Source organism: Haloarcula sediminis (assembly GCF_035656455.1).
Classification (GTDB): domain Archaea; phylum Halobacteriota; class Halobacteria; order Halobacteriales; family Haloarculaceae; genus Haloarcula; species Haloarcula sediminis.
Window position 1 is genome coordinate 1 of the sequence record NZ_JAYMGA010000014.1, and the last position, 44,190, is coordinate 44,190.

At 53.6% G+C, this 44,190-nt stretch carries 36 protein-coding genes and 4 pseudogenes; 22 read left to right on the forward strand and 18 right to left on the reverse strand.

Annotation, left to right across the window (positions count from 1 at the left end; translation table 11 throughout):
* Positions 1-243: 243 nt before the first annotated feature.
* The 7 genes and pseudogenes from VJ162_RS17615 to VJ162_RS17645 all read right to left on the reverse strand — a co-directional run bounded on the left by VJ162_RS17615 (position 244) and on the right by VJ162_RS17645 (position 6,710).
* Positions 244-1,296, reverse strand: a pseudogene (locus VJ162_RS17615) (phage integrase SAM-like domain-containing protein).
* 26 nt (positions 1,297-1,322) lie between these two features.
* Positions 1,323-1,832 carry a DNA-binding protein gene (locus VJ162_RS17620; protein WP_324666094.1) on the reverse strand — a complete coding sequence of 170 codons (510 nt, stop codon included), beginning with the start codon at positions 1,830-1,832 and terminating at the stop codon, positions 1,323-1,325.
* Positions 1,825-2,520, reverse strand: a complete 696-nt coding sequence (locus VJ162_RS17625; protein WP_324666095.1) for a nucleotidyltransferase domain-containing protein — start codon at positions 2,518-2,520, stop codon at positions 1,825-1,827. The genes VJ162_RS17620 and VJ162_RS17625 overlap by 8 nt, the downstream gene beginning before the upstream one ends.
* Positions 2,521-2,983: 463 nt before the next feature.
* Positions 2,984-3,811, reverse strand: coding sequence for an ABC transporter permease (locus VJ162_RS17630; protein WP_324666096.1), 828 nt, complete (start codon positions 3,809-3,811; stop codon positions 2,984-2,986).
* 150 nt (positions 3,812-3,961) lie between these two features.
* On the reverse strand, positions 3,962-4,525 hold the full coding sequence (locus tag VJ162_RS17635; protein ID WP_324666097.1) for an ABC transporter permease: 564 nt from the start codon (positions 4,523-4,525) through the stop codon (positions 3,962-3,964).
* 251 nt (positions 4,526-4,776) lie between these two features.
* Entirely contained in the window at positions 4,777-5,535 is a 759-nt protein-coding gene (locus tag VJ162_RS17640) for an ABC transporter ATP-binding protein (RefSeq protein WP_324666098.1), read from the reverse strand.
* 77 nt (positions 5,536-5,612) lie between these two features.
* A complete protein-coding gene (locus VJ162_RS17645) occupies positions 5,613-6,710 on the reverse strand; it encodes a hypothetical protein (RefSeq protein WP_324666099.1) in 1,098 nt (365 codons plus the stop codon).
* 336 nt (positions 6,711-7,046) lie between these two features.
* Between VJ162_RS17645 and VJ162_RS17650 the strand changes: the two genes are divergently transcribed.
* Positions 7,047-7,814 carry an IclR family transcriptional regulator gene (locus VJ162_RS17650; protein WP_324666100.1) on the forward strand — a complete coding sequence of 256 codons (768 nt, stop codon included), beginning with the start codon at positions 7,047-7,049 and terminating at the stop codon, positions 7,812-7,814.
* A 512-nt stretch (positions 7,815-8,326) separates the two neighbouring features.
* Here the strand turns inward: VJ162_RS17650 and VJ162_RS17655 are convergent.
* Positions 8,327-9,298 (reverse strand): asparaginase, encoded by a 972-nt coding sequence (locus VJ162_RS17655; RefSeq protein WP_324666102.1) that lies wholly within the window; start codon positions 9,296-9,298, stop codon positions 8,327-8,329.
* Positions 9,299-9,463: 165 nt separating this feature from the next.
* On the opposite strand from VJ162_RS17655, the gene VJ162_RS17660 reads away from it, so the two are divergent.
* Complete coding sequence (locus VJ162_RS17660) at positions 9,464-10,813, forward strand: dihydroorotase (RefSeq protein WP_324666103.1); 1,350 nt, start codon at positions 9,464-9,466, stop codon at positions 10,811-10,813.
* A gap of 94 nt (positions 10,814-10,907) precedes the next feature.
* Complete coding sequence (locus VJ162_RS17665; protein ID WP_324666104.1) at positions 10,908-11,849, forward strand: amidohydrolase family protein; 942 nt, start codon at positions 10,908-10,910, stop codon at positions 11,847-11,849.
* 586 nt (positions 11,850-12,435) lie between these two features.
* Here the strand turns inward: VJ162_RS17665 and VJ162_RS17675 are convergent.
* Positions 12,436-12,957: a DUF7342 family protein gene (locus VJ162_RS17675; RefSeq protein WP_324666106.1), complete on the reverse strand. Its 522-nt coding sequence runs from the start codon at positions 12,955-12,957 to the stop codon at positions 12,436-12,438.
* 634 nt (positions 12,958-13,591) lie between these two features.
* Between VJ162_RS17675 and VJ162_RS17680 the strand changes: the two genes are divergently transcribed.
* The 3 genes from VJ162_RS17680 to VJ162_RS17690 all read left to right on the forward strand — a co-directional run bounded on the left by VJ162_RS17680 (position 13,592) and on the right by VJ162_RS17690 (position 15,346).
* Positions 13,592-14,230, forward strand: a complete 639-nt coding sequence (locus VJ162_RS17680; RefSeq protein ID WP_324666107.1) for an IS6 family transposase — start codon at positions 13,592-13,594, stop codon at positions 14,228-14,230.
* Between the two features lie 163 nt (positions 14,231-14,393).
* Complete coding sequence (locus tag VJ162_RS17685; RefSeq protein WP_324666108.1) at positions 14,394-14,912, forward strand: DUF7342 family protein; 519 nt, start codon at positions 14,394-14,396, stop codon at positions 14,910-14,912.
* Between the two features lie 89 nt (positions 14,913-15,001).
* A complete protein-coding gene (locus VJ162_RS17690) occupies positions 15,002-15,346 on the forward strand; it encodes a hypothetical protein (protein ID WP_324666110.1) in 345 nt (114 codons plus the stop codon).
* Positions 15,347-15,765: 419 nt separating this feature from the next.
* Here the strand turns inward: VJ162_RS17690 and VJ162_RS17695 are convergent, their stop codons facing one another.
* Positions 15,766-16,644, reverse strand: coding sequence for a hypothetical protein (locus VJ162_RS17695; RefSeq protein WP_324666112.1), 879 nt, complete (start codon positions 16,642-16,644; stop codon positions 15,766-15,768).
* A gap of 505 nt (positions 16,645-17,149) precedes the next feature.
* Between VJ162_RS17695 and VJ162_RS17700 the strand changes: the two genes are divergently transcribed.
* The 6 genes from VJ162_RS17700 (at position 17,150) to VJ162_RS17725 (ending at position 21,206) form a co-directional block, all read left to right on the forward strand.
* Positions 17,150-17,389, forward strand: a complete 240-nt coding sequence (locus VJ162_RS17700) for a hypothetical protein (RefSeq protein WP_324666114.1) — start codon at positions 17,150-17,152, stop codon at positions 17,387-17,389.
* Positions 17,390-17,534: 145 nt separating this feature from the next.
* Positions 17,535-17,831 (forward strand): hypothetical protein, encoded by a 297-nt coding sequence (locus tag VJ162_RS17705; RefSeq protein WP_324666116.1) that lies wholly within the window; start codon positions 17,535-17,537, stop codon positions 17,829-17,831.
* On the forward strand, positions 17,828-18,010 hold the full coding sequence (locus tag VJ162_RS17710) for a hypothetical protein (RefSeq protein WP_324666118.1): 183 nt from the start codon (positions 17,828-17,830) through the stop codon (positions 18,008-18,010). The genes VJ162_RS17705 and VJ162_RS17710 overlap by 4 nt, the downstream gene beginning before the upstream one ends.
* 805 nt (positions 18,011-18,815) lie before the next feature.
* Complete coding sequence (locus VJ162_RS17715) at positions 18,816-19,091, forward strand: hypothetical protein (RefSeq protein ID WP_324666119.1); 276 nt, start codon at positions 18,816-18,818, stop codon at positions 19,089-19,091.
* Positions 19,092-20,174, forward strand: a complete 1,083-nt coding sequence (locus VJ162_RS17720) for a DUF4350 domain-containing protein (RefSeq protein ID WP_324666120.1) — start codon at positions 19,092-19,094, stop codon at positions 20,172-20,174.
* 6 nt (positions 20,175-20,180) lie between these two features.
* The gene (locus VJ162_RS17725) at positions 20,181-21,206 is read left to right on the forward strand and encodes an AAA family ATPase (RefSeq protein WP_324666122.1); all 1,026 of its coding nucleotides are present in this window, start codon (positions 20,181-20,183) and stop codon (positions 21,204-21,206) included.
* A 340-nt stretch (positions 21,207-21,546) separates the two neighbouring features.
* On the opposite strand, the gene VJ162_RS17730 is transcribed toward VJ162_RS17725, so the two are convergent.
* Genes VJ162_RS17730 through VJ162_RS17740 form a run of 3 tightly spaced genes read right to left on the reverse strand, consistent with a single transcriptional unit; the run spans position 21,547 to position 24,298 of the window.
* Positions 21,547-22,464 carry an MFS transporter gene (locus VJ162_RS17730; RefSeq protein ID WP_324666123.1) on the reverse strand — a complete coding sequence of 306 codons (918 nt, stop codon included), beginning with the start codon at positions 22,462-22,464 and terminating at the stop codon, positions 21,547-21,549.
* Positions 22,457-22,834, reverse strand: coding sequence for a hypothetical protein (locus tag VJ162_RS17735; protein WP_324666124.1), 378 nt, complete (start codon positions 22,832-22,834; stop codon positions 22,457-22,459). The genes VJ162_RS17730 and VJ162_RS17735 overlap by 8 nt, the downstream gene beginning before the upstream one ends.
* 54 nt (positions 22,835-22,888) lie before the next feature.
* The gene (locus VJ162_RS17740; RefSeq protein WP_324666126.1) at positions 22,889-24,298 is read right to left on the reverse strand and encodes a DUF58 domain-containing protein; all 1,410 of its coding nucleotides are present in this window, start codon (positions 24,296-24,298) and stop codon (positions 22,889-22,891) included.
* Positions 24,299-24,392: 94 nt separating this feature from the next.
* Here VJ162_RS17740 and VJ162_RS17745 point away from each other — a divergent pair, with 94 nt between their 5' ends.
* The 3 genes from VJ162_RS17745 (at position 24,393) to VJ162_RS17755 (ending at position 29,066) form a co-directional block, all read left to right on the forward strand.
* Positions 24,393-26,534 carry a hypothetical protein gene (locus tag VJ162_RS17745; protein WP_324666128.1) on the forward strand — a complete coding sequence of 714 codons (2,142 nt, stop codon included), beginning with the start codon at positions 24,393-24,395 and terminating at the stop codon, positions 26,532-26,534.
* A 67-nt stretch (positions 26,535-26,601) separates the two neighbouring features.
* Positions 26,602-27,624 (forward strand): DUF1616 domain-containing protein, encoded by a 1,023-nt coding sequence (locus VJ162_RS17750; RefSeq protein WP_324666130.1) that lies wholly within the window; start codon positions 26,602-26,604, stop codon positions 27,622-27,624.
* A gap of 200 nt (positions 27,625-27,824) precedes the next feature.
* Positions 27,825-29,066 (forward strand): glycosyltransferase family 2 protein, encoded by a 1,242-nt coding sequence (locus tag VJ162_RS17755; RefSeq protein WP_324666131.1) that lies wholly within the window; start codon positions 27,825-27,827, stop codon positions 29,064-29,066.
* A 667-nt stretch (positions 29,067-29,733) separates the two neighbouring features.
* On the opposite strand, the gene VJ162_RS17760 is transcribed toward VJ162_RS17755, so the two are convergent.
* On the reverse strand, positions 29,734-30,873 hold the full coding sequence (locus VJ162_RS17760) for a glycosyltransferase family 4 protein (protein WP_324666132.1): 1,140 nt from the start codon (positions 30,871-30,873) through the stop codon (positions 29,734-29,736).
* A gap of 120 nt (positions 30,874-30,993) precedes the next feature.
* Here VJ162_RS17760 and VJ162_RS17765 point away from each other — a divergent pair, with 120 nt between their 5' ends.
* The 4 genes and pseudogenes from VJ162_RS17765 (at position 30,994) to VJ162_RS17780 (ending at position 35,891) form a co-directional block, all read left to right on the forward strand.
* Positions 30,994-32,238, forward strand: coding sequence for a sulfatase (locus VJ162_RS17765; protein ID WP_324666133.1), 1,245 nt, complete (start codon positions 30,994-30,996; stop codon positions 32,236-32,238).
* Positions 32,239-32,303: 65 nt separating this feature from the next.
* Positions 32,304-33,419 carry a glycosyltransferase gene (locus VJ162_RS17770; protein ID WP_324666135.1) on the forward strand — a complete coding sequence of 372 codons (1,116 nt, stop codon included), beginning with the start codon at positions 32,304-32,306 and terminating at the stop codon, positions 33,417-33,419.
* A gap of 194 nt (positions 33,420-33,613) precedes the next feature.
* Complete coding sequence (locus tag VJ162_RS17775; RefSeq protein ID WP_324666137.1) at positions 33,614-34,702, forward strand: glycosyltransferase family 4 protein; 1,089 nt, start codon at positions 33,614-33,616, stop codon at positions 34,700-34,702.
* A gap of 394 nt (positions 34,703-35,096) precedes the next feature.
* Positions 35,097-35,891: pseudogene (locus VJ162_RS17780) on the forward strand (IS1595 family transposase).
* A gap of 45 nt (positions 35,892-35,936) precedes the next feature.
* Here VJ162_RS17780 and VJ162_RS17785 read toward each other — a convergent pair.
* A complete protein-coding gene (locus VJ162_RS17785; RefSeq protein WP_324666139.1) occupies positions 35,937-36,989 on the reverse strand; it encodes a glycosyltransferase family 4 protein in 1,053 nt (350 codons plus the stop codon).
* 145 nt (positions 36,990-37,134) lie between these two features.
* A complete protein-coding gene (locus tag VJ162_RS17790; RefSeq protein WP_324666140.1) occupies positions 37,135-38,535 on the reverse strand; it encodes a sulfatase in 1,401 nt (466 codons plus the stop codon).
* 122 nt (positions 38,536-38,657) lie between these two features.
* Here VJ162_RS17790 and VJ162_RS17795 point away from each other — a divergent pair.
* The 3 genes and pseudogenes from VJ162_RS17795 to VJ162_RS17805 all read left to right on the forward strand — a co-directional run.
* Positions 38,658-38,972, forward strand: a pseudogene (locus VJ162_RS17795) (IS5/IS1182 family transposase); the annotation flags it as partial.
* Positions 38,973-39,194: 222 nt separating this feature from the next.
* Positions 39,195-40,193 carry an IS110 family RNA-guided transposase gene (locus tag VJ162_RS17800; RefSeq protein WP_324666142.1) on the forward strand — a complete coding sequence of 333 codons (999 nt, stop codon included), beginning with the start codon at positions 39,195-39,197 and terminating at the stop codon, positions 40,191-40,193.
* A gap of 284 nt (positions 40,194-40,477) precedes the next feature.
* Positions 40,478-40,880 (forward strand): annotated as a pseudogene (locus VJ162_RS17805) (transposase).
* Here VJ162_RS17805 and VJ162_RS17810 read toward each other — a convergent pair.
* Both VJ162_RS17810 and VJ162_RS17815 read right to left on the reverse strand, forming a co-directional pair.
* A protein-coding gene (locus VJ162_RS17810; protein WP_324666144.1) for an IS630 family transposase occupies positions 40,877-41,877 on the reverse strand; the annotation gives its coding sequence in 2 pieces (ribosomal slippage) (positions 40,877-41,385 and positions 41,385-41,877; 1,002 coding nt in all). The pseudogene VJ162_RS17805 and the gene VJ162_RS17810 overlap by 4 nt on opposite strands.
* A 124-nt stretch (positions 41,878-42,001) precedes the next feature.
* Complete coding sequence (locus tag VJ162_RS17815) at positions 42,002-43,441, reverse strand: oligosaccharide flippase family protein (RefSeq protein ID WP_324666145.1); 1,440 nt, start codon at positions 43,439-43,441, stop codon at positions 42,002-42,004.
* Between the last annotated feature and the right edge of the window lie 749 nt (positions 43,442-44,190).

Sequence of the window (44,190 nt, forward strand, 5' to 3'; positions counted from 1 at the left end):
TTTAGCGACCGTAACACGAGTGAAGAGACGGATTTCGGATGTCAAACCAATCTGTCTCTTCGCTTTCTACCGAGATAACGCAGTCGTAGCTGTTGCGTCTAGCGAAACTACAGTGCCAAATTCTTGCATCACCCTGCGCCCGTACCACACTGATGGGAGACATGCTCCTGATTATCCCCGTATGCAGGTAGATTCAAGCGTCTCACCATCGTTGGCAAGCAATCAGTTGCGGTCTCGGCCTCTTCAGATGCAATCTATCTCGTTGATTGCTTCGGTCGCGAGCTCACCTAATTCGTCGGCTTCGATGTGCGAGTAGCGCTTACGAATCCTCTTCTCCAAGTTATCGAGATATCAAGCAGCAACCGTGTATCCGAACCCGCGGACAAGGATTTCTCCCATTCCCCGTCGGCCACCGTGGGGAGCAAGATAACGTGTTTCGGATGCTCAATGTCGATGTCTGCTGCATCTGAGTGCCGCTGGAGAATCGACCGTACTCCATCCGTCGTAATGGATGGTGGGTGGATATCCTCGTCAAGAGCCAGCAAGAAGTCTCGAGCGTACTCGCCACAGTGCCCCTCGATTGCATTTGTCCCGCCCAGTTCGTCCTCTACGAGCGTTGCGAGCGTCCGCTGGTCAAACGTTGGGAATACTGGCCATTGTACTGTCGGTGGATCCATCAGCATTCTATAGCTCTGGAGTGGCGCGATCACGAGCCGCCTTCAGAATCGTGTATCGCGCTCGCTGCCTGTCGAGGGGATTGACATCATCCGAGAGGGCACTATACGTCTCGATTGTATCGCGGACTTGGTCGTCAACGTATCGGGTAAGTTTGTGGCGCTGCTCGGAGGTCCATATCTGCTGGTCGCCAGGTTTGCGGCCGTCATCCTCTGGGAGTGGTGCCATCGCGCTTGCCCGCCGAGCGTAATGCTCCCTGAGATACCCCTCGTTCGCACACCAACCACACCACGCAGAGATGTAGTGGTAATACGTGTGTATAGTGTTTTGCTTGAGCGCGCAGTCACCGCCAAGGTATCGGGCATATGCCCGGAATACTCGTTCATCGAGATCTTCGAAGGTCGGATCCCGGTCAATATCATCTGGTACGATACCCGTCTACTCGCTCCGATCACGGTCATCGGCAGTCCACTGAGCGAACCGTTCGAGTTCCCGGGCTGCATTTCGTCGGTAGTTCCCGCTATCGCCACCACGCCCTTTCCCGTTGTCTTGGAGGTAGCGTTCAGTGGACTCGTTGATGGACATTCCTCTTGTTCGGTCTGATAGTGTATTCGGGCACATAGCACTCTCTTAGAAGACAAATAGAATCAGGCACAGAGACAGACACCACCTTCTCGCATCTGGCTCACCACAAACTGGTGAACAGCAGTTGCGAGTTCAGTCATTGCTTCGGCTTGTTCTTCGGTTGGACGACCACCACCGTAATAACTCTCAGTTCGGTTCTCGCTGTAGAGTTCCTTCATTTCCACAGCCGTATCTCTCTCGAATAGTCCGATCTGGTGTGCCCGGTCGTAGCTGAACTGGTGGTCTTGGAAATCCTGGAGCGTATCGTTGGTCATCGAGAGTGCATACGCCTCTATTGACCGTTCTATCGCCCCGAAGCAGACCTCTATGACGGCTGTGTAGTACCCGTCCTGTGCTTGGAGTGTGTCGACGACTTCGAGGAGTCGACAGGCTTTGGTCAGCTGCGTCTCCCAGTCTGCGTCGGCGCTGATTCCCTCTTCGAATACCGTCCTCCCTCTACCGACCATCTCGAAGGCGTCCTGCGCCCGTTCAATGGCGTCGAGCACGGCAGCAGGGTCCGAACCGTTACTCATCGTCGGCGCCCTCCTCTAGAAGGAGGTTTTCGACGGTTTCGAAGTCGCTCGTCTTGTAGACCGGAATGCCTGAGACGATAATTTCTCGAATATCATCCGTGTAGGCTGGAATCGCCTGAACAGCCTCAACGTCGATATCGTAGGCGTACCGGTCCCCATTGAAGACCATGTCTTCGAGGTCCCGGGCGACAGCGTTCGCTTCCCGCTGGCTTTCTGCCCGCCCGGAACGAGTGAGGACCCAGATATCGATATCGCTCCGTCGGTCAGCATCGCCCCGAGCGACGCTGCCGTACAGGATGATTCCGACAACGTTGGTGATATTGTCACGGAGCTTCGTTACCGCATTTTTGACCGGCTTGTGATACTCCGGTTGGGGAATCCGAAGAATAGGATCGTCCGGGATAGACAATCGGTTCCTGTTGATCTGTACGAGTCGCTGGTTGCTTTCGGGAGATTCAATGACCAAGTCACTCGAACTGAGAACATCTACTGCTCGTCGCACAGACTGGTGTGAATGGCCGATCTGGGTCGCGAGTTCTCTCAGCGAAAAGTCGCTAAATCGGTGGTTAGTTAAAAATAGAAGAATATCGCTCGTTGCTTTGTGTTTGAATAAATCTGGATTTGACGTGGGTATCGGGAGCGAAACAGAGGCACCGATTAAATCAGTGTCTTCCGTCTGACGGTTCATATGCCGTAACACGGACCACTAGTATAAAAATATTATATATGAACCAGGGTTTGCATAAGTCTCTACTTCAGTATCACCACCAGCATGCATGGGGAGACTGTAATCAGTGAGCGGACCTCAGCACATTCAGTTGATGGGATAAGCCGACACCACGATTCGTGATCCACCGACAGTGGCGAGGTGATTCGTACTGATCATGATTATCGCAGCATTCGCGACCAAGCTATCTAACAACCACACTGCTAACCGAGCGCTTAGAGCTCACCGGTATCTCGAAGTAGTCGAAGTAGCAGACCGAGCGTCACTGTTACCGCAACAACGACGGTGATTGCAATAATGAGCGTCCCCTTTCCAACCATATGTGGTGTCGGAGAATCATTTACAAGAAATTCCCGGTGTGAAACCATCCTTCTCGGGCCGATCCATTAGAGCAAGACATCACCCGTCAGTACGTTAGTGCCGGTCACGGTCCGAAGCCCATTGAGGTGTCCTCTCGCCACGAGAAGACTCTCTTTTCAATCTGCTGGAAGATTCCGTATTCGACAAATACGATGACAGCGGTGAATAAGATCGTCCACGTTAGCACGCCGGTCAAGGAGAGTCGTTCCATCTGGTACTCGATCATGAACCCAATACCGTTACTGGCTGCAATGAGTTCTGCGAGGGTCGTAATCTTCCAACAGAGCGCGAAGGCGTACCGCGTCCCTGCGAACCACTCAGGAAGGACCGACTGAAGGACGACTCGACGGATCATACGGGACTGTGAAACGCCGAAAGCCTCGGACATCTCCTGTTGCCGGTAATCGACATTCTTGACGCCCTCGTACACGTTCTGGGTCAGGAAAGGGAATGAGATCAAAGCGCCTGCGACCATCGGTGTGACATCGCTCTGACCGAACCACATCGCTGCGAATATCGCAGCGAATAGAGACGGCAATGCAACACCTACTGTAATATAGTCTTGAAGTGCCTTCGTCCAGAAATCGGACATCCCCATCAAAATACCTAACGAGGTCCCCAAGATGAGCGTGAGCACGAACGCGTACAGTATCCGGCGCATCGTCGCGACAAAGTGTTCGATCCACGTTCCGCTCTGGAGGAGGTCAAGCAACTCGGTAGCAACGAGCAACGGTGTAGAGATAGTATCCGCGAGGTCAAACCCGTAGGATACTATCGTCCAAACTATTAGTAACGCGACGATCGATTCGATGAAGACGACCGTCTTGTTCATCAGTAGCATCTCCGGGGCCAAACTGTAGCTCTTGAACCCCGTGGAGCGTTCGTTACTCATCAGTATCAGTGCTCGCGTCGGTTCGGATTATACGGTTCGTGGTGTATACGTTGCTGCGGATGTCCATAGTGTCGATTGTCCGGGTGATTTTGGGTGCTGCTGTCGAGTGTACTGGTCGTCTGTTCGTCGGTGGCTGTGCTCGAATAACGATCATCCTAGGAGGTTGAACTCCGCGTCTTGACGATACTCGAATACCCGCCGTTCGATGGGTTTTACCAGTCCGTATTCCACGCCTAGGATGACAACGATGAACACTGTTGCCCATGCCCAGGACTGTTCAAACTGGTAGAGTTGGTATGTCTGCATCAACTTGAACCCGATACCGCTGGACGCGGCGAATAGTTCGGTGATCGTGACTATCTTCCAAGACATGGCGAGCCCGAGCCTGAACGCCGAGAATAGCATCGGCGCCGCATTCGGGATAATGAGCCGCCCTAGCATGCGGGGACGTGAGACGTTGAACGATCTCGACATCGTAACAAGGTCTGACTCAATACTGTCAGTGCCTTTCCAGATATTCACCGCGATGAACGGCGCAGTCGTCAGCGCTGTCGCGACGACAGGTGCCCAGATCGTGAACCCAAACACGAGCGTCCCGACAGCCGCCCACGCAATAGCCGGAATCGAGAGGCCAATCACAGTGTACGGGGTGAGGAACTTCTGTCCATAATCATTGATACCCATTAAGATGCCGCCCCCGACGCCAAGAGCCATTGCTCCTGCGAATCCAAGCACAGTCCGCCACAGAGTCGCGCTTAAATGTACCCACACCACGCCGCGTTCAACGAGACCCCAAGCGAGGAGGACAGTTTCCTGCGGATACGGCATCAATTGGTTAGGGAACACAGTGGCAAGGGCAGTCCAGCCGACTAACCCTAAGAGGAGCCCGAAGGCCCGTGCGCCGAACCGATCCCAAATCCAATCGCGGCTTGGGAAGGGACGAGTAGTTGACGTAGCCATAATAATTATTCGATGCTGTGGAAGGTCTCTATCGCTTGCTGGCGAAACTTCAGGAATTCATCGGAATCCAACTCCCGAGGACGGTCCAGTGGGTTCTCAAGGTCAGCGTAGATTTCTCCTTGACCGAGCATCAGGATTCGGTCAGAGAGTTGAATTGCTTCTGTCATATCGTGAGTGACAAAGAACACCGTTTTACCGAGGCGCGACCAGAGGTCAAGCAGTTCCTCCCGGAGATCGTCCGCGGTTATTTCGTCGAGGTTGCTAAACGGTTCGTCCATTAGTAGCACTCCTGGATCAGTGCTGAGCGCGCGAGCGATCCCGACCCGTTGTTGTTGCCCACCAGAGAGCTGTGTCGGGAACTTGTTGTAGTGTTCTGAGAGTCCGACGAGATCAAGATACCGTTTCGCGAGGTCGTCAGTGTAGTCTGGGTTGTTCTCGTGGACGTATTCGATATTCTGTAGGCACGTGTTCCATGGCAGCAAGCGCGGTGACTGGAAGACGTGTCCCAACGTCTCTTCGCTACCGTCAGTGGAATCAAAACGGACTTGGCCCGCCGTTGGGTCAAGAATACCGCTGACGATGTCCATCATGGTAGACTTGCCACTTCCCGATTTCCCGAGGAGGCAAACAAACGTTCCAGGTTCAATCTCAATGTTTAGGTCGCTGAATACCTGTTCAGTTCCTTCTGCCGTCTCGAACTCTTTGCTTAGCCCCTCGATGTGTATCGAGGATGCACCACTATGTTGAATTTGTTCGCTGCTCATGGGAGGTCTAAATATTTTGGTTGGGTGTCCGACATGGTAATCATGATTCTATTATTTTGGACTAGCTCTGGGAGATCTTAGCATAATTGACGTTTTCTTCCCAGTTTTCGGGGGGCGACACCGAGTTCCGCGACGCGGTTGATGAAGCCCCGGTCCTCTTCGATGAATGAGTCGGTCAGTTCTTGATCCTCGTAGACTATCGGATATTCATTGTCCAGGGACATGTTGATACCCCAATCAGCGATGTACTGCGCTTGGGCTTCGGTCGTGACTGCGAGTTGCTCGAAGTGACCTTCTTCATCGGACATAATTCGCCCCATCGGATCCTCAAACAGCCACGCCATCCCTTCGTGCCACGCGCGCAAGAACGCCGCAGCGGCCTCCTCGTTCTCTTCTAAGAAGGATTGATTCGTGGTTAGACTGTTTAGAAGTGGAATCCCTATATCGTTGGCCTCAAGCGTTGCTGCACAATTGAACACCTCGCGGTGCTGCGGCGTTCCCGACTCGTCCAAGTGGCGTGCGATCCCGTGAACCGGTGACGCGTCACCGATTGCAAGGTCGCCATCAAGCATGAGCTGTGGAATCGCCGAATAGTCTGCCGTGATCGCGTTAAAATCACTTTGCTCTTGGGAGAACGTATACCCGAATTCAGTGTTAAACGCGGCCATGTATCCAGGGATTTCGCCGCCAGCCCACGAACCGATACCAACTGTCGCGCTGTCTTCGGCTATCGCGTCGATCGTTGCTTGCGCGCCACCGGTTGATTCGGGGTCGTACTGGCCACCACGGGGAACCCACATGCCTTTGAACAGTGGCGCGACCCGTCCGAAGACTGCGAGATCCAAGTCACGCTCAGCGCCAATCCGAGCCGCTTCTAAGGAACTCATCGTCGAAATGTCGGGCCCGCCAGCAGCGAACAGGGGCGCCCCTTCCCACGACCGTTGGACATTTGCTTGATAGCCCGCAGCTTCCATCTCGTCGGCCAAGATGTTGGTGTCGTTCGCGATATGGTCCATCATGATTCCTTGGAACCCAGACGGAGCCAGAGTGATATTCACTTCGTTGCTCGTGCTTCCGCCCCCCGAAGAACAACCTGCAAGGGCGGCTAGTCCGCTGGCTCCGGCTGCTTGTAACCAACTTCTACGCGACATACGTCTTTTTTCCTTCTTTGGCATACAATATCTCCGAATAGGTGTATATACATAAATCTACTGGGGAAATATGAACATATATGAGCGGATATACCAAGAAAAACAATAAAATTCACATATGCTGGGCCAATCATCAAGGAACGTGTCTAATTCGCCCTCACAGAGGGGTGAATCCGATAAAACGAGATAGAATTCTCTTTTGAGCGGATTCGGCTCGATAGCTGAGAAGGCGTGACTGGATAATCTCGCTCTCAGCGTTCTGATTTTGAGGAAAGCCGTGTCTATCTCTCCTACAGTGTGCTGGCTATCGATATCTAACATAATGAAACTTTAAGTCTAAACCAGTATTTGAATGTCTACATGAACGGGAATTCAGATGAACGTATACTCACTACTACTCAGCGTTCACTAGAAATAATTGATTTGATCCGCGAGAAGGAGGGCGCAACGCTTGCAGAACTAAACGAGCAATTAGACCTCGCCCGAAGCACGATCCATAACCACCTCATGACATTGGAAAAGATGGATTATATACACCGAAATGGGACTGTGTACCATCTTACGTTGCGATTCGTTAACTTTGGTGAGTACCTGAAAGCAAACCGGAGGAGCTACAACATAATCACAGAGGTCGTCGACGAGCTTGCTGAAGAAACTGAGGAAGATGTCTCCTTCGAAATCAAAGATCGGAGCAAACTGATGGTCATCTATGGCACGTATAATTCCCCGACTGAAACACGTCGACTCGGCGGGTATCACTATCTCCACAATACCGCATGTGGGAAAGCCATTCTTGCAGAGATGCCCCAGTCTGAAGTCGAACGAGTGATCGCGGAGGCAGGATTGCCGAAAGCAACGGACCACACGATTGTCTCCGAACCTGAGTTCTTCACGGAGTTAGAAACGGTTCGAGCGCAAGGCTATGCGGTAAACGATGAGGAATTTGTCGAAGGATTACGCGCGGTTGGAGCAGTCGTGAAGAATATCGACGGGAGTATCCTAGGTGCGATAGCAATTTCTGGGCCGACTTATCGACTTGACGCAACCCGGTTGAACAACGAACTTCCGGACCTTCTCTTAGAGGCATGTGATAACATAGAATCGGCAATTAACCCCTCCAATGACTGACTATTCCGCGCCATCGCTGAGCCCCCATCTTGGGCGACGATCTATATAATATCCAGCAAATCTAACCCCAACACAAATCTCGCGTTATTTCCTCCAAGAACCAACAATGACAAAACACCGGGGTTATGGACTCTGGTCGTCGAAATCGGTCTCAGACGCCTAGTTCAGTATGCAAAGTGAAAGTAAGTATAGACACACCTCCTACCAGGCTTCGTAGACATAATCCTGATGTTGTCCTACAGAACTGGATAACTTTGTCATAGGCGATGTGGCCTTTCCGGAACGTGATTTTTAGTTAGCTTATTTAGTTTCCGCGTGTACGTACGCGATGTTAGAACTGATGTATTGTTGTCCAGTAAAGCTGGACAACAGACGCAACATCAAGATTGAGATATGTATGAGCCGTTCCAATCAAGTGATGTACGGCGAAGTGAGTGTGAGATACAAATCCAAAATCAGATCCCTCCGCGTAAACGCGGAGGGGGGATATCAATCACTACCCAAAACGTCTGTTAGTCAGACTGGGTCGGGCGTTCAAACAGCGCTTCAAACCGATCAGCCCCTATCGCGACAATGGTTCGGATACGCGTCTTCTGCAGGTTTAGATCGCTATAATAACAGCCCAAATCCTGTAGCGTCGTTTCACTTCCTTCAAATTCGTAGGAATTACGGGCCAATCTGCCCTCTGGACAACGGGTCGTTGCGACAATTGGAACCCCTGCCTCAACAATATCTTCAAGCGCAGGTATGATTCTCGGGGGGATATGACCTGCCCCTGTCGCAGCGAGACATAGTCCATTACTCTCCTGTGCGGCTTCTATCTGAGCTGGTGGCATATCAGCTGTGACGGTGACAGCATGGATATTCGACGTGAGATCTTCGTAATTAACGACGACACTGGGATCAACGCCTGTAGGCGTTCGACGCCAAACGACACGATCCTCTTCGATTACCGCGAGCGGGCCAAATTCAGGCGACCGAAACGTATCGACATTCATAGAGTTCGTCTTGGTCACTTCACGGGCAGCGTGAATTCGGTCGTTGAACGCGACGAGTACAGAGCCCGTAGCTTGTGGCGCCTGTGTTGCTCTGACACTTGCGAGCAAGTTTGCGGGGCCATCGGGACTCGGGAGTGAGGGGTTTCGCATTGCACCAGTGAACACGACCGGTGTAGCCCCGTCGTAGCAGAGATCAACGAAATACGAGGACTCTTCGAGAATGTCAGTCCCTTGTGTGACGACAATACCATCGACCGACGGATCGGAATCAAGGTTATGAAGATGGTCAACGAGTGCGCCCATCTGTTCGACGGTAAATTGGGCGCTGGGGACGTTAGAGAAGTCGCTCGTTTCGATATCGGCGATATCTTCAAGTGTAGGGACGGCGGCTACGAGGTCCGAGCTGGAGAGTTCTGGACTAGCGTCGCCGCCGGTGTTTTCCGTCGATGCAATGGTTCCGCCCGTCGAGACAATAGTAACGGTCACATCTCTCGGTGGCAACCTTCGAGACATAAACTTTTGGACTGATTCCGAACTAAAGGGTGCCTCGATGATTGTTTGCGTGATATTTAACGAGTTTGGTATAGACTTGTTTGGTAATTTTAGTATACAGTGGAAAAGTAAAAGAAGGGGTACCCAAAATGTGGTGGTATGGCATACGATACTGTCATCGAAGGTGGAACTATCGTGACAGCCGACGACAGCTTGCGAGCAGATATCGCTATTGAAGACGGCCACATTGCGGCACTACTGGATTCGGATGCAGACCGGAGTGCCACACGAACCATCGATGCAGCCGGCAAACACGTTCTCCCGGGGGGCGTCGACCCCCATGTCCACATGATGGATCCCGGTGATACCGAACGGGAGGACTTCCCGACCGGAACCGCAGCGGCCGCGGCGGGCGGCATCACGACTGTCGGGGAACACCACCGAACTGACCCAACTGTACTCACGGCCGAAATCCTTGAGGACAAGCGCGATTACCTCTCAGACCGGGCTCGGATCGACTTCGGCTTACTTGCGGGTGGCCATCCAGACAATATTGATGAAATCTCTGACCTTGAATCGGCTGGGACCCTCGCTTATAAGAGCTTTACTTGTGAGGTGCATGGCGTTCCCCCACTCAAGAGCGCGTCGATGCACGAACTTTTCGCCGAGATAGAGCGGGTTGGGGGAATCAGCATGATCCACCCTGAAGACGAACTGATGTTGAACCACAACGAGGCCCGCATTCACGAGGAGGGACGGACCGACGGCAGCGTTATCCCTGAGTGGCGTTCGAAGGCAGCTGAGCAGGTCGCGGTTTCAACGACACTCCAAATCGCAAAGCAGACAGGCGTCCCCTTCTGGTTTGCGCACCTAACGCATCCGGAACTGCTTGAACAGATACGGCATGCTCGCGAGCAGGGCGTGGAAGTATACGCAGAGACCTGTTCCCATTATTTCTATCTCACTCGCGAGGACGTTATCGAGGATGCACCCTACACGATGTTTACCCCACCAGCACGTGAGGAAGCCGACCGAGAAGCGATGTGGGAGCACTTGGCAGCTGGTGATATTGACATGGTGAACGCGGATCATGCACCCTCCACAAAAGCACAAAAAGACGAAGGAAAAGAGGACATTTTCCAGGCCCCCTTCGGGATTCCTGGCGTCGAAACTGTCCTGCCCTTGCTTCTCAACGGAGCTGCTGAGGGGAAGGTTTCGTTGAATCGAATCGCCGAAGTGTTCTCGACGAATCCGGCGAAGATCCTCGATCTGTATCCCCAGAAGGGGGCAATCCGGGTCGGAAGTGACGCAGACCTTACAATCGTTGACATGGACAAGCGTTACACCATCCGGGACGAGGACATCGTTGCTAAGTGCGGTTGGACGCCTTTCGACGGGCTTGAAATACAGGGTGCTGTCGAATCGACGTACGTCCGCGGGGCGCCAGTCATGGAAGACGGCGAGATTGTCGGAGAACCAGGGTATGGCGAATTCATTCGTCGCGATTAATTTCCAACAATGGTAGCTAAAATAGATCATACAACAATGAACATGACCGCGTCGAATCGGTTCGTGACTTCCCCAGCAGAAAAACCAGTACTCAATGACAATTGATTTCGGCGCTCACATTTATCCGCCAGACGTATTCCCAGAGCCGCTCACGGGAAGTCCCATACAAGCTACAATCGGAGACGCTCTCGACAGTATCGAAACTCTTGAGCAACGTTACGAGGCGGCCGGTATCGATGAGGTTGTTCTCTCACAGCCTTATTATATGGGAATCGACGATCCAGAGTCCACGCGAAGAGCGAACGATGCCCTCTTCGAACTCTTTGATGAACGAGAAGGGCTCTACGGGCTTGCCGCGTTACCGGTGAGTGCTGGCGGGGCGGCGGCAGCCGAGGAGTTCGAACGGGCACTCGACAGAGGATATAATGGCGCGGCGATCGAGACAAAGACGAACGGCGTCGAACTTGTTGATACCGAACTCGAACCCGTCTTCGATGTCGCCGAGCAGTACGGGGCTCCTATTCTCGTACATCCGAAACTGGACGAGTCACTCCATCCAGACGTGCTTAGCGACAAGTACTTGTTAAATGCCACCTTTGGCCGCGAAGCAGCGCTTGCAGAGAGCATCTCAAAAGTCATCCATCAAGGCATCTTGGACCGACACCCCGACCTGAATCTTGTATACCACCATCTTGGTGGAAACATCGCAAGTATGATTGGACGGATACACCTCCAACTCGAAGAGGGGCGCTGGCCCGGACAGGAACGCACCAAAGACTTCGAAGCATTCAGTCAACAGCTACGCGAGAGGGTGTATCTCGATACCTCTGGCTTTTTTGGCTACGAGACGCCAGTTGAGACTGCACTTGAGGTGTTTCCGACATCGAATCTTCTCTTCGGAACGGACTATCCGTTCGAACCCCGAAGCGCGGATGAGCTTACGTCGTTTCGTAACACTATCACTGAAGTCGCTTCACAAGAAATGCAAAAAATCCTCCATGATAATGCAGAGGAGCTACTCGTGAACTACCCGTAAGTGGCTTTTTCGAGGTGAGGTGGTGGAATTTGGCGGTACTCTATCTTGAGAGGCTTCTCGTAGATCGTTCCAACTGTAGCCTTTGTTGACAGCCACGCTGTGTGCAGTGGCGCTTTTCAGTCGTATAGTGCACGTCCAGAATCGCCTGGCTTCTTATCAACGAGAGCTATTGATTCAAGTGTGAGTTGGTTAATGGCGTCGATGAATTCGCCGAAGAGGCATTTTTGAGCAGGGTCAGGAACTAGTTTCAGTTATAGGCTGGACAGTCAATCCCTAGGATAGCGAGTTCAAGTTTTCCAACATCATGCAGGAGGTTCTTGACGTTGACAGTGAAACGTGCCACGCCGTTCTACATGAGCTCCACAGGGAGAGTATTCTGCAGTCGCGTTCAGTCCAGATGATATCGAATCGACCGGATGGAGCCAAACCCCTCGCCGACTGTGATATTCAACTCGGGCTGTGGGTCAAGTCGCTCACTAAGATCGTGATGGGTTACTAACGGTTCGTTCTTGAGAAAGATATTCCGGATTTGTCTGAGAGCTTCGTAGTCGATTGGCCCCGTGTTCCCCGTGAGATACGTCATCGCTCAGACGACCACTTTTTCCGCGTCGTAGAAACTAATCGCTGCCTTCGCTAAGTAGAGGTTCTTCTGTGCTGTTTGCCACGTCGTGTGGTCCTCCCAGCCCTTGTGGTCGTCTGGATCGAGTTGCTGTGCGAGTTCTGCCGGCGACTCGACACCATATCTGGTTCTTATTTCCCTCACTGTCTGTTTCAGGTCCTGCAGTGTCTCAACCAGCTCGTCCTCGGAGTACTCGTCATGAAGCTTCAGGACCTGCCGATAAATATACATCTGGTCGTTGCGCTTGTACAGCGCACCCTGTCCGCCATCGATTTTTTCGACGAGCCCCAAATCTGTGAGGTCAGCGAGTTCATCACGGACGACTGGCTCGCTCGCTCTCGCTTGCTCGGCGATTTCAGATGCCGGCGTCGGTTCCGTCGTTCGCGTGACGACGGCCTTGATTCGCTCACGCGTTGTCGTCTCGCTCTTCCAGTCGCTAATGGCCGCCTCGTTCACATCGTCGTATTCTTCGATATGGTCAGAAGTCATGTATTCTCGGAGTGGTTCATCGTTGAGTCCGCTTCTCGCCCCTAGATAAAATATTATTTTAGCCCAAAATATAATTTATGCCTTATTTTATCTTCTTCGCGCACAGAATTCCACGCACAACTCGTCAATCCGCGATTCGTCGGGCCGTCAAAGCTGTCAACGGCGTTGTCGACGGATGGAAGAAGGGACAGTACGTCTCCCAACCGACGTTTACTCTCCAGAGACGAGTTCGGCTGGAGGTACAAGATCATCGAAATCCGGCGGATCTTGACGCTCCTCATCGTCTGCTTTCAGTTCGGGGCGTGGTTCTTTCATACCCGAGAGATGGTTCTATAACGAAATAAGTCCTTGTATCAGCGGAATATTCCTAACCGACGGCATCATATTGTGTATCTGAGAGTTTGAAGACATCTACGGTAGGCGCGTCAATCGCCTCGGAATGAACCTGAGTCACGGTTTTGTGGACCAACCAATACAACGAACGGGACGCTCACGGTGACCGTCTCACATTGGGAGGGTCCTCCCTACGGTCGTCCCATGCGGCCGCTCCACTCGGTCGCAGCCTTGTAGTGGTTGTGCAGGCAGCCGAGGTCGCGTTAAGTTAGAGAGTGAGGCGGACGAGTTCTGAGTGTCTATGACAGAATTCGACCGCCTCAGTGGATGTATCGAGTGGATCGACTTGTCGTTTGTGGAGCGACGACGGACTCCCGAGTGGGCGATTCAAGTGGGCATCCGGTGTCATCTGGCGGGTATGTCACTTCGGGATGCCAGTCAGTTTCTTGAGGAGTTGGGAGTCCAACGCAGTCATGTCTCGATCCACGAGTGGGTTCACAAGGCCGATCTACAGCCGATTTCGACGGTGACCGCGAATCAACTCACGGTCGACGAGAAAATGATTCGCCTCCACGGACAGCAGTTTTGGCTGTACGGCGCTGTCGACCCCCAAACGAACGAAATCCTGCATCTCAGCCTCTTTCCGACAGCAACGAAACAGACGACACGGTGGTTTCTGACCGAGCTTCATCATCGGTATCAGCTCACCGACGTAGTGTTTCTCGTCGACGATGCTGATTATCTTGGTCCAGTTCTGGCCGAAGATGGATACCGATTTCAGACTCTCGCACATGGAAATCGGAACGCTATCGAACGTGTCTTTTGGGAGATAGAACGTCGAACATCTTCGTTTGCAAATAGTTTCAGCCATGTCGAGCTAGAGACAGCTCAAGGCTGGCTCGAAGCCTTCGCCGTCCACCACAACTCACGCCAAACTTAACGCGATGGCAGCCGACTGGCGTCGGTCGATAGTCCTACCCCATCAACGGCAACTGGTCCAATTTAACCAGGGAAGTAGCGTGGGATGACCGGGAGTGACTGGAAGTAGACGATATATTTTGTTTATAGAAAGAAATATGTGGGCTAATTCCGTGGGTAGATGTATGGTAGACGATGCCCGCCGCGACAGCCCACCTCCGTTCGATAGGCCGTTTGAAGGTGAAGACACGAAGCAGCGGGTGTACGGGGCGGTGCTGCACGCCCGCGAACCGATGACGGCCACGGAGATCGCCGAGCAAGCGGCCTGTTCGGCGGAGTCGGCGCGGACACACCTGTCTTTCTACACCGACCTTGGCATCGTCATCCAACACGAGGGCCGGCCTGCCAGGTACGAGCGCAACGACGATTACTTCGAGTGGCGGCGGGTGAACGAACTGGCACGAGAGAACAGCGTTGATGAGCTACAGGCCCGCGTCTCGGAGCTGACTAGCCAGATTGAGGACTACCGCGATCAATACGGTTCTGACTCGCCGGCCGAGGTCGATGTCCTCGAGTTCGATGCGGAGCGTATCGATGACGTGTACGTGGAACTCGGTGACTGGGCTACCGCTATCGAAGAGCGTCGCATTCACGAACGCGCCCGACGAAAGGTCGCTGGATCGACGGCCCCATCACACAGCTGAAGATGGTGCCAGTGGACGACGGCGCGAGCCCCGCGCCGATAGATCGCTCTGTGTTAGAGCGGATGCGATCCCGGTTTGCCGGGAGTCACATGTTCGAGTTGGCGGAAATCGTTGAGGAAGGGAAACTGCACCTCCATGTCGAACTGTCCGATAACTACTACCCGGGGAGTGTATCCGCACGCTTCGAGATTCGCTGGTACCGCAACGACGATTTCAACGTCCATTATCGAGAGAAGCGACAAGATAGCGTGTGGGAGTGTCGATGGGATCGGCATCCAAACGGGCACAACTCACGTGATCACTTTCATCCGTCGCCGGCAGCAAGCCGTACCGACGCAGTAGATGCCCAATGGCCGGCCGACCATCGTGACGTGGGCCAACTCGTTCTCGACCGAATCGAGGAGCGCATCGAGACGCTGTGGGAGGAACGGTGACATCCTCCTCGCGGTAAATTGAACACGCTGGCTTGCCCAGTGATGTCGTTGACCGGGCTGGCGAGCACTGCCCAGGGTGTCTTATCGACTCCCCGTGCTGGGAGTGTTATCGAACCGGCATTTCCGACTTTGTGTGATAGTTTCTTCTCGGAAGCGATCACTCCGATACGGCCGGTGATGTCTGTGGTGCTGTTCGGACCTTCGACGAGGCGCTAAGTTGGACTGCCGTCACACTCGTTGTGACGCGTTGGAGAATCCCCACTACGCTGAGTGTGTTACGACCACACTCTCTACACTGTACGCAAGGGGTGTCTGCCGGTTGCTGTAGCTAGTACGGAGGGGCGTCGGCGGCGGTTCCTGTCGGCCACCGCGTCCAGTCGTGAGGGCTACTGGTCGATTTAGTAGTTACTGCGGTTCTATCACACCTCTTCGGGGGTGGCACCCGTCACAACGGGTGTGACTCCTCCAGTGATAGCTTTCCGGTCACTCGTCTCCAGTAAGTCAAGACCGATGTAGCGTTTCTCTAGAAGTCCTTCGGCGGTGTCCCTGTCCATCGTCAGTATCTCCGTTGGCTCCTGTGTTCGGCCCACCTGCCGGGTTTTGTGTGTACAGTCGCGTCCACCCAATTCGTTGAGTTTCTCCCAGACTCGGGCAACGGTCTGGCGATGTGGTGTCCGTCCGAGGTGGGCCGTAAGGGCGGTCGTGATATCGTCCTTGGTTATGAACACGCCACTCCCATCGGTTCGCTTCGTTGCGAACTCCGGCCAGCGTTTAGCGACGGCGATTGCTCGGTAGGTGTTCTGTCGATTGGACTGTTCGACGAACATCTCCTTAAGTTTCGATTGGCGGCAGTTCGCGAAGAAATCCAGCGGTGAGGAACTGGGTTCGACGCCGTGAGGGAGGGCTTCGGCGTCTTCTTGGTGGTCGGCGTCTGCCTCCAGCTGGTGGGCCTTGGCACTGGCACTTTTCGCAACGTCATGAGTGCGTTCGTGTTTGTCTTCGAGGTCGTCGAGATCGGCGGCGTTGGTTTCGGCTTTTGCGCTTGCCGTGGTGGCGATGTCGTGGGTTCGTTCTAGCTTCGCTTCGAGTTCGTCGAGTCGGGTTTGGAGTCGGGCGTTTTCGTTGAGGAGGCGTTTGAAGAGTGTGAGAAGTACTGGGTCGGTATCTCGACCCGCGAGGGCCGAGAGGAGGTCCTCGATATCTTCGGGTGTCTCTTGGCCGATATCCAGGCCGAGTTCGTTGGCAAGCGCTACGTCGCGTTCGTCGGGGCTGTCGGCCTCCGGGTTGTGAGTGTTCACAAATCCGTGCTTGGAATCGAACCAAGCGAACCGACCACGGCACGGATGTAGCTGGTGAGAGCTGTAGCTCAGTGGCCGAGCAGCAGCGCTCTTCGGGGTGGGCTAGCCGATTAGGTTACAGCGGACTCTCCAAGTGGCGTCTGAGTCTTCGTAGGAACGGACATTCGGGATAGAGATGGTCGTCCGTATCCTGTGAGTGGCAGTAGCTCGTGGTCGGTACGCTGTGCGCTTGTCGTGGGGAGGTTTCAAGACTCCCCGGAGCGTTTGCTTGCATGCGGCTGTGAAGCCAACGCGACGCCCGTGTCCTAAGCACGGCGTCGCACTCGGTTTTCAGAGCGACACCCGAGGAGCGGCGCGTCGGCTTGCTCTGATAGTCCAAGGCGGAACTACTTAATAGTTTGCAGAGTATTAGGCAAATATGGGCAATACGGACCAAGCCAGTGATTCGTCCAACAGCTTCACCGACTCCGGAGATAATTTGCCTATCCGTGGTAACGGTTCTAATATGGGCAAAGAGGAGCGGAAGCGGATGGTTCTAGGGCTCCTCGTAGAGTCGGGTCTGGAACTCCCGCCTGCTGTAATATTCGATAACCTCAAACGACGTGGTGCAACCTTCGAGCGGCGTAGTGTAGACAATTATCTGCACGAACTACGCGAAGAGGGGCTAGTCAAGCGAACTGACGAGAGTAAAGGATACAACATTGCGACTGAGAAAGGCCGAGACAGATACTACGGAACGAACTGACTTCCATTTTTGCAGCGTATCCCGCAATCTCTAAGTAGCCACGGATAGTGACTACTATATAGGAACACACGCGCTGCTGGGCGATTTCTCACAAAATCGCCCCGGTGCTAGAACACCGAGGCGCGTGGTTCCGTTCCAAGAACCAATGGTAACTAGGAAAGCAACCCCACAAGAACGTATCGCACGCGATCTACTCACCCAGCGGCCGCTCTTTCTCGGCGTTGATGGCGCTAGTGCAACCCACTACTGGGACGGCTACGAGCAGGCAGTAGTCGTTATCCAAGATGACGAGGTCGCGAAAGTCAAACTCACGGATACCCCTTTCCTGACGCTGTCGGGGTGGACAGAATACACCCATGAAGAGCGAGGCTGGACAGTTGGTCCATACGTGGGTGGTTCCATCGTCAACGATCTGGTGAGCGCCCTGGAGGCAAGCACATGAGTGGGCTCTCAGTTGCCGACGCCAACGGCTTCGTCTACGAGCCCGTCCGTGGCCCCAAGCGGAAAATCGAGTTCAAACAGCGGCCCGATGAGAGCATTGAGCGGATCGAGGCAGTGTGGACTGGCTGTGGCTGGCGGGTGACTGGCCGAGAGATAGTGCTAACGATGCGGCGCATCTGAGAGCGAGCGATCCCCTCTCTGGTAGTTACTGATGCTTCGACTCAGACGTTTTCATCAAGTTGCTTGATAGAGACTGCCAGCCACGAGGAATGTAAAATAGTTTACCGGGATCCAGTCCTATCCGTAACTGATTAACTGGCCGATATAGGTATGTGATGAGACGCTCCGCGTTTTAAACTACTTGCCTCCATGTGGTTCACCAGAGACACACCCCGCGCCGAGTGAAGAATTGAAAACGCTCTGAAACACTACTATCCAGACGTCTCAATCGCATTTATAAATGATACACCGTGGTTTGACACACAATGCACCGAGTGATAGATCTCCTGAGTTGGCCCTCGCTTGAACTGCTCGGTATTCTACCGGTACACTTCACTCGGTGCGAGGTGTGTGGCTGGCCTCGTAGCCAGCAACTCCCAGCCAGCTCCGTATCGATGTGTGTGCCCGGAGTCGCCATCGTGGTGCTCCTCGCAGGTCGCCAGTGAGCGGTCGGCCCACCACAGGTAGGTGACCAGCGAACTCTCCATGGAGATGTACCTATACACCAGCACTCTCAGGGTGCGTTAGATAGTTGACGGCCCACGCCAGGAGTCTCTGTCACATGCAGCAACGAACCTCCTGTGGTGGGTAGGATTGGGCGTCTGATACACGACTATGTGGATTGATGGTCGCCAATTGCTTCTTGTCGACAACTACGAGCACGGTTTAACCCTAAACAGCGACACTACTCACACCGACTTGTCACACTGAGCGCCTCGGGTTCGTGTCGATAACTTCTAACGGCTCGGTTAGCAATGGGGGCACAATGGCTACCAGGCGTCGCCAGCAGTTCATCCACGGGCAGGCTCTCTGGATGCTCGCAACGGTGCTCGTGCTGGCAGCCCTGAACGCGTTGACGCTCGACCTCTTCTTTGTTGTCTCGCTCATCGGCTTTCTTGTTGTGGTCGAACTTACCGCTGCGGTTAACGTCACCCCGCAGTGGCGGTCCCGGTTGAAGTGGCTGATTCTCGCCGGACTGGTCGGCTTCGCATACATCGTCGTCAGACGCATTCTCGAAATCCTGCCGTCGGGGCTGATATAGATGGACTGGCAGGACTATCCCCGCGTCGTTCTCATTGTGCTCTTTCTCCTGACGAACGTCGGGTTGGTGACGGCGATGAGTACATCGACGACCGCGTATGGTCCGTACAACGCTGCCTGGGACGGCGGAACCGAGTTACAAGAGCAGACACAGTCAGCCGGTGCTGAACCGGAAATTGCCACCAGCACGACGGCCTACATCGATAGCGGGTCGGATTCGGTAGCCTTCGTCCTCGCTCCGACGGCAACGTATACCGGGGGTGATATCGCCCGTTTACGACAGTTCATCTCCCGGGGCGGCACACTCGTGGTCGCCGGCGAGCGTGCGAACTCGACGAACGACCTACTCGCTGGTCTCGACGTGGAGACACGGTTGAACGGCACGCGGGTTCGAGACGACCAGAGCAACTATCGCAACGCTTCACTGCCGAGAGCGACGAACGTCTCTGACCACTCGCTCGTCAACGATACCGACGCACTGACACTAAACCGTGGAACAGTGCTTGACGTTCCCGAGCGGAACGTGACGGACAATCCGAGTGACCGACCGACGGTGCTGGTCCGGACGGCCTCGTCAGCATACCTCGACACGAACAGCAACGGGAATCTCGACGATTCTGAACCAATCGGTTCCTATCCGGTCGCAGCGACCGAATCGGTAGGTTCTGGCCGTGTCGTTGTGGTTAGTGACGCCTCAGTATTCACCAACGCAATGCTTGAACAGGAGGGGAATGCGGCGTTCACCCGCGCGCTCAGTCGCAATGCGACAACGGCACTGCTCGATTACTCACATCGACCGCCATTACCGGCGTTGACCTACACATTGCTTGGTGTCCGGTCGACGCCCATCGCACAGGCCTTGCTCGGGGCCATCATTCTCGGCACAATCGCGCTGTGGGCCCGCCGGCCAACGGGTTACGTTCCCGAATCGCTTCGCTCCCTGGGTACTGACGATCAGTCTGTCGTCGACACCACCCTTACCGAGGCCGATATCACCGAATTCGTCAGTGAGCGTCATCCAGAGTGGGAGTCAGACCGTATCGAGCGTGTGTCGCAACACATTATACGTCGGCGCGAGGAGTGAACCTGAATGACCGATCCGGCCGCCCTCTATACGACTATCAGAGACGAGATGGGTCAGGTCCTCATCGGCAAGGAAACCCTCGTTAAGGGTATCACTATTGCCCTCCTGACTGACGGCCACATCTTGCTCGAAGGGGTCCCGGGCGTCGCAAAGACGACCGTCGCCAACCTGTTCGCCGTAACCACCGGGTTCGCCTACAACCGCATCCAGATGACTCCCGACATCCTCCCAGCGGACATCACGGGCAACTCCATTTACCGCGAGCAGACCGGGGAGTTCGAACTCCAGAAGGGACCGGTGTTCTCGAACGTCGTCGTCGCCGACGAGATTAATCGTGCAACCCCAAAGACCCAGTCTGCCCTCCTGGAGGCGATGCAGGAACGAACCGTCTCTATCGAGGGCGAGACACTTGACTTGCCCGACCCCTTCATCGTTATCGCCACGCAGAACCCAATCGAGATGGAGGGAACCTACGAACTCCCCGAAGCACAGCGAGACCGTTTCCAGCTGAAACTCACCGCGGACATCCCTGACCGCGACGAGGAGTCCGAGCTGCTCAACCGATTCGACCAGGACCCGGACCTTGACCCCGCAAACGTCCAGCAGGTCGTCGACCACGAAGATGTCATGGCCGCCCGGGAGGCCGTTACCGAAGTGTATATCGACGACACAGTCAAGGAGTATATCCTCGATATCGTCGCTGCGACTCGCGACACGCCCGACCTCGATCACGGTGCATCGCCACGAGCATCGCTTGCCTTCCTCAACACCAGCAAAGCGCGTGCCGCTATCGAGGGGCGCGACTACGTCATCCCCGAGGACGTGAAAGTTCTCGTGGAACCAATTCTGGCCCATCGTGTCGGTCTGAGCACGGACGCCGAACTGAGTAACCGGACAGCACGTGAGGTTATTCGCGACCTCGTCGACGATATCGAACCACCGGGGAGCAGTTTCCAAGCCGAACCCGATGCCGCAACCGCCGTGCAGGACGGCGGACAACCCGAGGACGACACAACGGACGCTTCTCAATAGTAGCGGTATTCAGCTAACACCGGTACTTCTCGGTTAGACAGTCCACTCCTCGTAATCACTGCAGTCTTCACACGTAGCGTGCGTACACCACCCACTCCCCTGTTCGTGGTCCTCCGGCGGCACTTTGGTGACAGTTACTGACAGCGATCCACACTCTGGACACTGTGACGGAATCGACATCTATGACGCATTAGAATGCCTGCACTTGCATATCGTCTATCTGTGAATCAGTTCTTGTGGCAGCAGATAGCTTTATAAATAATGTTGAAGCCACTTATAGTGAATCTCTGCTCTGTATTGAGACTCAATAATCTGTCTTGGCGCTATCTTGAAGACGTAGCTATTCTTGGGCCTCGCTATCTTCGGATGCTGTAGTGTCGCCCGCTCCGCTCTCGTCTATCGGGTTCCACGTCAGCGTAATCCGGTAGCTGTCGTCTTCGTCGGTCGACTTGGATTCGGCTGTTACTGGAGCGCCCAATCGACGGGCGGTGACACTCCCCAGAAAGGAGACGACGGGGTGGTCGAATCGCGTGATGTCGCCGTGGACACTCCCGGCGACGGCGACAGTCACTCGTCCCCCGGACGGGTCCACGTCCGTTGTTGCGCTCTCGACCAGTTCGAACTGCTCGACGAGTGCGTCGCCGGCCTGTGTGGCGATCGTGTCGGCGTCGGTGCCGGGCTCGCCGGTCACCGCCCGCTCGAACTCGTCGGCGAGTCCGTCGCCGGTCGGTTCCAGTGAGAGTCCCCGCGGGTTGGTGTCCGAGGTGACGACGAAGACATCAGCTAGCGCCTCCGCGTCCGGAATGACATACTCTGCGTGCTGTGGGACGAACAGACGGACGCCGTCGTCGGTCGGAACGTACACTCGCTCGTCTCGCAGTCCCAATTCGGCAACTATGGCGCCCTCGTTGGCTGCAAGGGCGCCGTAGATAGTGCCTCCGAGTGAGGCCGGGAGGAACTGCTCGGGCGTCAGATAGTGGGTCAGGACGGCGAGAAACGCCCCTGTCCCAGCGAGTGCGAACAGCACTGTCTGTGCCGCCGGGAACAGGATTCCACCGAGGGCGGCGACGACGCCGAGACCGCCAAAGGCGAGTGCTGTCCGTCGGTACTGGTTCTGGCGTGCTCGGACGTACTCTTCCCTAAGCCGGTCGTTTTCTTCCTCAAGCAGCTCTAGTTGCGTTCGAAGCGTCGCCGAGTCCGGGATGTCGTCCGGTGTCTCCGTGTCCGCACTTCGCGTATCGCCCGCGGTCTCACTCATCGGTCGCCTCCACGAGGTCGAGCATGACCAGTTCGTACCGGTGGACACTGTATCCGGTCACTGTGAGGATGGCGACGACACCGAGTGTCGCGGCTGTGGCTGACCCTACTGTCAGCCAGGCCCACGTGAAAACCGTACAGAGGACATAGACCACGGGTACAACGATGAGTGGGCGTCCGATGCCCTCACCGAAGGCCACGAGGGCACCGACGAGAACGAGGAGCACGATTTCGAGAAGTGCCAGGGCCGTCACCGGTGGAAACGACTGGAACGCGAGTAACGCACCGACGTGGCCGAGTGCGACGGTGCCGACAGCGAGGACTGGCCACGGGATGCCGGCGACAGTCCGCACTTCGGTTCCGACTGCCATTAGTCGGTATGGCGTTGGTCTGCCTGTTACGTGTTCTGGTTTTGCGTGTCTCGCCTATTGACCCGCAGAGAGCACGGCTTCCAGCCGGTCGCCCGGGCCAACCTCGTAGACAGTGACCCGATCCAGCGCCGCGAGATCCCGTCGGAACGACTCGAAGTCGGCATACCGCTCGTAAGCAGCGTCCAGGTCACTGAGTCCGCCCGACTCGAAGAGGACCTGCGGGGTCAGGAAGACGACGACGTCGTTACCCCCTTGTCGGGCGACCTTGACCGTCTCCCGGAGCTCCGTCCGGTGTTGGTCATCGGTGAATACGACTGTCAGCGCCGTCCCACCGAGCCGAGAGAGATGCGTCCGTGCGGTCGCAAATAGCGGGTCCGACGCAATCTGGGTTACGTACCCGTCGCGACTGTCGAGATACGGTCTGAGCGTCGTTCCGAAAGCCGAGGTATCCCCCTGGAGCCGTGTACTTACGCGCCGTGCCGTCCCTGGACTCCGTGCTTGTGTCGTTGTTTTCTCCTGCCCGGCTGTCGCTTGCAGGTCGTATAGCGTGTCCTGTATCAGGCGATATCGTTGCTCGTCCAGCGAGGGTTCCTGTTCGGTCGTCAGCCCCTCGTCGCCGACCGTGTACAGTCCCAGTGGGTCGTCGTAGGCCCGCGCCTGCTCGGCGAGTGTCAGTGCGACCTCGCGGATGTAGTCGAGTTTCGTCTCGCCGGGGGGGCCAGTCGCCAGTCTCGCACGGTGGTCCACGAACAGTACTGTTCGCCGGTCCGTTTCGACCTCGTGTTCGCGGATGTACGGTTCGTTCAGCCGCGCGGTCGCCTTCCAGTCGATGTCACCAGCCGAGTCACCAGCGACGTACTGCCGGAGTTCGGCCGGGTCGACGCCCTCACCGAGCTCGTCGGTGGCGTGCTCGCCGAACGTTGCCAGTGCCGTGTCGCCGCCCTGTCCGACGTGGAGCGTCCGGGTGACGTGTGGCTCGACGCTGACCTCCGGTGTCGGGCCACGCGCAAATGACTCGCCAAACAGACCGTACGGGTCGGTCACGTGAACCATTGGCTCGTCGAACTGCGTCCGACCGACGACCGGCCACTCTGTATCGAAGGTCGTCGTGTTGGGCTCGGGGCCGTCAATCTCGATCTGTCGAGCGCCTTCATCGGGGCCCTCGGCGCTGGCCGGTACGGTCGCCGTTACAGTGACGCCAAGCGGTGTCGCTGCTGCTGCTCCGTTGAGCGTGACTGGGACCGTCTCGTTGGCTGTGAGGGCAGTCCGGGGCACTGAGAGATCGACGGCGAGACTCACGTTGAGCCGACGAAGCCGACCGACAAACAGCAACTGAGCAGCCAGCAAGACACCACCGATACCGGCTGTGCCGACGAGTAACACCGGGCGTTCGAACAGCAGTGCCAGGGCTGCCAGCGCGAGACCGGTCCCCGCGAGCGCGGTGAATCGCCGCGTCACGTCCATTACTCCTTGCCAACACCGGTCCGTAATTGAAGGTAGCGGTCTCGGCCGTTGGTGGAACAAAAGAGTGTTTATACCGCCGCGACGATGCCCTGTCGTGAGCGGAACCGACGCCGGCGGTAGCCGTACCCTGTTTGCCCTCGTCGCCGTGAGCATCCTCCTCATTGTCACCGGCACCGTAGTCGGTGCGGTCGTGCCGGGTGCCGCCGTCGGTGGTGCCGACACCGATGCGAGCGCACACGCCGACCCCGACAGCGTCGATGACGGACGGGACCTGAGTGCCCTCGAACGACAGATGGCCGAACGGCTGGCATCCCGTGCTCGAAGTGGCTCGTTGAACATCAGCCGCGAGAACGCCCAGCAGGCCCGCGAGGCGGTCAACAATTCCCAGTACGCGTCCTTGCTGAACGAGTATGCGAGTGTTGCCAACGAAACGGGCAACCGCGAGCGAGCGCTCGCGTTCCAGCGCATGCGCAACGACCAGCTAGCGCTTTCGGCCGCTGTCGAGGCGTACTGGGAGACATACGAGCGATACGAGACTGTCACTTCTGAGACGTACTTCCAAATGCACGAGAGACAATGGAACGACCGCAACGGTGGTAGCGTGCGGGGACCGTTGTCCAACGTACACAAACCGTCGGATGTGGGTGAACGAGAGCTGGCACGCCAACTCGAACGGGAGTGGCAGAGAGTCAACGACACGCGTTCGTCGTACGTTCGTTCACAACGGGCACTCGCCAACAGGACTGACGAGAACGTCACGGGGTCTCTGGCGACCGTCAATGCGTCGGTACAGGAAATCGAAACGGCCCAGCAGACCGTACGTGACGAGCAGTTCGTCGCGACGAACCTGACTATCGAGGTCAACGGGACACAAGCGTCGTTTCGGTCCCCGCTCAACATCGAGGGGCGGCTGACGACGGCGTCGGGCAGAGCCGTGTCTCCCGACTCTGTTCAATTCGCAGTCGGTAACCAGACGATTCAAACACAACTATCCGAGACCGGGCTGTTCGACCTGCACTATCGGCCGACGACGGTCGCCGCGAACACGTCGAACCTCACGGTTCGGTATCGCCCTGAAAACTCGTCCGTCTATCTCGGTGACCAACGGACCATCCCGGTCAGCATCGATCCGGTCCGGCCGAATATGAGCGTCAATGCGACGCCGACACAGGTTCGATACAACGACACGGTTGCGATCTCGGGGCGTGTCGGGGCTGAACACGGCGGCGCGGCCGCGGTTCCCTACCTCGTCTCGCTTGATGGGCGAGTACTGGCGACCGGAACCACCGAGACAAACGGGACGTATAACTCGACCGTGAACATCCCCGCATCCGTGTCCGAGGGGACTCGCACGGTCCGCGTCGACGTTCCGCTTGACGAGCAAGCGCTTCTGAGTGCGAACGGGACCACAAAAGTCGACGTTCAGGAGACGGCAACGACACTCAACGCGAGCGCAGTCCACGTGCAAGACCGCTCGCTCAGGGTATCTGGGTCGCTTCTGACTGGAAGCGGGCAGCCAGTCGCCAATCAAGACGTGTCCGTAGTGGCCAACGGCACGACGATCGGCACGGTTTCGACGGGCCCTAACGGGACCTTCGGGACGACGTTGAGTGTCCCCCAGAGTGTCGGATCGACAGGGGTGTTCGAATCCACACTCCCGATAGGCATCGAGTTCCGCTATGACGGGAGTGCGACGAATCTTCGGAGTGCCACAGCTGGGGCAACCGTTACCCTCCCGACGCTTCCCTTGGGACTCATCGCTGGGGCTATCCTGGCAATCGTCGCTGTGCTCGCCGGTGGTGTCTTGATCGGCCGGAAACTGCTCGACAGGCGGTCGGCACGTGTCCCCGATCCGGCTGTCGATTTCGACTCGCCGACTGGTCGGCGGGCTGATTCGCGTGTTAATAGCGCTTCGTTGCTTGACACTGCCCGCGGGTATCTCGACTCCCAGCAGACGGCGGCGGCCGCGAGAGTCGGCTATGTCGCCCTTCGGCAGCAACTCAGTGGTGATGTCGGACGGACTGCTGGACAGACGCCATGGGAGTTCTATCGGGACTGTACTGACGGTGATATCGATGAGACGACACAGGAGACACTCCAGCGAGCGACGGAACTGTACGAGCAGGCGCGGTTCCGTTCTTCGGTCGAGTCAGTCTCGGCCAGCGCTGTCGAGGAAACACTCCAGGAAATCACGTCGCTGGTGACAGGCCCCGAGTCATCGCAGTCAGCGGACTGAGATAGACGGCGGGTCGCGCTGCCGAGACCGGGAAGCTTTTGACTAACTCGGATGCAAGGAGAGCGTAATGGATGCTGAGCCGTCCTCGCGCTTCTGGCTTCTTGTCCCGGAGCCCGTCCGGCGACTTCCAGCCGACCTCGCTGCTGTCGTCTGTTTTGTCGGCCTGACCAATCTTGTCGTTCTCGGACCGGTCGTCCGGGATACGCCACTGCGGATTCTCTTTGGACTGCCACTGGTTCTATTCGTTCCCGGATACACGTTCATCGCAGCACTATTTCCCGAAGCCGGCACCTCTCCTGTGGATGACGACGGTGCGGAATCTGTGCAGTCGAGCGGCATTGACGGCATTGAACGAGTCGCGCTGTCATTCGGACTGAGTATCGCAATCGTCCCACTTATTGGGCTAATCTTGAACTTCACGCCGTGGGGGATTCGTCTGGTCCCTATCCTTGTTGCTCTGACTACGTTTATCGCCATAACCACGGTAGTGGCGTACAGACGACGGCTCGAACTCGACCCAGATGACCGGTTTCGAGTTCCCTATCGCGAATGGATGTCGGTCGCTCGCACTGAACTGTTCGAACCTGACTCCCAAACCGATAAAATACTGAACGTCGTGCTCATGTTGAGCGTGCTGTTGGCTGTCGGGAGTGTCGGGTACGCTGTGGCCGTTCCCAAAGAGGGTGAGTCCTTCACTGAGTTTTATATTCTGACAGAGAACGATGACGGTGAGCTGGTCGCTGACAACTATCCGACCGAGTTCCATGTCGGTGAAGGCCAGCCCGTCATCGTTGGTATCGGTAATCAGGAACACGAACCACAATCGTACACTGTCGTCGTCGAACTCCAGCGGGTCGAGACCGAGAATAACGAGACGACAGTAATGGAAGAACGCGAACTCGACCGGTTTCGTTCGCCGGCGATACAGGACAACGAGACGTGGCAGACCAACCACACTGTCACGCCCACAATGACCGGTGACCGGCTCCGACTGGTGTATCTCCTCTACCGAGACTCCCCGCCATCGTCGCCTACGGTCGACAATGCGTATCGAGAAATCCATCTCTGGGTTAACGTCGGTTCTCAGTAGTGCTCCTGGTTAATGTCGAAACTGAGAGGCTGAATCCAACGGACAGTGTTGGCATGGCTGAAAAAGCAAGTTCTATATGAAATGCATTAACTTGTATTCGTAATGCATCGGTACTCGAATCGGCCGACCGATCCACTCCCTGCTCACTTTCCATCTCCGGAGATCTTGTTGGAAGATCCTGTACTGGTTGATTAATTGTTATGTCAGCGAACAGCGAACCCTCGGACGCCAAGTTTGAAGTTGAAAACAGTGACTTGGCACTGGAGGCTGACGAGTTGCTCTGTGGGCCAAACAGCGAGCAAACGCCCACGTTGAGCGTCGTCATGCCGACGCTGAACGAGGAATCCGGCATCAGAGAATGCATGGAACGAATCCGAACGGCGATCGTTGATCTGGGAATCTTAGCGGAGATTATCATCAGCGACAGCTCCACTGACAGAACGCCCGACATTGCACGGGAGATGGGCGCTATTGTAGTCGAACCGGACGAACCGGGGTACGGATACGCCTACCGTTACGCGTTCGCCCAGGCTCGTGGCAAGTATCTCGCGATGGGTGACGCTGATACGACATACGACTTTGAGGAACTTCCGAAACTCCTCAACCACCTCCACGACGAAAGCGCCGATATCGTCATGGGGAGTCGCCTGGAAGGAGAAATCAAAGCTGGTGCGATGCCAAACCTGCATCAGTATATCGGCAACCCTCTGTTGACAAAGTTCCTGAACGTGTTCTACGACGCCGGTGTGAGCGATGCGCACTCCGGATTCCGTGTGTTTACGCGCGACGCCCTGGAGACGCTTGATTTGGACTCTGACGGGATGGAGTTTGCCAGTGAGATGATTATGGACGCAAGCGTGAAGGACCTCAAAATCTCTGAAGTGCCGATTACCTACCACGAGCGCGAAGGTGAGGCCAAACTGGAGAGTTTCCAGGACGGGTGGCGCCACGTGAAGTTCATGCTCATCAACGCGCCGAGCTATCTGTTCTCAGTGCCTGGCCTGGCGATGTGTGGCGTTGGGCTATTCCTGATGGCGTTCTCGCTCACAGGGCAATCGATACAGGTGATTCCCACTGTCAGGCAACCGACGATACCGGGAATACGGTCGATGGTTACTGGATCTCTGCTGATGATTGTTGGCTATCAAATCGCGAGCAAAGGTCTATTTACCACTGTCGCTGGTGACCCGATTCGCCGTCCCGACGATCCGATTACGAACGTGATTGTTGAGCATCTCAGTTTGGAGCGCGGTGCAGCAATTGGACTCATGATACTGGGCAGTGGCGTGGCGTACGCCGCGTACTTGCTCTCACAGTGGTGGTTCATCGGATACGAAGCACTGCCTGCGCTGACTCACGATATCGCGGCGTTTACCGCAATTGTAATTGGTGTGCAGACTATGTTTGGCGCATTCTTCATAAGCGCTGTTGCGGACCGATAATCAATGTCTAGTTGCGGGCAACGAACGGGTTCTTATCTGTGGCAATGAGTGGTAAACCCGCCGCGCGATCAGGTGGGTACCCGACAGACAGGCACATAGACTGACCGGCAGTACCCGTCTGCAGTTGCACATAAGATCTCGGCTAACGCGTCGCGGAAGCCGTGGACTACATACTGGGTCGGCGTTGTGGGGCTAGTTGCTGTCAGCTCAGCAGCCCTGATGAAGGGTCCGGTCGATCTAGCGATCTACCCCGATGCCGTCTAATGATTCAACGGAGCCGATCACACAGGACGTGGGTCCTTGGATTACGACGTCACCCTGCCATCAGCCATCTTGAATATTATATAGTCTGTGGGAGACATTTGATTATGATGATCTATTGCTCGCCGCGCAATACATGCTATGTAGATCAGTAACAATGCAGACTATAATCAGAGGCTTTCACGTGAATCCACAAGCATTCCACAACAAACATCTTGTCCTCCCCGGATAAAAACGAAAGTCTGCGACGCTGGAAACTCGATGTTACTGTCTTCAACAGTAGATAATTCACGACTAAGAGCAGGGCGTGAGCTCTAAGACCGCAGTAGGAAGCGATGTTTGGGAATTCATAGACCAGCATCTTCATTGGTGGACACTATAATTGGTGTGGATTTTGGCTAGATTGCTACCAAGTCCCGTCGATGGCACGTTGGTAGGCTTGGAGCGCGTCGTCGGCGACGCGGTCCCAATCGTATCGACTGGCGCGCCTGATGGGGTCGGTTGGTGGGGTTTCGCCGTTAAGTGCTCGTCTGAGGTTGTAGGTAATCTCTTCGACGGTGGGTTTCGGGAGGAAGCCGGCGTCGCCAATAACTTCGCTGGCCGCTGATTCAGGGTGATCAGCGGCGATAACGGTGCAGTTGGCGGCCATCGCTTCGACGAACGTCATCCCGAAGCCCTCGCGGCTGGACGGTGATGCAAAGATGTCGGCGGCGCGCATGTGGCCGAGGACGTCTTCGTAGTCGTCAAGGAACCCAAGAAACTCGACACGGTCGGTGTGGGTCATCGACTCACATTTCTCTTCGAGGTACTCGCGTTCGGGACCTTCGCCCACGATACCTAGCGTGAGGTCGTGTGTGTCGGCGACTTCGTCGAAGGCATCGAGGAGGTAATCTACGTTCTTGTGTTCGATTAGTCTACCTGCGAAAAGAATATCGTATCCCTGCGTGGGGAGCGGGGCGCTTCTGACCTGCTTGACGTCAATGCCGTTCGGAACAATTTCGATTGTCTCACGCGCGGTCCCGATGGCGGCGAGGCGGTCGGCCGTGGTGGATGAAATAGCTATCGGATATTGGGGAGTACGAGCAGTAATATACTCAGTGAGCTTGCCGAAGGGGCTGAGGTGGCCGAGGTACTCCTCCCAGTAGTCGCTCCAGACTTCGTGCCAAGTCGTCACGAGAGGCGTGTCTGTACGGAGACTAGCGAGTTTCGTGGTGAGGACTGGAAAGTACGGGAACACATTGGTGACGACGACATCGTGTTCGTTGCGGCGGAGGTGTCTGCGGAGATGTGGGAGCGCTCGGGCCGAGAAGTCCAATGCTTCCGTGATGGAACGACGGTCTTCTGCGTAGAGGTCGGCTTCGGTAGCGACTGCGCGGAGCGTCATCCCCTCATGGGTGGTTTTCGAGGGGCCGTCCCAGAAGTGGCGGCCATAAATCGTGACGTCGTGGCCTTCGTTAGCAAGGCGGGTACCAATCTCGTGGATGCGTTTTTCCGCACCGCCGGTGACGAACGGATAAACCACGTTTGAGATGAAGGCCACGCGCATCGTTTAATAAGAGCAGATTCGGGGATAATGTTTTTTCGATGTGCCGACAGAGAGATGGGTCGTATCGTATCGAATTGGTTCGCGTAACACCTATATCCCGCCATGTTTTGGACTGATATGATGAGTGAGGACTGGGAGAACGTCATACTGCTTTCTGTGGACGCACTCCGCGTGGACCACCTCTCCTGTTACGGCTATCACCGCGAGACGTCACCTGTACTGGACGAACTCGCTGAGGAGAGCATTCAGTTCACAAACGCATATAGCGCGAGTTCACATACCCGCGAGGCAGTACCAGCATTATTGACGGGAAAATACCCTGATGTCGCTATCAACTCGGAGTACCACCTTGCTACTGACACGATCGCATCAGAACTCTCGAAAAGAGGATTTTCCACTGGCGGCTTTCATTCGAACCCATTTGTCTCACGGGCTTACGGCTTCAACCGAGGGTTCGATGTCTTCGACGACGATCTCCATCTCGGTCAGCACAAGTTGATTGCACTTGCACAACGAGCCCTTGATAAGTTTAGGAACCGCCATTATGCACGGGCTAGAGAGATTAACGAGCGCTCTTTGAAGTGGGTGGATTCGCTTGATTCCGAGGACCCGTTCTTTCTCTGGAACCACTATATGGATACGCACGGACCATACGAGCCGCCGGGAGAGTATGCGACGCTGTACGCTGACCACGGACTGTCCGCTCGAGATGCTCAATCGCTATACCAGCGGGCCATCGCCGATCCCGAGTCGATTACCGACGATGAACGACGGCTATTGATTAATTTGTACGATGGCGAAATTCGATATAATGACGAGCAGATTGGTTTATTTCTCGATGAGCTGAAGCAGCGCGGGCTGCTTGAGGAATCGCTCGTAATCGTGACGGCCGACCATGGAGACGCGTTCGGTGAACACGGGTATTACGAACATCCGCGATACCTGCACGACGAGATTACGCATGTGCCACTGCTTGTTTGGTTGCCAGAAAGTAAAAATGAGACGGTGGACGCGCCTTTGAGCACGCTGGACATCGGCACGATGATACAGTCCGGCTCGAGCGATTATCTATTGAACGAACTGGCAGCAGACCGGCGTATATTCTCCCAAGTTCGGGGCGAAGGTGAGAATTGTCATCTGCGACGGTATGCGGTTCGAACTCGGGATAATAAATGTTTCGCCGAACGGGACACGATTGCAGGGACGATAGAGGTAACCGAGTCTACAGATGTCAAGCTTCACCAAGAGCTGAAAACCCATATAGAGAGGCGCGTATCCGTCGAGAACGATGGCGAAGCTGAGAATAACGAAGATGCTAACGAAGAGATCGAACGACGGCTGAGTGCACTTGGGTACAAAGAGTAATACAATGATAGGGCCACAATAGAAAAAATCGGTCTATTCTGCTATTATTTGATGTCAGATTAGCTATGTCAAGGGTTCCAATTAAAGGGGATACGTCAGCAAGCACCAATGAAGAATACGATATTCTCCTAATACAGGATCGGCTTACTGCCCCAGGTGGCGGCGAGCGCGTTGCTTATCACATCTGGAAGGAGTTTGACTGTGATATCGTTACTGGTGCGTTCGAACCAGAGTCTACGTACGAATTCGACCCGCTGGACGTAACAGAACTTGGTGGGAATACCTTCAATGAGTTCATGAAAGCTCGGAACAGTATCGAATGGAATTCTTACGATGTCGCGATTTTTTCAGGTAATCGTCCACAATTTTCGCTCTGGAGAAAGATTAACATACCGACAATCCGATATTGCCACTCCCCGGCTCGAGTCTTCTGGTCACTTCGTGATGTTGCCTACCGAGACAGTTCCATGATAGGGAAACTTGCCCGCCACGCTGTAGCACCGATGTATCGGAACTTAGATCGATGGCTCGCTGGACGTCACGACCACATTCTGACCAATAGTCACAATATCCGGAGTCAAGTAGATAGATTCTACGGACTTGACGCGGATGTCCTGCACCCACCCGTGGATACCGACGACTATTGGTTCAAGGAAAGTGGTGACTTCTGGCTTACTGTCAGCCGATTGGTTCCGAAAAAAAGGATACGTGAACAGATAGAGGCTTTCGAAGGTACAGACGAACGACTCCATATCGTTGGTGGGGTCGATGAACAGTTCCAAGAATATGGAGAATATGTAACAGAGCGTGCTAAAACGGCTGAAAACGTCAAAATAAGTGGTTTTATACCTGACGAAGATCTTCGGGAACTGTACGCATGTTGTAAAGGTGTTATTTATTTCCCCTTCTACGAAGACTTCGGCATCGTACCCATCGAAGCAATGGCTAGTGGGAAGCCGGTTATCGCTGCTGCCGAAGGTGGCCCCCTCGAAACAATCACAAATGACACTACAGGGTGGCTTATTAAGCCTTCCTCAGATAAACTACAGTCCGTCATCACCCGTCAATTCGATATTGAATCATATCGTCGAGCCTGCCAAGTTCGTGCTAGAAGTTTCGACGTTGATCAGTTTTGTAGTGAACTTGAGACGCATTTGGGAAATGCGCTTCAAACAAAGTGAATCTCAGAACCAATGAAAATATGACTGGATAGCTATATTTAAATTCCACATCTGCAAAAACCACTATCTAAATGTCAAAAGCCCATCAATTTGGCGTAAAATAGGAAGATATTGTATAGAGATGCCATTTGTTGGCGGTTCGTACCAAAAGCATAAAATATGTTGGTTCTACTGGTTAGAACCGTGACACTGCTATGAAGGTTGGTATCTATTTAGGATCTCTTGAGGATAATCCGAGGAATATCGAAAAACAACTCATCTCCTGGGGAGGTTATCTCTCTGAATTCGAATTAGAGGTATTCGGTTCGGCCCCTCTTCCCGACGCCGCTGTAGAAGATTATAAACATGTGAAAACCACAAAACGTCAGCCTAAGAACCCAGCAGGCAAAATCGCCGCGGCCTTTTTAGACACCAGAGAATACATACAGCGGCGTGACCCAGATGTTGTTGTTCAAATATGGTGTTACCTGACGCACGGACCTGGAGTGACGCTTGCTGCACACCACTCAAATACTGCCTCTGTCGTTCGATTCTCTGGGGATCACTTCGCCGAGTTCCGCGCTTTCAATGGTTTCGAAGCGATCCTCGCGTTCGCCCTCCACAACTTAGTGGGACGGTTGCCTCTCCGTCTTGCAGATGAGGTAATTGCGCTCGGACCTGAAGGGAAAGTGTCTGTCATTGACCGTGGTGCATCCGAATCTTCGGTGACAGTGCTCCCCCCCGCGGTTAGTGCCGAAAATCGTTTCTGCCCAACAAACGACAGGTTGTCCGTCCGCAAAGGATTGAATTTACCCACCGATCGACGCGTCGCTCTCTACGTTGGCCGACTCTCGGACCGGAAGGGTATGGGCTTTCTTGAAGAAGTGATTACTGGCGTTACAGAGGACGATGATGTACTTTTTGTTGTCGTAGGTGACGGTGAGTATGCAAATGTATTCAGGAATCAGTTTTCTTCGGATGTAGTCCGTCTTCCAGGTCACATACCATACTCCGACATTCATCGGTACTATCAAGCTGCAGACTTGTACATTCATCCGTCCCCCTACGAAGGGATCCCGCTTGTAATTCTTGAAGCTCTAAAATGCGAGGTACCAGTCCTTGCACGGGACGCCGGAGATATCAAATATTTGACTGGCAGTACTGTCAACACACCATGCGAAATGGTTGACGCAATTGTCAACTGTCAGTATGAATGGCGATGGGAACACCGCGAGAAGTTCTTGGACGACTATCAGTCACAGACACTTAAACGCGTTCTCAAACATGCAGTCACTAAAGACTAGCATCACAGACCGAATTCAAGAGCTCATATGTTGGTCATCGAGGAAGTCACTACGTAGTTCGAAGAAGTATAGAATCTCCTCGACCTGAAGTTTCTCGGACAATAGGAGGCCCAGCTGTTGTTGGCAATTCTCAGTGCGGGAAACTACACAAGTGCAATGATTGTCGTCGGGTTCAGAGAATACGACATCTTAAATATATGTGAGATTTATCAGCTATCTAAAATCAAAAACAACTGTTTTCCCTTCTAAATAAAATTAATCGCTCTTGGGTAGGAGATTGTTGGTCGGGTCCTGGCTGTAGCTAGAAGTCGTAGCGGACAAGGGTGGCACGAACGCGCACCCGACGAAGCATGATCCACTCGAGACGTTCGTCTCGGAGCGTCGGGCAGCGAATATGCTGTCACCGATTCGCTGGCGCGACGGCGTCTATTGGGCGTTTCAGCGGTACCTATGAAAGAATTGCGACCGCACGTTCAATGACCAGACAGGCACGGATTTGACCACTCAGCAGTCGCTCTCCGGAAGTGGTTTTCCGTCATCTACACCCGTTTCAATACGAGCTTTAGGCAGTTAGACGTAGAAATAGACGCTTCGTAGAAATCGGTTTACCGGCGCGTCCAGCGTTCCTGCGAGCGCTGGACGCGTCTCAACTCCAACTCGAAAACCCAGTTGAAATCGATGAACTGTACATTAAAGCCGGACTCATAGGTTGCGAGCGCGACGGCGCGTCGCGCTCGCGTGGCCTGTCCACGCGCGGACGAGGTACGTACACTGAGGACAAGCCACCGGTGTTCATTATAGCTGACCGCGGAAGCGGCGACCGTTATATGCTGCCAGCGAAAGCCGCTGACGAGTCGACGATTCGACTCCTGCTCGCCGACCGCAGAGAGGAGTCGCTAACCGTCTATACCGACGGCTTTCGAGCATACGAACCATTTGACGAGGACGACGCATTAGCTCGCGAATACGTCGTCCGCGGCGACGGCGAATACACTGATGGAGACGTTCACGTCAACACCTGCGAGAGCCACAAATCGTTGGCGCGACCCTGGCTCTCGCCCCATCGAGGCATCTCCAAGGACAAGTTGATACCGTATCTCAGAATGCTCCAACTTCGTCGTCGTGTCTTTCGAAAATGGGGAAAGAAGCGCTCAAAACCACCCTCGAAACTGTTTTAATTCACCAATAATCTACGCCACAAGAGTGAACTTTTGAATTTATTTAACATTTAAATCTAGATGAAAGCTCGTAAATAGATATCTTCATATTTTTTACCAATTATGTCGAAAGTGTGATTATTTCGGATATATTGACAGGCTTCCTCTCCTAGTTCATCATGTTCAGCCATAACACGCCGTGCGTTTGTTACCAATGATTCTATATCACCAATAGGGCTGAGATAACCCGTTTTGCCATTTTGAACTAACTCCGCCATTGAAGTCGCATGATAGCCCAAAACTGGTTTGCCAGATGCCATGGCCTCAAGAACTACGTTAGGACATCCCTCAAGCGTAGTTGGGAAAAGAAGTGCTGTGCTATTGGCGTAGATCTTCGGCAACTCCACCTTTGGTATCCTACCTACTACGTTGACATTCTCAAGTTTCTTAGCCTGCTGTTCAAGCTCCTCGCGGAGCGGACCATCCCCAATAATAAGGAACTCTGCATTTGGAATTCTTTCAGCAACTTTGATAACATCTTTAGGACGTTTGCGGGGATCTAGTGAACCAACGAACAGAAAAACCGAACGCTCATAACCGCCAATCTGTTTGATCATCTCTGGCATTTCATGTTTCGGATGGAACATATCAGCTGAAACCCCATTGTAAATAACGTGAGGATTAATATCGAAATGCTCATTAACGGTACGTGCCGTAGAGCGACTGACAGCAGTTGTCACGTCAGCCATTTCCGAAAGCTTCTTTCGATATTTTGTCGGAAACTTTGAATCCGGGTCGACATCAATCCGGAATGTATGAACATGTTTGATGTTTGGATTTCTTATTGCCGTTAGGATTCTAGTATAATAGTGCATAGGTACGATACCTCCCGTATGGATTAGATCGAAATCTGATAGGGTTGTTGTCGCCCAAGCTATCTTCCTGCGCAAGGAACCAGCGCTGTGGGCGGGAACACAATGAACGTTGTCAACATTATATTCCGGGTTCTTTCCCTGCCAGAATGCTGTATAATATAGTTCATTATTTGATGAGTGGGGTAAAAATCCTTTGAATAGGTTTGGAATAGGGCCATCAGACCCAATAAAATATGGGAGATATACATTTTTCATATTTTATAAACAATACTTGTCAGGAACTTATCGTTTTTATTGTGGAAATTTCTGGTGTTAAGCAGCAATTGATTTGGAACGGCATCCACATTAGATAGACACTCATTAATATATGATGATGTTAACAACATAATTAAATTTTCTGTCATTCCAAATACCCGAGATCTTTTAAATGTTCCTCGGTAGTGCTATCCATTGAAAACGAGTATTCTTCAGACTTATATTCCCACTGATCGAATAACCGACGGAACTCAAGTTTCTTTTCATTCATGTGTTTGATATTATTGTGGACTTCACCATTATCAACATCAAAGAGAATCTCTTTCGGTGAATTAATATAGTGGAACATGTTTTGGAGGAATTTAATTTTATCAGAATTAAATTCCTTTCTCATATCAGTTATATCTTTTAGTTCTAATCGAATATATTTGTAGTGCTTATCTCGGATACTGTGGAATATTCCTGGACTCATAAGCAACGGTGTACTGGAATATACATATTGATTCACCTCCTCCTTGTTCTCAATTGACTTCCTGAGAGATTTCCCCTGAAATCGACTTTCCGGTTTCATATCTGGGTGAGCGTCAAGAAGAGTAGGGGCTATGTCGATGGACTGAGCAAGGTGTGGTATATTCTGTCCCAGGTTCTCTATGTCTGATTCACGACTGAATTTAAATATCAGTGGGATATGCAACAACTCATCGAAAGGAATAACGGATTGATGGCCAACCCAGTTGCTTTCTTCACTAATCGAAGTCTTTAGCAATAAACTATCAGGCAAAACCCGACTGACTACACTTTCTGCATATTTATTTATATGTTCAAGGCGCGAGTGTTCCTCGAATAGTTCCCCATGATCACTAGTTACTACTATCGTGGTGTCGTCATAGATATCGTTCGATTTCAAATAATCAATTACCTTCCCGAATTCAGAATCATTATAACGAATATTTTCGTCATAGGAATTTATCACCTGTTGTTTTGAGTGGTGATTTTTAAGATTTTCGACAGTAGGGTCAAAATCATCCTGTTCAACGAAGTGACGTTGGTGATTATTGGGAACACGGTATGGATGGTGTGTACCATCCGTCCAGACAATCAAAAAGAAAGGGTCCTCTGAATTATTTTCAATCCAATCAATGGCGTTCGATGTTATTCGTTGAGCCAATTCAGCCTCAGACAAACTTCCGTTCCCATATAGACACACGTAATCATCGAATTCCGGATAGTAATCTTCGTTTATTGCAGCAGCAGTTGTGATACAGCCAGTATTATATCCTAGATTTGTAAACGATTGTGCGACGCTCTCTACAGAATCGTTCGATTTATATAGGAAACCGTTTCGATGGTTTAGAGGATAAAGTGAAGTTAAGATAGAACCTGCAGATGGACCTGTCCAAAATGCTTGGGAGAATGCATTGGTAAAACAAACTCCCTCTGATGCGAGTGAATCAATAGTTGGTGTCGTCGCTCGTGGATATCCTGTATGCGAAATGTGATCGCCTCGTAAGGAATCAAAAACCCAGAGAATACAATTCGGCTTCATCATTTAGGGCTTCATGCGAATAGGTAAGTACCTTTCCAATATACGGCTCTGGTGAATCGCTGGATAGCGTCGGTTTCGACCGTCAGAACCAGGAAGTTGAAGCGGGAAACCGCCGATGGTCTATGTCGAAGATCTCCCGCTTCACAAAGAAAGCGGTCCAGTTAGCTAAAAATGCTGTTGGTGAGCGAGGCGAAGTCGCCGCCCCCGAAGGGGGTGGCGGCTTCGCCGAGTATGCGGTGGTGTCGCTGCATTGTCTGCGGGTTTACCTGGAAAAATCCTACCGAGAAGCTCTTGATTTGCTGAGTGAGATGCCACAAATACTCGGGGAGATAGGCCTCAACGCGGCTGATCTCCCCGACCACTCCACGCTAGTCAAGTGGTTTGACAGAATCAAGACCGCGCTCTGGCGAGTGCTGCTGCGCCTCTCGGCGCAGCTGACTCGATGGAAACGCTGCTACTCCATGAGAGCGTGAAACAAATATGGGGCGCAAGAGACCGAGGCTCGTGCCGTGCCATAGAGCACGTGCAGCTGACTGGTCCGTGTGCGAAAGAAGCCGAGTCATGGGCGCTACAGCCCGGATGCCGCGGGGCGCGGCATCCGGGAAAGCCCGAATAGGTGCATCTCTGCTTCACGCACTGGCGTCCCGGGTGAACAGACTATGTACCTCGGAATTGATGTCCACAAACGGTACGCACAGGTGGCAGTAATGGATGAGGCCGGTGAGATCGTCGAAGAGGTTCGCGTCGAGAACGCGAACCTCGACGACCTCGCCCAGCGGTACGCTGGTGCCGAAGCCGCAATCGAAGCGACCGGCAATTACTACCACATCCACGATACGCTGTCGGAACATTTGGATGTGACTGTCGCTCACCCGAAGGAGCTGAATCAGATCGCTGACACCGACAAGAAAACTGATCGCGTCGACGCTAAAGAACTAGCGCGGATGGTACGGTTGGACTCCGTCCCCGAAAGCTACGTTCCAACCGACGAAGTCAGGGAAGCCCGCGCACTCGTGCGCGGGCGACAGACGTTGGTCGAAAACCGTACCAAGTACGCAAACAAGATTCACGGGCTTCTCTCCGATCACGGTATTACCGAAGACGTGAAGCCCCTGACCAAGGAGGGACGAGAGTTCCTGCGGGAACTCTCGCTCCCGACGCCGTGGGACTCGCTGCTAGAGTCGTACATTGAGTTGATAGAGACGCTCACCGAAGAGATTCGCAATCTGGAGGAGACGATCGAAGAACGCGCTGGGTCTCTAAAGGAGACTCAGCTGCTGATGACGATTCCCGGCGTGAGTTACTATACGGCGTTGACGATTTACGCCGAGTTAGGCGAAATAAGTCGGTTTGACGGTGATAAATCGGTCGTCAGTTATGTCGGATTGAACCCGGTGATCCGCGAGTCAGGCGACTCGCGGATCGAGGGGAGTATTTCGAAACGTGGATCGGGTCGTGTCCGGTGGTTGCTCGTCCAGGCTGCCAACACAGCGGTTCACACCTGTAACGATGAGTACCTAAGCCGCTTCTATGAGCGGCTAGCAAGCCGGAAGAACTCACAGAAGGCGATTGTAGCCTGTGCTCGGAAAATGCTGGTATCGATTTACCACATGCTAGACCGAGGCGAGGTATACGATCCACCTGACGTGAGTGCGTAGACGAGGGAACTGAGGGCCGCCCGCCTGGCGGCCCTCAGTGGCCGGTCGGGGCCAGCGTTAGCGACAGCTATCGCCCGACTGCGACCGCACCGCCTGAAGATATCGGCCGCCTGCCGGTTGGGAGAACAGCAGATTACAGGACAGCGTAACCATTTTGTCGAAAACGGTGGTTTGTCTAGATAGCAGCGTTTCCATAGGTGCCGGTTGGGAGAACAGCAGATTACAGGACAGCGTAACCATTTTGTCGAAAACGGTGGTTTGTCTAGATAGCAGCGTTTCCATAGGTGCAGCCGAGCGATCACGCTGCCATCGACGCGACGTTTTTCGACCGGGAAAACGCGAGCAAACACTACTGTCGCCGGACAAATTACCGGGTTCAGACGCTCAAAGCAACTGCTCTCGTCGACACAGAAAGCCAAGCAATTCTGGACGTTCACTGTACTACTGAGAAACGCCACGACACGCAGTTCGGCTGGCGACAAAGGCTACGACTGGATGGACTTATGCGACAAACTCCGCGAAGAGGACGTAAGGCCGCTGATCAAACATCGTGAGTTCCGGCCCATCGATAACGCGCGGATTAGTGGACCTCTATACCGCCAGAGATCGATGTGTGAGACTGTCTTCTCCACGATCAAGCGCAGGCTCGGCGACGAGGTGCGTGCGCGAACCTATAGTACTAGTTAGAAGTAATTGCTGATTTCTGGTACTGAAAGTTGTTGGAGAGCGGTGTCGATCGCCGTTGTCAGTTCGTCGAGTGAGTCGAAAAATCGATTGCTCAGAGCGGTTTGTAGCTGTCTCCAGCACTCCTCGACCGGATTTAATTCTGGTGAGTATGGTGGAAGCGTGACGAAGGCGAGGTCGTCACGGGCCGCCAGGTCCGTGACGGCCGATGCCTGGAAGTACGGCGCTCCGTCCAGCACGACGAGCAAATCATCTTCGAATTCTTTACATAATGCAAGAATGAAATGTTTCGCGTGTTCAGCGGTCACGTACTCATCGAATCGGGAGAAAAAGCGATCACCGTTCTCAGTGATCGCGCCCAGCAAACACGTCCAATCGCGCTGTCCGGATAATTTAACGGTGGGCCGCGTGCCGCGCGGAAACCACGCGGCACGCGGCTCAACTTGCACGGATTTCTTGGTTTGGTCGATACAGACTACGGTGGCGTCCATCTCTCGCTGCTTTTTTTGAGCTCATCGTGAAACTCGTCTTGCTCGTCTTCATCAGCTTCAGCGGCTGAGCGGCGTGGTTTCTGATAACTCAACCCTGCTTCTTTCAGCAACCGCCGGCAACTCGGGAGTGAGTACTCAACGCCGTACTTTTCGTCAAGAAACTGTCGGACGAGCGCCGGCGTCCACGCCGGCGCGTCGATCCCGACTTCTTTGGGTGGGTCGTGAACGGTTTCTTCGAACTCTTGTTGCTGTGATTCTGAAAGCTTTCTATTTCTACCAGAGCGATTATTATTCGAGACGGCGTGCTCAAGCGACTCGTCAGTGTCGAGTCGCTTGAGCCAATTGTAGATTGTTTTCTGGTGAACGCCGTACCACTCGGCTAGCTCATCTTGCGCGACACCGTTCTTGTACGCGATAGCCGCTAACAACCGTTCAGTCGGCTTCTTCCCCTCCACGTTGTCGAGAGCATCTTGCAGCTCTTCGATGGAGATCTCGTCGAGGTGCTCCACTAACTACTACAACAACTCTTTAGCAAATAATTCTAACGACTACTATAGTACGGTGAATTTCGTGAAATCGTCCTGATGTGTGTCGTTCACAACATCAAGCGGTCTCTGAAACAGTGAAATCAAGCTACGTCTTGCGATTCACCACTGTAACAATTTTAGCGTTCTCGCTAGTTTTCAAACCGCCAACCAAAATAAAGATGGCCCCAAACGAGATTGCACCGATAGGTGGGTAAAGCCCCAATTTCCACAACCAATACTCAATGGTGAGAAGATGCAGGATAGCTACCATCCCAATCGTCGCAAGTATGGAATATCCGATTCCCTGTATTGGTATTTGTATATTGAGGTGCTCGTCCACATAGTAGTATAGCCAGCCGGTTCGAATGCAGAACGCCATCAATGTCGCGACAGCCGCTCCAATCATTCCAATTGTAGGAATCAGAGCGACGTTCAGTACAAGATTGACTAGGACTGCAGCGACAGTGATTCTCGCGATACGTTTGGTTTCCTCTGCAGCAGTAAGTGGGTAGGAGAGCGAAAATTCCAATCCTTGCAACGAAAAGGCAATAGCTAAAATTGGAATCAAGACCGCACCCTGTCTCGCGATGGTTGGCGTCGAAATAAAGCGGAGTACAGAGTCAGCCAAGAGTGTTAAACCGATAATCGCTGGAATTGATAATATCCCGTACCATCGTAGAAAGACCGTATAGAATCTCGATAACTGGCCGAATTCTTCATTTTCCCAGGCAGCGGTTACGTTTGGGTAAAGCGTCCCATTAAATATTCCAATCAGTGACGGAAAAACCGTCGTTACAGAATACGCAGCCGTATAAACACCAGTTGCAACCGGGCCGAGGAAATACAGTAGAAGAAATTTATCCGCATGATGTAAGAGTGAACCAGCAACCTCCTTTGGTATCATCGGAACTCCATATCGAAGATATTTAAGATAATTGGTCGGATTTGGAAGCCGGTCAATATAATGGCGATAGACGCCAAGCAATAGCAGGCCAAACCCGATTGCCACTCCTACTAAGGCCCACAGTGCGGAGACAAGATCCCGGAGGTACCAAAATACTGCTACGAGAGTACCGGTTTCTACTATTTTTCGACCTGCACTTAGGAACTCGAAGTGTTTGACTTGTTGTTGAGCTCGAGGAAAATTTAGAAGAATACTGGTAGGGATTCTTGCGCCAATTAATAAACCTACCGGGACAATAAGCCCACGAGGAAGCGATTCGACACCGAAAACAGACTTGTATCCAAGCGCTACAACCGTAACGATCAGCGCAATAGAAGCCGCCGCCATCGAGGCCAAGGACAATACATCAGTGAACGTTTGATTCGTTTCAGTCTCAGAATAGCGAATGAGTGCCCCGTGAAGATGCATCCCACCAACTGTAGTTATAAGCCCAACAAATGACAGGACTGTGGCCCAGATCCCATACTCCGCCTCACCGATATATCGTGTGATAATTGGAATAACTACTAGGCCGGCAAGTATCGAGATCGCAGATCGAATCAATGAAGTGCCAGCATCTGAGAGAATCCGCCGATAGTTCATCGGTGAAAAATGAGTACTGCCTACCTCTTAATCGTGTTGAGATCACACTATAAGGATACATCCACCACAAAAACGCCTCAGAGTAATGTGTTACTGATGTTTCCCACAGTGGCAGTAGTTGTCCTCACTACTGTAAACCCACCTGCTGCAACCTTGTGGATATGATTATCAGCAATTTTGTTGTAATCGGCGTTGCTCGTTTCTTTGATCCCGTACTCTTGAGTAGCAGTGCTGGCGTGTCAGTGCAAACCCCCGATAGTGTTGCTGACGCACCCATTTCAATTGGTGCCGTCAATTAACAAAGTGACTGAGTATGTCCCGGTAGATGACTTGGGATTTAGTTACATAAAATTATGAAGTAGATATAAATTAATCAACTATTAATTTAATCTTGTTCAAATTAAGTGAACCAATTTCTGCGGATTATATGCTTTGCATTGCCAGCGTTACCGTAGGTGTCTCCGGCCGGCGTCAGCTTCAGGCCAACGTCCGAGCCGTCTTCAAGTATCTTATCCGTAATTGCACTATCTCGCCTGCCAGCGATTAGAATACCATACGGTTGATGCCGCCCGGATTACTAGACACGCTTGCCACGTAGACGCCGCCGACAAGGTGGATTATCAAAAACAAGGCACTGTAGTTTCGCTAGACGCAACAGCTACGACTGCGTTATCTCGGTAGAAAGCGAAGAGACAGATTGGTTTGACATCCGAAATCCGTCTCTTCACTCGTGTTACGGTCGCTAAAGC

Coding starts and splice junctions, on each gene's coding strand:
- VJ162_RS17620 (WP_324666094.1), bottom strand. CDS start 1,832: ATGAGTAACGGTTCGGACCCTGCTGCCGTGCTCGACGCCATTGAACGG.
- VJ162_RS17625 (WP_324666095.1), bottom strand. CDS start 2,520: ATGAACCGTCAGACGGAAGACACTGATTTAATCGGTGCCTCTGTTTCG.
- VJ162_RS17630 (WP_324666096.1), bottom strand. CDS start 3,811: ATGAGTAACGAACGCTCCACGGGGTTCAAGAGCTACAGTTTGGCCCCG.
- VJ162_RS17635 (WP_324666097.1), bottom strand. CDS start 4,525: ATGGCTCTTGGCGTCGGGGGCGGCATCTTAATGGGTATCAATGATTAT.
- VJ162_RS17640 (WP_324666098.1), bottom strand. CDS start 5,535: ATGAGCAGCGAACAAATTCAACATAGTGGTGCATCCTCGATACACATC.
- VJ162_RS17645 (WP_324666099.1), bottom strand. CDS start 6,710: ATGCCAAAGAAGGAAAAAAGACGTATGTCGCGTAGAAGTTGGTTACAA.
- VJ162_RS17650 (WP_324666100.1), top strand. CDS start 7,047: ATGAACGGGAATTCAGATGAACGTATACTCACTACTACTCAGCGTTCA.
- VJ162_RS17660 (WP_324666103.1), top strand. CDS start 9,464: ATGGCATACGATACTGTCATCGAAGGTGGAACTATCGTGACAGCCGAC.
- VJ162_RS17665 (WP_324666104.1), top strand. CDS start 10,908: ATGACAATTGATTTCGGCGCTCACATTTATCCGCCAGACGTATTCCCA.
- VJ162_RS17675 (WP_324666106.1), bottom strand. CDS start 12,957: ATGACTTCTGACCATATCGAAGAATACGACGATGTGAACGAGGCGGCC.
- VJ162_RS17680 (WP_324666107.1), top strand. CDS start 13,592: ATGACAGAATTCGACCGCCTCAGTGGATGTATCGAGTGGATCGACTTG.
- VJ162_RS17685 (WP_324666108.1), top strand. CDS start 14,394: ATGGTAGACGATGCCCGCCGCGACAGCCCACCTCCGTTCGATAGGCCG.
- VJ162_RS17690 (WP_324666110.1), top strand. CDS start 15,002: ATGTTCGAGTTGGCGGAAATCGTTGAGGAAGGGAAACTGCACCTCCAT.
- VJ162_RS17700 (WP_324666114.1), top strand. CDS start 17,150: ATGGGCAAAGAGGAGCGGAAGCGGATGGTTCTAGGGCTCCTCGTAGAG.
- VJ162_RS17705 (WP_324666116.1), top strand. CDS start 17,535: ATGGTAACTAGGAAAGCAACCCCACAAGAACGTATCGCACGCGATCTA.
- VJ162_RS17710 (WP_324666118.1), top strand. CDS start 17,828: ATGAGTGGGCTCTCAGTTGCCGACGCCAACGGCTTCGTCTACGAGCCC.
- VJ162_RS17715 (WP_324666119.1), top strand. CDS start 18,816: ATGGCTACCAGGCGTCGCCAGCAGTTCATCCACGGGCAGGCTCTCTGG.
- VJ162_RS17720 (WP_324666120.1), top strand. CDS start 19,092: ATGGACTGGCAGGACTATCCCCGCGTCGTTCTCATTGTGCTCTTTCTC.
- VJ162_RS17725 (WP_324666122.1), top strand. CDS start 20,181: ATGACCGATCCGGCCGCCCTCTATACGACTATCAGAGACGAGATGGGT.
- VJ162_RS17730 (WP_324666123.1), bottom strand. CDS start 22,464: ATGAGTGAGACCGCGGGCGATACGCGAAGTGCGGACACGGAGACACCG.
- VJ162_RS17735 (WP_324666124.1), bottom strand. CDS start 22,834: ATGGCAGTCGGAACCGAAGTGCGGACTGTCGCCGGCATCCCGTGGCCA.
- VJ162_RS17740 (WP_324666126.1), bottom strand. CDS start 24,298: ATGGACGTGACGCGGCGATTCACCGCGCTCGCGGGGACCGGTCTCGCG.
- VJ162_RS17750 (WP_324666130.1), top strand. CDS start 26,602: ATGGATGCTGAGCCGTCCTCGCGCTTCTGGCTTCTTGTCCCGGAGCCC.
- VJ162_RS17755 (WP_324666131.1), top strand. CDS start 27,825: ATGTCAGCGAACAGCGAACCCTCGGACGCCAAGTTTGAAGTTGAAAAC.
- VJ162_RS17760 (WP_324666132.1), bottom strand. CDS start 30,873: ATGCGCGTGGCCTTCATCTCAAACGTGGTTTATCCGTTCGTCACCGGC.
- VJ162_RS17765 (WP_324666133.1), top strand. CDS start 30,994: ATGAGTGAGGACTGGGAGAACGTCATACTGCTTTCTGTGGACGCACTC.
- VJ162_RS17770 (WP_324666135.1), top strand. CDS start 32,304: ATGTCAAGGGTTCCAATTAAAGGGGATACGTCAGCAAGCACCAATGAA.
- VJ162_RS17775 (WP_324666137.1), top strand. CDS start 33,614: ATGAAGGTTGGTATCTATTTAGGATCTCTTGAGGATAATCCGAGGAAT.
- VJ162_RS17785 (WP_324666139.1), bottom strand. CDS start 36,989: ATGAAAAATGTATATCTCCCATATTTTATTGGGTCTGATGGCCCTATT.
- VJ162_RS17790 (WP_324666140.1), bottom strand. CDS start 38,535: ATGAAGCCGAATTGTATTCTCTGGGTTTTTGATTCCTTACGAGGCGAT.
- VJ162_RS17800 (WP_324666142.1), top strand. CDS start 39,195: ATGTACCTCGGAATTGATGTCCACAAACGGTACGCACAGGTGGCAGTA.
- VJ162_RS17815 (WP_324666145.1), bottom strand. CDS start 43,441: ATGAACTATCGGCGGATTCTCTCAGATGCTGGCACTTCATTGATTCGA.